Source organism: Vibrio sp. 10N.247.311.14 (assembly GCF_041467715.1).
In the GTDB taxonomy this organism is placed as follows: Bacteria; Pseudomonadota; Gammaproteobacteria; order Enterobacterales; family Vibrionaceae; genus Vibrio; species Vibrio crassostreae_C.
Genome location: NZ_JBFSVE010000034.1, coordinates 1 through 56632 on the forward strand (window position 1 = coordinate 1; position 56632 = coordinate 56632).

The following is a 56632-nucleotide window of genomic DNA, read 5'->3' on the forward strand; positions in this document are numbered from 1 at the left end:
TAGATGATCTGATCGTAGCTTTAAGCATTAGTTCCCTGATTTAGGAAACAAAGCCTATCTAGGGTTAAATATTAACCTGTTATTTTATTAGTATAGAAATTCTGCTTTTTCATATTGATATCATCATCAATATAATGTCTTTTTAGTTTAACTCGTCAAAGGGATCTCTATTTTTTGTATAATTATTGAACTTATTTTTCTTGATGACTGGAAAAGTTCAAGGTTAGAAGTCAGCGTTGGAGTTTAAATATTACGCAATATATATGGGGGTGATTAAATAAATTAGATTCGAAACCCATTTTTTTCTCTGCCTATAGATAATTTAAATAATATGGAAAGGCTTTAAAACGGGTCTTAGGTCACAATTATGATAAATATTAAAACTCAATATAACCTATATATTTTTCGTAAATTGACGGTGTCATGGTTTTGACTTTCAATCAAGAATCACCATCAGTAATAGCCCTTCAAGCATTGGGGTATATAGGAGTCGAAATGTTGACACTTGGAACTGATGTCACATTTTCTTTGCTTGAAATGATGAGTATGACGCACATATCTTAACTTCAACCATATGTATATCTTATTGATTGAAAAAAACTAATTTTGTAACATGCGACAACAAACTTTGGTGGACGTCACGTGAACACAAATAATATTACATTAAAAATGTTAATCACTTGTTGCTTCTTTTGCTTGTTGAATCCAGCTTTCGCTCAATCTTATTGGGAAGTAGAAGGTATTGGTAAAAACAAATCAGAAGCAACGATCGATGCGAAAGAAAATCTAGCTTTTCGGGTAAACAGTACAGTAAAGGCATCTACGTTTAATTCCCAAGTTTCCCTATCTACGATAGAAACAAAAAACGGAGAGGAGATTGGAACTCGCGGTAAAGTAGACAGTGTTTTCGGTGCTAAATCTGAAATCACGTCGGTACCTATCAGCATTTCAAATATGGAAGTAATAACATCACAATGTGATGCTTCTGGGTGTAACTACCTATTTAGAGTTAATGTTGATGTGTGGGTTGAACAGTTGTCAATTGATATCGATAAGAACCACCAGTTAGCTCAACAATATTTAACTTCCCAAGAAAGCGACTGGAAAGGTGCTGTGTTCACTAACAAAGCTCATACCTTATTGAAGAGTAATAAAGAATCACTATTAGTGTTGTCATCGTTAGATCATGATGTTGCGAAAAAATTCTATGGACCACAATTAATACTCGAGCGTAATACGATAGATCGTTTTAAAAATATCAGCATTTCTATCCGTTCTGCTTCTGATACTTATTCCTCGAAAACAAAATCAATACTAGCCAGAAATGTAGCAACGACTTCGCAAGGTGACATCATTGTTTATATCAAAGGTAATGTAAGACAAGGTAAAAAAAGTAACACTTACAAAGCCAAGCAAAACCTAATACTGCAAGTCTTTGAAGCTAAAAATCCCAATGTGGTGGTTAGTCAGAACATTTTATCAGAGATAGGAGAGTCTCCGATTAGTAAAGAGCTTGCACTTGATGACGCTCATAAAAAAATAACAGCAACACTTAATGAAAACTCAATTTATACACTCTTGAATTAAAGGCTTTGAAAATGCTTAAGAAAACAATCCTTGCAGGTTTAGTAGTATCAGTTATGGCTGGTTGTTCATCAATTCCGGGTATGGAATCAGCTACAGTAGACCGTGAAGCTACAAGCAAGGAACTTACTCAGAACTGTAAAGAACTAGGAACAGAGTTCACACCTGTATCATTCGCCGTTGATAAAGCATCAAAGGTGATGGTGTCACTACAGGAGCGCCAATGTTCAGTGTTCAATGACTACCGTACACTTGCATCTAAACATGGGGATGTTGCTGGTTTCCTTGCGGTAAACGCAGATAAATCTGATGAAGAACTTCGTGTTGCAATGAACGAATTCGATGAAGGTAAATCTGATAATAAAAAGATTACACCTCAAGTAGAAGCTTACAAAAAAGCATCTGACGAAATATTTCAGAAAAACTTAAAATTGGCGGCAGATATCGCAGTTCAAGCGGCTGAACTAACTTACATTGCATCTCAACATGCATCGGCACTTGCGCATGATTCTGTTGGTGGCGCAATGGATAGCTTTTTTGCAGCTGTTTCAAGTGAGAAAGAAGGTGAAGCAAGCGAAGAAGAAACGGTACCCGTTGTTGAAGCTTACCATGAGATGGAAGCTCGCTCGATACTTGCATTAGACGCCAACTCACTTATTTCAATGGATAAAAACACTATCGAACAACTTGAGAACCTAGATAAAGTTGTTGCTGACAAAGTGAAATCATAATGAAATTTTCTCGAATTGCCGGTTTAGTTACTGCTGCAATTGCGCTAATGGGTTGCCAGAGTAATCAAGGTAGTCAAACGTATTCAGTCGAAAGTAATGCGGGAAATTCATCGCTGATTATCGGCAAGTCAGCACACGAATTTAGCAGTGAAGATATTGAAGTACCTGCTTACTTCAATACCCAAGGTCTTCAATTCTGTACCTATGAAGCAGAAGAAAAAGACACTCGTTGTCCACTCGCAAAAAAAACAATTCGTTTGTATTTTGGTGATGTGAAAACGGATGTGAATGAAAATCTTCAGGGAAAATCTGCTGATGTTTTTAATTCCATGCATTCAAGCATCAGTAAATTCCAAACCAAAGCGTTAGAAAATACTTTAGAAAACCAGTTTGCGGGCGTTAACCGCTTCCGCATTTTGACCCGCGATACCGATGCTGTTAACACTGCGATGGAAGAAATTCTGGTAGATGAAGGTGCGGTAAACGTAGCTAAAAAAGCAGGCAGTCGCGGCAAGTTATCGACCGATTACATTATGAAAGTCGATGTACTCAAAACCGCTGACATGTTGTTTGGTTCAACCCAGTCTTTGTTTCAGACGTCAATGGAAATGACGACAGGTGTGATTGACCCATATACGCGTGAAAAAGTGAGCTACCCAAACATCGGCAAAATCCGTGTTTCTAACTTTGATGTCCGTGATAAAGACAGTTACACAACCGTGATTGCAAATGGCGATTATTATCGTGGTTTTAATTACACCAGTGGTAAAGATGTTGATGCGGTTCTTAATGAAATGTCATCACGCGGCTTCGATATTATGTTAACGCGTTTGCTCAAAGAGATGCCAGCTACTGCGCAGGTTAATGGAATTAAAGGCGACAGAATTTCGTTAGACCGTGGCCAAAATGCAGGCGTATTGCCTAATGAGACCATGGTTATATTCGAATACAGTGCGGGTTTTGTTGAACCTATTGGTGTTGCTACTGTTAACCCTAGCCAACAAAGTGCCCAAGGGAAAATTGTTCGTTGGAAAGACAGCAGCATAGCCGACGAAGTGAAAGACATTGCTGAAGACGGGATTTATCGCCCTGATCGCCAACGTCGCATTTTCGCTGTAAGTGTTGGGGTTCCTATGGAATTCATGAAGGAGCGTAGTACATGGGCGGCAAAAGGCTAAGTAAAAGCTTTGCCATGAGTACCTTATTTGTATGTATGTCCGTTCCTGCACTGGAATTAGATAAGAGTCAGCCTACGTTGGCTCTTATTGAACAAGGTTGTGCATATGGTCGAGGGGCAGTGGCCATTGAGTCAGCTAAAGCTGACGGTTTAAATAATCTTCGGTTGTTTTTGCAAGGTAAAGTCCCAGTTTCTTTTTCAGCTGAAGATAGTGCGTTAATTGAGGATCAATTTGACCAACAGGTTAGAGAGTTATTGATAGCAAATATTAATGCTAATGATATCAATGCCGATTTTAGCTCGCCTGAAATTCAAGGGGATGATACTTGTGTAACAGTGCGCTTAGCGCCAAAGCTTAGTACTAGCTTTAACAGCGCTGATGACGGTATCGAATGGGATGATACTCCGGTTATGTCTGTCGTGGTTGTCGGTGAAGGGCGTGAAAGTAAGAAATTGGCATTGAGTGCAAGGCAAGCGGCGGAACAAGACGCCTTCAAACGCGCTATTAGTCAGGTACTTGGCGCTATGGTCAATTCTGGTTATATGCAAAAGTCTTACGATACCCTGTCGGGAACAGAAAGTCGCAATGATTTCGACCTACAAGAAATCGCAATGCAATCACTTTCGATGGAACCCCAGGGCGTGATTTCCAGTTGGAATGAAATTTCTTATCAGGAAAAGCCTAACGGCTCTGTGACAGTCACGCTTGATGTGTTTGTTGAACGACAGAAGATGGAAGCGAAAATTGCAAGTTTGATAAAAAGCCTTGGCCAACCTTCAATCTATGTTGATGCAGATCTCCCAGCCGTAAAAAATACATTTTCAAATGCACTCGCAGAGATGGGCTTTGATCTTGCTTCTAACCCGGCGCAGTCTAGTGTCATTCTTGATGTTCAAGAAACCAAAAAAGTGACGTCCTCTGGTCTTCAGCTTGATCTATCTGCAACCGTGATCGATCGTGCTGGCAACCGTTATGGTAGTTGGCACAATGACCCGACTTTAATGACGCTACCGAACAAAGTAGGCATGCTCAATGAACTTGCAGCTGTTCACCTAGCTGTTGAAGGCAATCAAATTGCCCTAAAGCGCGAACTTCAATCGTCGGTGCAAATAATGGCAAGCCGCGGTGGGCCTATTCGAGAACTGATTTTTTCACAGAAAGCCGCAGGTAAACAGGGGCAACTTTACCGTTTGATTGGTGATATAAATGGGGTTTCTGATATTAAATCAAGTCTACAGGGTAGCAATATTGTTATTCAGTTAAGGTCGCTTAGCGATGCAAGCGATTTAGTCCAAGACATTGAACCTATGTTGCGTACCCATCAGCCAAACTACCGATCGAAAGTTGATGTACTTAATGAATACCAAATCAGAGTGCTTTAAGAGTTACTCCGTTGGGACTTGTTATGTTTAAAAAACATTGTTTATTAAACATAACAGGTTAACTGATTTTTTATAATTTCTACTGGGTTGTGATTAATTCAGAAATGTCACAAAGAGTAGAGAAATGCATCACAGGTAAGATTGACGCATCAAATATCAAATGATCATTTGCAGATTTACTAATTGAAAATGATACACAAAAAACGTTATGGATAGCTTTTAATATATGAAAAAACTAATTATTGCAACGTCACTAGTTACAGCTCTAGTTGGCTGCCAAAGCAACAACAATACACTAGAGCAAGCTCAAAATTTTGCGTCATGCACTTTTCCAGATGCGCCGACTGTAGAAGCCCCTGGGTGGATCTGTGATGTGGTTCCTACAGATGTAGCTATTGGTGCAACAGGTTATGCGAAGAAAAGCGCGGCAGGTATGAGCGTCATGCGTAAAATCGCGATGAGCGATGCTCGTGTAAACCTTGCTTCGGCTTTTGAAGCAGATGTGAGTAATTTATTTCAATCTGCTACCGACGGTGCTGTCTCAACATCTGCTGGGGAAGGCGTAACGCTAGTCACTGAGAATGTTCAAGAGGCTTTTGAAAACATTACTAAATCGGTAGTGAGTAAAAGACTTACAAATAGCCGAATATTGGTAAGCCAAGCAAGCCCTGCTGGTGGTCTTTATGTATTAGTTGGTATGGACCAAGCAGCTTATGATGCAAATATGAATAAAATTATCGACGAAGTAGGTGGTGAAGATTCTGCTCTTTGGAATCAATTCAACGACGAAAAGGCCGCCGCAGATCTTGCTGCCGTATTCGATTCTTTGAAAAAATAATCGTTGTTTGACGATTAGTTAAAGTGAAAAAGGCCACCTATAGAGTGGCCTTTGTTTCTATACACTCTCGGAGTTAGTCATGTATAAAACGATCACCAAGACCGGGCTGGCTATTGCAATTTCAGCAGCTGTTAGCTTTCCAACACTCGCAGTGTCAGATAGCCAAAAGCAACAACTCAATAATGCAGTTGTAAAAACAAGTCAATCCCAAGAAGAAAAACTTAAAGAATTTCATGCTTACGTTAATGCCTACTTGGACGAATACGAAGCGTGGCGTGATGAATACACCAATAATCTTGATGAACGTCGAAGCTACCTTATCAAGACATGGGGTGAGGGGGAAGTTTCGTCTCAAACCAAACAGGTGGATTATTCTCAAGACGATCAGGTAAAAACGGCTGTCGATTACGAAACCAATACGGCAACAGTCTCTGTGTTGGTGGATGAAGCTAGTACTCCGGAAGAGATCGAAGCACTGGTAAAAAACATCCCAGTTGAGGTTGCGGGTCAAAATGTTGAACTAGCCAAGCTCAAGGCGGAAGACCACGCCGTACTTTATTCTTTGGAGAAGGAGCAAGAAGAGAAAAACTTCGTTATCCAGCAGACACAGAGCCAGATGAATGAGCTGGACGTGCAAGCTGAGCGACTGATTTTGTCTGATACCGGCATTCCTGACTCTTTCATTTATCAGCGTGCTCATAACAAGAAAATGGCACTACTGGCAAAAGCTCAGGAGCGTATTGCTGCGCAAACCAAACTGTATGATGAAATGCGTGCAAAACATGGTATTGAAGTGAAGCGACCAGAGCCGGCCGTTGAGGTAGTGAAACCCGTTGAAAAAGTCGAAGGACCACAAGAGGTCGCTAAGCTAGAGCCAACGCCTACAGAAAAGCAGCCGTCGAAAGTAGTTGAACAGGTCGTAGAAAAAACGCCACAACCAGAAGTCGTAAAACCTAAACCTGTTGTTGAAGTCGCAGCAGCTCCGGTTAAACCGAAAAAAGTCATCAGCTATAAAGTTAAGCTTCCTGAAAACAGCCTTAAGGCACGTGCGAGCAAGTACAGCACCTTAGCTGAGAAAGAGAGTAAAAACTGGGAAATTGATGCGGCGTTGATCATGGCAATCATGCACTCGGAATCGGCTTTCCGTCCGGATGCCAAATCACATGTGCCTGCGTTTGGGTTGATGCAAGTGGTTCCAACCAGTGCGGGGCATGATGTTAACAAACAAGTTCGAAATATAGATGCGCCAATGAAAGCTTCAGATCTATATCAACCCGTCATCAACGTTGAAACTGGTACGGCTTACTTAGATATCTTGAATAGTAAATATTTACGTAAGATCGAGAATGAGCAAAGTCGTTTGTATTGCATGATTGCGGCTTATAACACTGGTGCAGGAAACGTTGCTCGTGCGTTTAATAAAGACCGTTCAACTAGCATTGGTAAAGCATCTAAATTGATCAATAAGATGACTCCTGAAGAAGTCTACAATCAATTGATTGCTAAGTTGCCATACGATGAAACAAAAAATTATTTGAAGAAAGTGAACAGCCGTATCGCACTATATAAATAAGACTTGTAGCAAGCACATGGAAATGCGTGTGCTTTGATCCCTTTTTAGAGTTTGTTGAGAGTAACAATGTTTAAGATTTTTGCTTTATTTTTCATCGTTATTGGTATTTACCTAGGTCTTAATTACAGCGATGAAATTAAAAATATAATGGATACAGATACTTTTGAACGAGTACAAGAACGAGCTGAAGACGGCAAAGATGTATTGATCGATAAAATTCAAGAGATTAAAGGTTAATGATGCCTGAAGATAAGAACAATGACGTTCAAAACGAAATTAAAGACGAATTAAAAGAGCTTCAAGATAACCAAGAATCGTTGTTAGAAGCTCAAAGTAAAGGAAACTTAGCGCGCACTATTGGTTTATTGTCAGTAGTCTCAATTGCCTTGGGCGGTTTTAACGATAGTTTTGATGCGATCGAAAAGATGGTTGATTTTGGTCTTTCACAAATGACGGATATTCCGTCACACAAAAAGCTTGAAAAAGTGTATATCCGCTCATCAGCTGAAATATTAGATCAGACATTCGGTGCCCCCGTTTATATTAAGCGTTCAAGTGGCGATGACGTTATCAAATACTACAAAGACGATAACTTTATACTCTCATCGATTGCCCGAGATAATGCCATTGTCGCTTATCTTGTATTTCCGGATGAAGGATTCGCTCCTGAAACATTAGAACATGCAGGTGGTTCGGAGTTTTTTAATCAACCTTTTAACGCCATTGAAAGTGTCAATGAAATTCGAGCGTCCTTCTCTAGAACCGGCAATTATTACATTGAAGAAAATAATGGCGGTGAATTTGGCTACTTATATTCTTCAATCAGCGGTGCTAGTGAGTTCATTGCACCTATGATAAAAAACAACCGGAAATTGCTTTCTGAAGTTGTTGACTCGCTGACTATGGATGAGCATATCGTAAAGAGCGTACAGTCTTTACGTTTGAATGCGAAACCTAATTTCTATGGTTACAGTACGTTAGGTGTGGGGGCTTTAGAAGAAGCTATTTTGTCTAACACCGAATATCGTTTAATTCATAAGAGTTAACCATTAACACATCAGTTCTAGCTTATGATCAAGCTAGAACTTTATTAGCAGTGGGATTATGGCAAATTTAAAGTTCGAAAGCTTTCTAGAACGGCTTAAGGGTGATGACAGAATCATTATTCAAGCTCATGACTTCCCTGACCATGATGCGATTTCTTCCGCATACGCTTTAGCATACTTATTAAAAAGCAAAGGGTTGCGCCCATACATTACGTTTCATGGTTATATAGATCGAGTGTCACTCAGGAACTTAATCGATTGGCTAGAGATCCCAATCCATCAACCAAGAGATTTAAAATCACAACCGGATGACAGGATTATTGTTGTTGATGGCTGTATTGGTGAGAAAAATGTCATCGATTTTCCGGGGCTTGAGGTCGGAGTGATCGACCACCATCAAGTGAAAGCACCTGATTTTGTATGGTATTCCGATATACGTTCAAACTATGGTTCAACAGCAACCATAATGGTTGAGTATTATCGTTATTTTTCTCTGCAGATGCCCCAAAATATTGCGACAGCACTATTGGTTGGTCTGAGTTTTGATACCGCAAACTTTACCCGAGGGGTAGGAACAGCAGATCTAAAAGCATTGTTGTATCTTCAAGCGAAGGCCAATAATGATATGGTTAACAAAATTTGTCGTAATCAAGTAGAGTTCCATGAATTAAAACTTTTCTATTCCATGCTCGATAGCTTACGTCGTGAAAAAAACGCAGTATTTGCTGTGCTTCCTGAAGGTTGCCCTAAAAATATGCTTGGCGTGTTAGGTGATTTCTTGCTGAGTGTTGATGAGCTCGATATTGTTGTTCTCACTGCTAGAAATAGAGAGAAGACCTTTATCTCTCTCCGTTCAGAGTGTTCAAAAAACAATGTCGCGAAGATAGTTAGAAGGGCCCTTAATGAAAAAGGGATTGGTTTTGGCGGCGGGCACCCTCATATGGCTGGCGGCATTATCAACAAACAGTTTGAATTCAGCAGTGAACTTGCTTGTGTTTATGACTTGATTCGACCGAACCTTTTACTTGATGCCTAAGCCCATCAGTGAAAATGATTGTTGCTCTACAAGAAGTAACAACTCAAAGGCGATAACGAAAGTTGTCGCCTTTCTCTTATTAGGAGCAAATAAAACACCTAAATAGCCAACCAACCATAGTCTTGAGGTGACTCGGTGCACAAGTTGATGAGCGCAAGCCCTATCTCGTCAAATTCGAATATAGGTTAATACTGAATTTATGAGACGCTTGTTCTGAGTGTCACTGGAATCACAAGGAAGTTGAATGCACCACTTTAATATCCGCGCGCTGGAATACCTTAATGCTTTGTCGAAATACGGTTCGTTACGTAAAGCCTCGAAGATGCTGAATGTTGATCCGGCTGCAGTGAGTCGTATGTTGTCTCAACTTGAAGATCAGGTTGAGATGAAGGTGTGGGAGCGCAATAACCGCCAGTCTTATTTAACGGAAGCGGGAAACGAGTTGTTGAATCACTATCGCACCATTATAAGAGGTGAGGCGACAGTATTAACTCAATTGACCAAGCTTAAAAATCTGACCGGTGGTAGCGTCAGTATTGCGATAGGTGAAGGGTTTATCACAAACTTAGTGTCTAAGCCGATGCAGACCTTTATGACCCGTTATCCAGACATCAACTTGTCGATAGAAATAGCCGGTGCTCTTGATGCGGTTAAGATGCTTGAAGATCAGCAGATCGATTTCGCCATCACTTACGCAGCAGCACCGCATCCAAAGCTACGAACGCATGTGGAACGCAGTCACCCATTGGAACTTATTGCTCCGAAAGGGCACTTTCTAACAATGAAAGAGACACCTGTGACGCTGCAAGAAATTAAAGATGTGTCGCTGGCTTTGATCGATACTTCGACTGGCATGGGACGATTAGTGAAACACGCCGAGCAAATGTCGCATTTTAATCTCCAACCTAAATTGCAAACCAACTCGGTGACTGCGCTGACTAACTTTGTTGTTGCGGGGCTTGGCGTTACTTTTATGCCTAAGCTGACGGTTCTCGAAGAGATAGAATCGGGCCGTATAGAAGTCGTGCCAACGGAGATTGAGGTGTTATCTAAAGCGACCGTTAAGGTACAATCTTTGAAAGGCAGAGAATTGAGTGTTCAAGCTGAAACCTTCCTTGATTTCTTAATGGAGAACACGTCTTTTTTGCGTAGCGATGCTCACGCTATCGTTTTGTAATCCCGCGTATTTCCTTTAGTTATACAGTGATGACTTTTTATCAACGTCAACTATATTGTTAAGTCAATGCCTGCCCAATAAAGTGTCCGAAAGTTACAAGAATGTTGCGTGACATAAAAGGCGGATGTAATGGAAGTTATCGTTATTGGCAGTGGTGTTATTGGGTTAACCAGCGCATGGTATTTGGCGAAAGAGGGCCACTCGGTGACGGTTTTCGACCGTCAAGATAGCAGCGGTAAGGAAACCAGTTTTGCGAATGCTGGCCAAATCTCTTACGGTTACTCATCACCATGGGCCGCACCCGGTATCCCTTTAAAAGCGATGAAATGGCTTACCCAAGAGCATGCCCCTTTAAAAGTTAAGCCTTCACTTTCTCCAGAATTGGTGTCTTGGGCGACTAAGATGCTCACCAACTGCAATGAAGCCAAATACGCACAGAACAAATCGCGCATGTTGCGAGTCGCTAACTACAGTCGAGATTGCCTGACTCATCTAAGAACCAGTGAACAACTGGCTTACGAAGGTAGGCAGAAAGGGACGCTACAAGTGTTTCGAAGCGAAAAGCAATTGGACGCTATTCAGCAGGATATGAAGCTATTAACAGAGAGTGGAATCGAACACTCGTTGTTTGATGTTGAACAGTGTCTGTCAGTGGAATCAGGTTTAGCAGACGTGAAAGATAAGCTGGTGGGCGGCCTGTATTTACCACACGATGAAACCGGTGATTGCCATCAATTCTGTTTAACCTTGACTGAGAAAGCCAAGCAACTCGGTGTTAGGTTCGTGTTTGATACCGAAGTGGTTAAGCTCAATCATCAGAATCAAACCATTGAGAGTGTTACAACGACTCAAGGCGAGTTCAAAGCGGATGCTTACGTGGTTGCTTCAGGAAGCTATTCTCGAGAACTGTTGAAACAAGTCGACTTGTCTATCCCGGTTTATCCAGTGAAAGGGTATTCGTTAACACTACCGATCGTGAATACAGATAAGTCACCAACCTCGACGGTTATGGATGAAACCTACAAGGTGGCGATGACGCGATTTGATGACCGTATTCGTATCGCGGGTACGGCAGAACTCGCTGGTTTTGACTACCTAATCCCAGAAAAACGTAAAGCCACGATTGATATGGTGATAAAAGATCTTTTCCCACAAGCGGGGGACTTTTCTAAGGCTGAATATTGGACTGGGTTAAGACCAATGACACCAGATGGTACGCCTATTATCGGCAAGACGCCTATCAAGAACCTATTTACCAATACGGGCCATGGAACATTAGGCTGGACGATGGCATGTGGCTCAGGGAAGATCTTGGCAAGCGTGGTCAGTGGCTCAGCTAGTGATATTAAAACTGATGACTTAAGTATCCACCGCTATTTGTAGCTAGATGATGCAGTGATAATTAAACAACCCCATTCTTAAGTTTTCGAATGGGGTTGTGGGTTCTGAGGGAGAAGATTATCTGGTGGTAGTTTCTAGCACATGAGTAAATCTATCCCAGGATTTTTGGTCAGCTTCTTGTTGATAGTTGTTTGAGCCGAATACAGTAAAGGCATGCGGTGCACCACTGTAGGTGATCATTTCATGCGGAACTTTGGTTGTTTCAAGTTGAGCGGCGAGGCTGCCAAAATCTTCCATTGAGATCATGGCGTCAGCTGTGCCATGGAACACGACAACAGGAGCTTTTGTCTGGGAGTAGTCTTGTCCTTTCGGTGTTGATAAACCGCCATGGAAGGTGACATAAGCTTTCGATGGGATACCCGCACGAGCGGCTTCTAAAACGGCTGCGCCACCAAAACAGTAACCCATCATCACGTTGTTATCTAAGTTACCACCAAGCCTTTTCGCCTCCATTGCTCCCGCGCTGAGTAGCGCACGCATTTTTTCTCGGTCTTTATACAACTCGCCTGTGTGTTGCTTTTTATCTTTCACTTCGGTCGGGCGAATGCCTTTACCAAATAGGTCGATGGCGAACACGTTGTAACCTAGCTCGTTGAGCATCTCAGAACGTTTCTTTTCGTAATCGGTTAAGCCATCCCAATCGTGTATTAGCAGTACCAAAGGTGCTTGATCACTGGCTTCACTCCAATAACCTTCGTAATCCATCCCATCGACTTGGTAAGTGACGTTTTCTCCTGATATCGCAGAGAAGGGCAGTAAAACTGAAAACAGGCCGAGCGTAGTGAGTTTTCGCATGCGTAATTCCTTTCGATGACAATTGACGTTCCAATCGAAAGTATAGATAACGCGATGATTCTCGCCAGATTTCTGCCTCTAACTTGAAATGTAAGGCAGGGATAACAGGTGGCAATTGCTGACAAACAGCCATCGATAGGGAGCGCGATGGCTGTTCATGATGCGCTGAGAAATTCTCAGTTCGCAGAAACGCGGGGTATTAGAGTAGAAAAGAACGGATTACTACCAAGTAGCGTTATCAGCGGTGTGGCTACTTCGAAGTTCTGGGTACTTACGTTGATAGCGCGGCAACATCGATTCATTACCTAAGATGCCGCCTTGATGGATATAGATGACGGTTTTGGTTGGGTTCTCTTCTTGCCATTGCTCTAGGCATTGCCACATCAATGGATCATAGAGCAGGTCGAATTCAATATCAGTCTGTTCTTGTAGATCCAACCAAGTTTGATAATCCTGTTGGTACAATTTTCCAAAGTGGTGTTTGGTTTCGAGTGATAAGATCTGTGGATGATCGGTTTCACCTAGTTCATTAAATTGCTGCGTTAAATAGTCGCTGCCACCGACACAAGCACAGGTTAACACTGGGATGTTGTGCAGCTTTAAATGCTTATGCAGATACAGAGCTGTGCTGCCTGTGCCCGCTGGTAGTGCGACCACAAAATCGTGTTGGTTTTCGAAGCGAGTCCAGCTCAGTATTTCCATGGCTAGTTGTTTCACGCCGTATTCAGCAAGCTGAGAGCGTCCACCTTCTGGTAATACAATGCAGTGGGAGTCAGGCTGTCTGACTTGCTCAATATACGTCTGTGGATGAAGTTCAGAGCCTGTATCTTTGACTGAAATCACCTTAGCGCCAAGGTCAATTGCACCACGGTAATTGCCGATTGGGCGTTCTAGTAACCACTGAGGAAGATGATCGACGTAGAACTCAAGAGTCCAACCTTTGATCTTTGCCAGTGCCGCGAGTGAGAACAGAGAGTTAGCCTGCGCAGAACCATAGCTGATCAAGGTTGTGGTCTCTGGGTGTTCGTCTTCCAGCAGCTTCATGAACTTGCGGGCTTTGTTGCCGCAAAAATGGGAGTGAAGCTGATCGTCACGCTTTAAGAAAAAGGTGTGCTCGTTAAATTGATGCTGAGTTACAGGGCTATTATTTAGTTTCATCGCACTTAAACAAAATGCTGACTAAAGAGCCAGCATTTTTAAATCAAATAGGACGGACGAGTATCTAGTAGCCAGAGGCGGCTGTAAACCAACTAAATCAAATTTTCGTTCGATATTGACGCAGATGAATCGGCTTGAAAGGTGATCTTGGCGGTGCATCCACCACAGCTGCGATTGAACAATTCAAAGTCCCAATCAAAACGCTGACACAAGTCATCGACAATCAACAATCCTAGCCCGTGACCATTCGGGTTGTATTGTTCCTGTAGGCCTTCGCCTTGGTCTTCAATAACAAGACTGCCTTGGGAGAGGGTGATAGTTACTGTACCGCTATTGGTTGCTGCAATTGCGTTTCTCAACAAGTTTCCGACCAACATGTTCATGATCGCGCTGGTGGCTTGAATGGTGGGTTCGGATTGAACTTGCAAGGTTATCTCGACTTCCTTCTCGTCAGCCTGTAACGAGTTTTTAGAAACAATCGTCTCTAGCTCTTGCTGGCTGAATAAACGCAATGGTGCATCGTCACTGTTTCTTTCATAGCGAACCAGACCAAGCAGGGCATCGACCATTTCTGACATTTGAACAATGGCTTCATCAATACGTTCAACCTGACGAGATTGAAATTCAGTTGTTTCGCTGCGAAGGAGTAGTTTATTTGCTCCGCGAGCAACAGTCAGCGGTGTTCTTAGTTCATGACTTGAGTAGCGAGCAAAGGCTTGTTCTCGCTTGATTAGTGAGTTGATTTCTCGACGATATTGATTGAGTTGATCGGTCAATTGACGAAATTCAACCGCCGCATCATCACTGACACCAAACTCTTCGTTTAGATTGAGCTTATTGGATTCGAGTTGTTCAGATAGGGAGTTGAAAGGCTCAATTAGACGCTTAGATAATCGATAGAGCAGCGCTCCAAAGCTAAAAATCAGAATAGATAGTAGGGTCAGTACAAAGGTGGTCGCGTACACCAATTCGTAAATATCAAATTCAACGCGGTCTATCTCAGAGAGTAGGATGATCGGGTGGGTTTCTCCCTCATCAGAATATTCACCGACATACACCATGCGTGAGTCTGGCTCTTCACCGACCTCACCAATGAAATTTTCTTTGCCTTCAATATACTTTAAATACTTTTTCGGTAGATAGGAAAGATCGTTGTAAGCGATAGTCAGGTCATCAATACGAAGCTCTCCACTTTCACCTGACTGGAATAACCCGACTGCATAGTTGCGGTCAATTAGGATGCGTCTTTCACCCACGCGGTCTTCCGACAAGTACAGGGCTGTGATAAATACCACATAGACAAATGCCGACACAATTACGGCCATTAACCCAAAGAAAACCGCTAAGCGGCCCGTTAGGGTTTTTGTGCTTGTAAGAACATTTGAAATCAATTCGATGGCTCCAATCGGAAGCCAACTTTAGGCACCGTAATTAACATCTGAGTGTCGAAAGGCTTGTCGAGTTGATTACGTAACTGATAAATGTGACTGCGCAACACATCATTGTTGGGCTCGTTTTCTTCCCATAACTTGTAGGAAATAGCTTCACGAGTGACTACTTCAGGTGCGCTTTGGCACAGCATCTCAAGTATGGTGTAAGTGGTTGGGTTGAGCGCTAGTAGTTTATCTTGGCGGTAAGCTTTACGGGTTTTTTGGTCGATGGTGAGTTCATCGAACTGAAGTTTTGAAGAGGCGACTTTTCCGCGGTAACGACGGACTAACGCGTTCATTCTTGCTTCTAGAATATCCAAATCAAATGGCTTGGTGAGGTAATCATCGGCACCGTGTTCAAAGCCTTTCAGCATATCTTCTCGGCTATCTAAGGCGGTCAGCATCAAAATAGGTGTCGCGTTACCTTGGTCTCGCAGTTTATTACAAACCGTTAGGCCGTCCATTCTCGGTAACATTAGATCCAATATGATGATATCAAATGAGTTTTCCAACGCGAGTTGTAGGCCAAGTTCACCGTTGTCTGCGTAATCGAGTTCCATGCCAATACACTCAAAATAATCAAACAAGACACCTGCAATTTCACGGTTATCTTCGACTAATAGAACTCGTTTCATTTTGATTCTCATACAGAAATAGACAGTAACATTATCCTGAGTGAGCGTGAAAAATATGTCAATAACATAACTTTCACTTATGGGAGGGTAGATTGGCTTCAGATTAAAAAATAGAAGAACGTATTATGTCTGAACTTCATATTAGCCGCCCTAAGATATCTACATCGCAGATCAATCCTGCGGTCTCTTTGTCTATCATTGTGCCTTTTTACGATGAACAAGAGGTATTGGAAGAGTTCCACTCTCGCCTTACCAAGGTGCTTGATAGCTTACCGATCACCAGTGAGATTGTTTATGTCGACGATGGCAGCAAAGACAACAGCTTGGACTTGGTGAGTTCATTCACTTCAATCAATAGCTCAATTTCTGTGATTGGTTTAAGCCGTAACTTTGGTAAAGAGTCAGCCATGAGTGCTGGTCTTGAGCATTGCCGAGGACAAGCGGTGATCTTGTTAGACGCAGACCTGCAAGATCCGCCGGAGCTGATCCCACAAATGGTTGCCAAGTGGCGCGAAGGCTATGACGTTGTGAATATGCAGCGCAGCCAGCGTGATGGTGAAACGTGGTTTAAGAAGTTTTCAGCGGCGAGCTTTTACAAAGTCATGAATGTGGCTGCGAAAATCGATGTTCCTGAAAATGTCGGTGATTTCAGACTGTTGAGCCGTGAAGTCGTCGACCATATCAATCAACTTCCTGAACGTAATCGCTACATGAAAGGTATTTTCTCATGGCCGGGTTTTAGGCAAGCAACGATTCAGTTTAAGCGCGACGCGCGCTTTTGTGGTGAGACCAAGTGGAACTACTTGAAGCTGGTTGGCTTGGCGATGGATGGCATCACTTCATTCTCTATCCGCCCACTGCGTATTGCGACGGCCGTTGGTGGCTTAGTGGCACTTACTGCTTTCGTGTATGGCGTCTTCATCGTGTTCAAAACCATGATGTTTGGTGAGCCCATCACGGGCTATCCGTCAATGATGGTCGTACAGCTTGCTCTTGGCGGTATCCAACTGTTGTGTATTGGTTTAATGGGAGAGTACATAGGTCGTATTTTCATTGAAACCAAGAATCGTCCTTTGTATCTGATCCAATCGGTGGTCGATACACCGGCATTAAAAACACATTTTAAATTAGAGGAGTCAGCATGAGCCTGAACCTGAACCTGAACCGAACGCACCTATGGTACTTGTTGGCTTTTGCATTGGTTTTAAGGCTTTTATCTTTGGCAACCTATCCATTAATGGATACCACAGAAGCGCGCTATGGCGAAATGGCACGTCTGATGGTGGAAACTGGGAATTGGTTAACGCCTCAGTTTGATTACGGTATTCCTTTCTGGGGTAAGCCACCGTTGTTTACATGGATGAGCGCTGCCGGTATTGAGTTGTTCGGCCTGAGTGAGTTTGCCGTTCGCGCACCACATTGGTTAGCGGGTGTAGCAACGATTTTGTTGACCGCTTACATGGCGAAACGAACAGGGCAAAGTGCGTTGGTTGCCGCGGTAGTGTTGGCGACATGTGGTATTTTCTCTATTGCGGCAGGTGCTGTGATGACAGACATCGCGTTAACCTTAGCGATGACTATTGCCATGCTGGGTTTCTACCTATGTTGGCTAGGAGGAGAAGCGGGGAAGGGTGAAGGGAGTGCGAAGACTAATCGGTCTTGGGGTTATGTTGGTTTCATTGGTTTAGCATTAGGCTTGCTGGCAAAAGGGCCGGTAGCGATTGTCATCATGGGTATCGCAGTTTTCCCTTGGTTGGTATTACAACACGGCTTCTTTGGTGCTTTCAAAGCGCTTTGGCAACGTTTCCCATTGTTGTCTGGTTTAGGTGTGATGTTAGCGATTGCTCTACCTTGGTACATCATGGCTGAAAAGGCAACGCCGGGCTTCATCGACTACTTTATTGTTGGCGAACACTTTAAGCGTTTTGTTGTGAGTGGTTGGGAAGGGGATCTTTATGGTTCAGCCCATGATGAAACAAGAGGAATGATTTGGGTTTTCTGGATTCAAGCAGCTGCGCCGTGGTCGATTGTGTTGCCTATTTTGACTTTTGCTCGTCGTAAGAAAATCGCAGAAGTTAACGCTGAACATAATGGGTTATTTTCATTCCTTGTGTGTTGGTTGGTCTCTCCTCTAATTCTTTTCACTATGGCGGGTAATATTCTTCCAGCTTACGTCCTACCGGGTATTCCGGCGCTTGGTTTGCTGGTGGCAATGCTTGTGGTAGAAAAAGATAAGAAGTGGTTCTCGAGTGTGGCTTTAGTGTTACCTGTGTTGCTAATGATTGCGATGGTCTACCTCAACCTAGGCAAAGCGAACGAGAAAAGTGACCGTATTATCTTCGAGCAGATCACGGATGAAGCGCCGAGCTTTTACATCGGTAAACGACCGTTCTCTGGGCAATTTTACAGTCATGGACAAGCGAAAAAGCTACTTGATGTTAAGCAGTTAGATGGTATCGACAAGTTCTATCTGATTGGTAAAAGAGCGGAAGTGGAAACCAAGATTAAAGACAATGCGTTGACCTGTATTTTAGAGCCGACGGTGAAGATCAAGCGCGCTCTATTTAGTTGTCATAGCCAAAACATCAAACCAAATCTATCGTTGAGCCATATTCGAAGTGATGGCGATGTTCAATTTTAACTCGTCATCGAGACTGTTTAGCCACAAGTTCGACGTGCTAAACCAAAAACTACAACCTCATCATAAGATGATTAAATTCGCTATGGTGGGGTCGGGTGGCTTTGTTGTCGATTGTGCCGTGTTTGCGTTGCTGCATTACGTTATTGGGCTGCCGTTAATGAGTGCTCGAATTGGCTCTTTCATCGTTGCAGCAACGACAACCTGGTTTGGAAATCGAGTGTTGACCTTTGAATTCAAAGGGCAGGGGAATTGGTCCGAAAAGCTGATTCAATGGCAAAAGTTCATGTTCTCTGCATCAATATCGGCGATACCTAATTTGCTGTGCTTTAAGTTGATGACTGAATTGCTGCCTGCATTTACTGGGGCAGTGTTTATCGCAATGGCGGTTGGCATCTTGGTGGGCATGGTCAGTAACTATTTGCTTAGTCAGTATTGGGTGTTTGCTCGTTAGGCTATCTTGTAACAGACACAAAAAAGCGCAGCTAAATAGCTGCGCTTTGTGTTTTTACGATAGCGAAGTCAATCGGTTCGCGATATTAGCGTTGTGCTGCGCGCTGGCGGTTCTTGCCGTTACTTGCAGGTTTGCCACCTTGACCATTGCCCGCTTTGTTACGGTTTGGTTTGCCATTTCCGCCGCCATTACCTTGTGATTGCTGACCACCAGGACCTTTCTTAATGAAGCCAGTCGCTGGTTTACGAGCATTGCCATTACCGCCACCTTGGTTAGCATTACCTTGGCTACCGTTGCCGTTACCATTCGGCTTCTTGCCACCCGGTTTCTTACCAGAGTGGTTACGTGGGCTTTCGCCACCAAGACCTGGCTGAGATTTACTGTGCTTAGTCGCAAAGCGTTGTGAACCGTGACGACCAGACTTACGACGTTGTGCCGGTGTTTGTGCATCAAAGTCTTCTGCTGGTACTAGGCAGTTTGCTTTGTCACCAATTAGGTGCTGTTTACCCATGCTGATCAGTGCTTCACGGATGATTTTCCAGTTTTCAGGATCGTGGTAACGAAGCAGTGCTTTATGCAGACGACGTTGACGATCACCTTTCGGTACAGGAACATCTTCACGCTTCTTATATTTCACGCGTTTCAGAGGGTTAGTCTCTGAGTAGTACATCGACGTTGCATTACACATTGGCGATGGGTAGAAGTTCTGTACTTGGTCACACTCGTAGTTGTGCTTTTTCAGCCACATTGCAAGGTTAAGCATGTCTTCATCTTCTGTGCCCGGGTGAGCAGAGATAAAGTAAGGAATTAAGTACTGTTTCTTACCGGCTTCAGCGCTGTACTTCTCGAACATCTCTTTGAAACGATCGTAAGTGCCCATGCCCGGCTTCATCATCAGATCCAGTGGGCCTTTTTCAGTATGCTCTGGAGCAATCTTCAAGTAACCACCAACGTGGTGAGTCACAAGCTCACGAACGTATTCTGGAGATTCAATCGCTAAGTCGTAACGTACACCAGAAGCGATCATGATCTTCTTAACACCCGGTACTTTTCTCGCAGAGCGGTACAGGTCGATAGTGTGTTGATGGTCTGTGTTTAGCTTTTCACAGATTTTCGGGAACACACATGATGGACGACGACAGTTAATTTCAGCTTTTGGATCTGAACAACCTAAACGGTACATGTTCGCCGTTGGGCCGCCCAAGTCAGAAATAGTACCTGTGAAGCCCGGTACTTTATCTTTAATGTCTTCGATCTCATCCAAGATAGATTCTTTCGAACGGTTCTGAATGATGCGACCTTCGTGCTCTGTGATTGAACAGAAAGAACAACCACCAAAACAACCACGCATGATGTTAACCGAGGTTTTGATCATGTCGTATGCTGGGATTTTCGCTTTGCCGTACATCGGGTGCGGAACACGCTTGTACGCAAGGCCAAACACGTAGTCCATCTCTTCTGTGGTCAATGGAATAGGCGCTTGGTTAATCCAAAGCTCGCGATCACCGTGACGTTGAATCAGAGCACGACCTGAGTACGGGTTTGTCTCAAGGTGCAGAATACGACTAGCGTGAGCGTAAAGAATACGGTCATTGTTTAGCTTTTCGTAACCTGGGATACGAACCGCTGTAGTTTTTGCATCGTGACGAGAAGGGCGAATAGTAATAGGTTGCGCTTTTACTTCTTCTTTTTCGTCTTTCTTGGTATCACACTGAGTTTCAACTTCGTACGGGTTAACCGGAACATACGCTTTGTTCGGCTTTTCGATACGAGAAGAGTCAATGATCTTGAAGCCTTCAGGGGCCGCAGGAAGATTGATAGCAGTACCGCGGATATTGGTCAGCGTAGACATGTCTTCACCATCGGCAATGCGGTGTGCTACTTCAACCAGTGCACGCTCAGCGTTACCAAAAAGAAGAATGTCAGCTTTTGCATCAAACAATACAGAGCGGCGAACTTTATCTGACCAGTAGTCGTAGTGAGCTACACGACGTAAGCTCGCTTCAATACCACCAAGCACGATTGGCGTGCCTTTGTAAGCTTCACGACAACGTTGAGAATAAACCAGAGTTGCACGATCAGGACGCTTGCCACCTTCATTGTTCGGAGTATAAGCATCATCGTGACGTAATTTGCGATCAGAGGTGTAGCGGTTGATCATGGAGTCCATGTTACCCGCTGTGATGCCGAAGAATAGGTTAGGTTTACCTAGCTTCATGAAGGCATCTTTATTGTCCCACTTTGGTTGAGCAATAATGCCCACGCGGAAACCTTGAGCTTCAAGCAGACGGCCGATGATAGCCATACCAAAGCTCGGGTGATCGACATAAGCGTCACCAGTTACAATAATAATGTCACAGCTATCCCATCCAAGAGCATCCATCTCCTTTCTACTGGTAGGCAAAAAGGGTGCAGTTCCGTAGCACTCGGCCCAGTATTTTTTGTGTTCGTGAATAGGAGTGATATCGCTGTACATATTTCAACCTCTGATTTTTGAGGCGGGAATTATAGCGGCATGAGCCTAGACTAGCCAGTAGAACATGCCCCTGTTAGTTCTGGTGTCTTTCGTCTTTTTACGGTAAATGGCGACAAAAGAACCATACAACAGCATAGTTGAAGCCTTGAATAACGTCGCTAATTTGTGATTTTGATTAGTGTTCGCAGCAGTTTTTGATATTATTCGCGAAAATAAGTCTGAAGAAGTAGATCCACAATGGTCGAAACGTTATTAGTACAATTTGCTCCGATGCTTTTAGGAGCCCAACTGATCTTAACCCTCATCTTGGTGAAAGGGGATATTTGTCCGGGGCAGCGTGGTCGTATCCACAAGATGTTACCTGCGATTGGCGTGCTGTGGCTTGCCGTTGCCTCAGTAAAAATTGAAGCCTTTCTGGTCGTGTTTGCGATCTTTTATTTCTATTCTCAAGTTCAAACTAAGAAGACACGCGATTCTGGCCCTATTTGGGTGATGTACTTAGCTTGTGGTTTGGCATTGTCTTACGTTGCTATCCAAGCGACGGAACAAGCAACTACCGTTGGTATCATCACTACTGTATTGCTAGTGGCACTGTTAGGCTCAGCGTTTGGCCATTTACTGCTGACGATTGCAAGAACACGCTTACAGGCATTTCACCGTGTTCTGCCTGTTGTTGGTGTTTTGACGGGCATGTTGGTGGTTTTGGCAACAGTCGTGAGTGTCTATTCTTTGTCTGAAGCTCAACTAGAACCAGTGATTTCAACGCTACTGTTCAGCTTTGCTTTGCTAATCTCAGCTATCGTGGTGTGGTGTTGGCATCTACTGTTCGTTAAAACCCCTGAAAAGCTGCAACTGACGGTTTCATTGCTGATGTTATTAGCGGCTGCTGTTGGTTTAACGCCAGTGTGGGCACTTTAATCGCGCACTTTCATTAATTACGTGCGCTCATTAATCACGCATTCTCTTTAAGAAGTGTGATCAGTTTTTTAGCATGGCCTTGGTAAGCGTTCTAAACTTAATTTTAGTCGGTGTGTTCGTAAGGAGTACGAGATGGATTTAAGCAACGTCAAAGGTTTCGATAGCATTATCTTGCTGGGAATCGTGAATGAGAAACTTCGCCTAGAGTGCGATAGCTTTGAAGAGCTGATCAGTATGTATGAAATGGATATAGAAAGTGTCGTGGGCAAGCTCGATATGCTTGGCTATCAATACGACCCATTGACTAACCAGTTTAAGTCTTATCCAAGATAGTCTATTTTCGCGAATCAACAGATATCGAAAATCATCGATACTGAAACTAAAAAGTCACAGATTATCTGTGACTTTTTTTGTTTCTGGCGTTTGCCTTTCCGATTTAATACAGGCTTAAGCTAGCTCAATAATGAACCTCTTAAACGACCTCAATACCATCTAAGTGACTCTTACTCTGCTGTCTTGCTGTGCTAAAGAAAGCCTGTAGGTAACGTTTGTCTTTTTCTGAGTTTCTTACTGCGGCAAACAGTCTTCTTGAAAGCCCTTTACCTAACGGTTTGCTGGCTATCAAACCTTGTCTTGAGAACTCACTGATCGCCCAATTTGGTAATGCCGCGACACCTAATCCTGCCGATACCATTTGCACCAACATTAAGGTGTTGTCTGCTTGTTTCCACTTCTTAGGTTCTACACCTGCTGGTTGCAAAAAGTGTTTCACGACGTCTAAACGTTGTTTTTGAACAGGATAGGAGAGCATGGTGAGATCGCTAAGATCTTGCGGATCAATGCTCGCTTTATCGGCCAAAGGCGAGTTGATCGCGGTGATAAGACGCATCTCAAAATCGAAAAGCGGCTCGTAATGAACCTCAGAGCGAGGCTGTATATCAGAGGTGATCACCAAATCTAGCTCGCCTGCCATTAGCGCGGGTAGCGGCTCAAACCCAAAGCCTGACGAGAAATCTAGCGTTACGCTTGGCCAAGCCACTTGATATTCCTTCAAAGCAGGCATTAACCATTGGAAGCATGAGTGACATTCAATCGCCATGTGCAAACGACCATTCACATCCTCTTTCAGGCTCGCGAGTTCGTTCTCCGCTTTAGCTATTCTTGGCTGTATCTCATCGGCAAGCCTAAGCAAAATCTCACCTTCAGAGGTGAACTTAACTGGTCTAGTTTTACGTAGGAAAAGCTGACCACCGATACGCGCCTCAAGGTCTTTCAGTTGGTGAGAAAGCGCCGACTGAGTCAAGTGAAGAGAAGTTGCCGTCGCTGTTAGCGAGCCGCTGTCTCTTAAGGTAGTCAATGTTCGAAGGTGTTTAAGCTCTATCATGAGTTTTCCTCATATTCCCTAAGCCAATTCAATATTTCTTAATAATCACCCTACGGGGTTTTCTTTCATTTGTAAACGTCTAGATGTCCAGATGGATTTAATTTTTCAGCTTTAGATTATTCAAGATGAATATTTTTAATAAACAAGATGAATATTTGGACGTTGTTCATCGTTCAGATTAGGGAGATAGTTTAGCCATCTAGACGCCTTGTAAAGAACTTAAACCATAAGCTAGGCAGTTTGATCGAACACTAAAAATTATTGAATAAGGAACAGGTTCATGACTACGACAACGCATATTTTAGGCTACCCACGTATCGGCGAAAAACGCGAACTCAAATTCACTTTAGAAAAATACTGGCGCGGTGAGATTAACCAATCAGATTTAAAGCAACTCGGTAGCGAACTAAGAAATCGTAACTGGAATGTACAAGCTAAGGCGAATCTAAGCTTTGCAACTGCGGGTGACTTCGCATGGTACGACCATGTTCTAACAACGACGTTACTTCTAGGTCATGTACCTGAGCGTCACGCTGGTGGATCAGAAGGTGAAAAAGCCTTCCCAGATTTAGATACCTTGTTCCGCGTTGGTCGCGGTCAATCTCAAACTCAAATACAATCTCAAAGGCAGCCAACTTGTTGTGGCGCTAAGCACGGCTCTGAAAGCGCTAAAGATGGTGCAGCAGCATCAGATATGACGAAGTGGTTCAACACTAACTATCACTACATTGTTCCTGAGTTCAGTAAAGACGACACCTTTGAAGTGAGTTGGCCACAACTGTTTGACGAAGTGAGTGAAGCCGTTCAAGCGGGGCATAAGGTGAAGCCAGTTCTTCTAGGCCCATTATCTTATTTATATCTCGGCAAGGAAGTAGAAGAGGGCTTTGACCGTTTAACTTTGCTTCCACGCTTGCTTACCGCTTACCAAGCGATTCTGGCAAAACTGGCCAAGTTGGGCGTTGAGTGGGTACAAATCGATGAACCTATCCTTTCTCTGGAACTTGAGACTAAGTGGGCAGATTCATTCAAATTGGCTTATCAGGTGATTCAAGGTGATGTGAAGCTACTCCTTACCACGTACTTTGATTCTGTGACTGACACGTTAGATAAAATCATGGAACTGCCCGTCAACGGCTTACACATCGATTTGGCTGCCGCACCCCAGCAACTCGATCAAGTGGTGAACAAGCTACCTGAAGATTGGGTGCTTTCTGCAGGAGCAATCAACGGACGCAATGTTTGGCGAGCAGACTTAGCCGCGCAGCTTGAGTTGCTGCAACCAGTGAAAGAAAAGCTAGGCGATAAACTATGGGTCGCAAGTTCATGTTCATTGCTGCATAGCCCAGTCGACCTTGAGTTAGAAGAGACGCTTAGCGAAGAAGTGAAGAGTTGGTTTGCCTTTGCAAAACAGAAAGTCACTGAGGTGAGCTTATTGGGTGCGGCGTTAGACGGCGACCAAAATGCCATTTTAGCGTGTGAGACGTATAGCCACCCGATTGTTGCACGCAAGAGTGCAACTCATGTGAATAAGCCGCAAGTTCAAGCTCGTATTAACACGATAACTAAAGCGCTAGCAGAGCGCACTGCTCCATACGCAGAACGTGCCGCGCACCAGTCTGAGGTGTTAGGCTTACCGCTGTTACCAACCACAACCATTGGTTCATTCCCACAGACAGGCGAGATCCGTGTTCAACGTAGCGCTTACCGCACTGGCAAACTGAGTGAAGCGGAATATAACACTGCATTGAAAGGCCATATTGCGGATGCCGTTAAACGTCAAGAAGCACTGGATTTGGATGTGCTTGTTCATGGCGAAGCTGAACGTAACGACATGGTGGAGTACTTTGCAGAAAACCTAGCAGGCTTTCAAACCACTAAGTTTGGTTGGGTACAAAGCTATGGCTCACGCTGCGTGAAGCCGGCGATTGTGGTCGCGGATATTGAACGAGAAAAACCAATGACGGTGGAATGGTCGACCTATGCCCAATCTCTGACCTCGAAGCAGATGAAAGGGATGCTGACAGGCCCAGTCACTATCTTATGTTGGACATTCCCACGTGAAGACATCTCACGTAAAGAGATCACCAACCAACTGGCGTTTGCTCTACGTGATGAAGTGTCTGATTTGCAAGACGCCGGCATCAACATTATTCAAATCGATGAGCCAGCGATTCGTGAAGGTTTACCACTGAAAAAGCGTGACCACGCAGAATACCTAGAGTGGGCGGTCGATGCCTTTAAGATCTCAGCGGCGAGTGCGAAACCAGAAACTCAAATCCATACCCATATGTGTTACAGCGAGTTCAACGAGATCATTGATTCAGTAGCCGCGCTAGATGCCGATGTGATTACTATTGAGACTTCTCGCTCGAACATGGAACTGCTGAAAGCATTTGAAGAGTTCAACTACCCGAATGCGATTGGACCTGGCGTTTATGACATTCACTCACCAAACATCCCGTCAGAAGAGTGGATTGTTGATTTACTTAAGAAAGCGGCAGAGAAAATTCCAGCGGAACGTTTGTGGGCAAACCCTGATTGTGGGCTGAAGACACGGAACTGGGCAGAGACGGAAGCGGCGCTGACTAACTTAGTTTCGGCAACTAAAGCACTGCGTAAAGAGTGGGAATCAACCGAGGCATAATTCAGCTTAGGATTTTGATTGTTTCATAAAACAAAGGCCTCGCATTTGCGAGGCCTTCTGGTTTTATACTTGTTCGAATCTCGAGCTAGAATCTAGCTGCTGCTCTGACACGTCTCTTTGCTGATCAACTTCTCAACCATCAGTTGTCCGCGAGTGTTGCGAATCTTGATGTTGTAAGCCAAGCCCATATCAAGGTTTGCTCTCACTTCAGAGTTGGTGCAGTAGCTATTCACACTCATGTCTACAACTTGGTTTAAAGGCTTAGCACCTTTTGCATCTTGGTTGTAGATCATCATGATTTCGATAACCGTGTTTTTTGCTAGCACGCGCATGACCGACAGTGGGCCATACTCAATCGGCAGGCCTGCAGATAAAACGCCAGCTCGGTGCTGCGCCATCATCTCTAGCTGTCTTTGTTCGTCTTGCTCACTTGAAGCACAGCCTGCAAGCAGAGCTAAAGCCAGTGAGCCAATAATCCATTTTTTCACGTTAAAATACTTTCTTGAATGGTTTTACAATCACATTTTGGTAAACGCCAGCATCAATGTACGGGTCAGCGTCTGCCCATGCTTGTGCATCTTCCAAAGAGTTAAATTCAGCAATCACAGTTGAACCTGTAAAGCCTGCTTCGCCAGGGTTATCTGAATCAATCGCTGGCATTGGACCTGCTGTTAACAGTCGGCCTTCATCGTGAAGTGTTTGTAGGCGTTCTAGATGTTGTGGGCGAACACTTAGGCGTTTTTCTAATGAATTTTCGACGTCTTGAGAAAAAATCACGTACCACATATTGAGATATCCTTATTTTACTTCACTAAATTTGGGGCGTTTAAATTCGCTATCTTGCTAATTTACGCGAACTAATTGGTATTGGAAGGGCTAATGATAAGAAATTGTGAATTGGTGCGAGAGAGTTGTATGGTCGTTAGGGCGTGTTGACCTTTCGTGGTTAAATTTTGTTCGGATGGGGACGCCTAGTCAAAAGCGTTTTAATCGCGGCGAGGGGGAAGTAGCCTAGTCATTCTAAGCAAATCTCCCTCAACAAAGAGTAAAACGCTTTTAGCTGAACCCTTCGGGCAGCGTTTGCTGGTCATTTCTACTACGTTATCGGCTTCTTATGGAGGCTAGCTACACATCAAAGTCTCTGCCTTGTATAAATACCCAGCAATTCGCTGCAAAAGTCAGCTCGAAAGGTCAATACGCCCTAGTAATTTCATTTATAAAAACTAAAGACCATCGGTGCCACACGCTTAATAAAAGGTGTTATTTGTTGATTGGGCGAGGCTTACCACTTTCATCAACCGCAACGTAGTTGAACGTTGCTCCACAAACCTTATATCGGTCGCCGATACCGTGATCAAGTACAGGCTTAACCCAGACTTCTAGGTCGATATTCATCGAGCTGCGACCAATCTTAGTGCAGTCACCATAAACACACACAACATCACCCACTGAAACCGGCTGTTTGAACTCGATACTCGATACTGAAACCGTGACTATCTTGCCGTTAGATATCTCTTTTGCCAGTATGCCGCCAGCAAGGTCAAGCTGTGACATTATCCAACCACCGAAAATCTGGCCTGCTGCATTTGTATCAGAAGGCATCGCTAATGTGCGAAGAAGTAAAGAACCAATCGGGTTCAAAGTTGATTGAATAGTCATTGTCGTACTCTTAATGGTATTGATTGTTTTATATAAAAATAGATGTGTTTACGAGACTCGTGGTGGTCTAATTTTTAACGTCTTCACCGAACACAAATAATCAGCGGCCAATGATCACGAGTATCATTGGCCAATCGCATATTGATAATAATTGTATCAAATAGGGTATGAGGACTCATCCCTAAGGGCTATTTCTCGTCGGTATTTTTATCCGTTAACTCTTTCTGCTGGTCTTTTGGTAGATGCTTATAGATATAAACACCAGTGAGCAAGGTGAAGAGCAAGGTCGCGATGAGTAGACCAAACACTTTGAAGTTGACCCAAACATCCAACGGTAGGCTGAAAGCAACGTAAACGTTGAGAACGGCACATAGGGTAAAGAACAGCGTCCATGCCCAGTTGATCTTGCCCCATACCGAATCAGGCAGTGTGATCTCTTTGCCTAACATACCTTTAATCGCTGATTTGCCCATGATGTGACTGACCGTCAGGCCAATCGCAAACAGTGCGTAAACGATGGTGACTTTCCATTTAATGAAGTTGTCGTCGTGCAAGAAGATGGTCATGCCACCAAATACGGCAACCATTAGAAAGGTGATGACCTGCATTTTTTCGACTTTCTTGTAGATGAAATAAGTCAAAATAATTTGAACTGCAGAGGCAACGATCAAAGCGCCGGTCGCGGTATAGATGTCGTACATCTTATAAAGCGCAAAGAAAATAATGAGAGGAATGAAATCAAGAATTTGTTTCATGAGACACTGACTATCCAGTTAGTTGAGTTGCTGACAGTCTAACGAAAACTGTCTCGATGCTAAATAGCTCGAGACAATTGGGTGCCAATTAATTCAATCTAACCACTCATCGTGTTTAAAGAGTTGAAGCAGGTTATCGCATTGACGAGGTTTGATAGCGAGGTATCAGCTTTTTGATATCTTCAAGGTAACCTTCGCTCTTTAAGCTGTCTAAGGTGTTTTCGAGCTCTTGCTCACTCATGGCAAAACATGTCGATTTACCGGTCGTTAAGTCGAGATACTCGTGATATTCACGCTCTGTGAAGTGGCCAATTCTGTCCATTAATAGGGTTTTAATTCCATGGTGAATCAAGCCGTAATACGTATGTCTTTGTAAGGTCATAGCCTATCCTCCGTGACAAGCTGCAGTGAAACTGGTGCAACCTGCTGTATATTGGTTGGGTTATCTATGACAAAGCAACTCGAATGCCATTTTCTCCAACGGAACAGAATAAATTCCCGGCTAAATAGAATTGAACTTCTTTTCAAATAGTTAAAGGAAGGTACGTTCTATTCTCTGACAATCAATACGAAACAGACATCAAATAGTTTCATTTTGAGAACGGAAAAATTCTCATTATGACGCTCTCCTGCCGCTTATAAAGAGGCCTACCAACAATGATTGCCGCTAATCGACGAGCCAATCAACAAGCGTAGATAAGGATGTATTTTGTCGATTCTTGGGTTGCAGCAAGAAGTAACCATTTCCAGAGAAAACACTGCCTTCACTCACTTTTACCAATCTACCTAAATCAATATCTTGCTTGGCCAGTGTGATGTCGCCTATGGCAATGCCAAACCCTTGAATGGCGGCGTTCATAGCTTGATCGAGTGTCGCGAATTGTTGGTTGTTCTTGCTTGAAAGGTCGTGGCTGCCTATGTGCTCTAACCAAAGTCGCCAATCACTTTGCTCATTGTTGGCGTGTAGCCAAGTGTATTGGGCAAGCTTGTGTGGCTTGATGATGGTCGATGCGTCGTCGACAAGATGGCTCTGTGTAATGCTTTGTGCTTGGCAAACGGGCGCTAGCTGCTCGTTAAACAATAATTGGCTGATAATCGATTGTTGGTTTGGCTTCTTACCATAGATAATTACGGCGTCAAACGGATCAAAGCTTGGTTCGAAGACGTGCTTGATGGTCGACGTCAGTTCGACATCAATTTCAGGATAGGCTTGCTGAAAAGACATCAACTTAGGTAGTAGCCAAGAGGTAATACAGCTCGGTGCGTTGAGTTTGATCTTAGACGGAGAGCTAGCCACTTGATTTAGAGCCGATTGCAGCTGATGAATCGTTCCTTGTATCAGGGGAACCAGTTCTTCTCCTTTCGGCGTTAAAGACAATCCGCGAGCATGGCGATAGAAGAGATCACAGCCAAGGCTTTCTTCAAACGACAATACCTGACGACTCACTGCACCTTGCGTAACATTGAGCTCATGTGCCGCGCGTGTAAAGTTGAGGTGCCTTGCCGTAGACAAAAACGCGAGCAAGGTTTTGGTTGAAGGAAGTGTGCGATTCATATCTTTACCTATGACTTTTTATCATGGCTATTATGTGATTATTTCGATTCATTTATCAATAGTGTTCTGTTTGAATGTAAATACTTAATCATCATTTGTGATTCAATATGTGTATAAGTCACATTTTTTGAATATGAAGGCAATGATGAAGACATTGTGATTTTGTGAAAGGGATAGCTTCTTGACATCTTTTATTGATAGCTTAGTGCCTCAGGCTGTAAAAAAATTAATACCTTATCAATCGGCAAGAAGAATTGGTGGTGATGGACGTGTCTGGCTAAACGCCAATGAATTGGAAAGCTCGCTGTTTCAAGGAGAAGCAAGTCACAACCGATACCCAGACTTCTTACCACAAGATATTGCTAAGGCTTATCAAGATTACTGTAGTACCGATGCCGCGACTGTGGCTGTTCGTGGTGCAGATGAAGCGATTGATTTGCTGATCAGAACATTCTGTAAACCGGCGTGCGACAACATACTTATCTGCTCTCCAACGTATGCGATGTATGAGTTTTGCGCTGATGCATTGGCGATTAATACCTTGGACTCTCCATTGCAGGAAGACTTTAGCCTGAACGTCGCTGATATTGTGAATAAGGCAAAACTGGCGAATATCGTGTTTCTTTGCTCACCAAACAATCCAACGGGCAATGTGATTCCTAAATCGGATTTGATTCAGGTACTGGAAGGCACGACTGGAAAATCTCTAGTGGTCGTCGATGAAGCGTATATCGAATTTGAACCACAAACGTCAGCCGTTAGCCTTATTGAGCGTTATCCGCACTTGGTTGTGATTCGCACTTTGTCTAAGGCATTTGGACTGGCTGCAGTTCGTTGTGGTTTTATCTTAGCGAGTCAAAATGTGATGCAGTATGTCGCGAAGCTGATTCCACCTTATCCGATGCCAGATTGCTCATCTCAAATTGTATTAGACGCGTTGTCTGATGAACGAGTCTCAGTGATGCAAGATGCGACGCAGAATCTGGTTGAGCTGCGTAACTGGTTTGCTTGTGAGTTAACGCAGTTTGATTTCATCGAGTCTGTTTACCCTTCATCGACAAACTTCATTTTGCTGCGTCAAAAAGCTGGGCATCAAGTGTTCAGTGTCTTGGCGAAGGACGGCATTGTGACAAGGAACCAAAACCATGAACCGGCTTTGCGTAACTGTGTTCGAATCAGTATTGGTAGCCAAGAGAGCATGCTAGAAGTGATAACGTCACTAACACGTTACCAAACCGAATTAGAACAGAGTCAACAAGGCAAACACATTCAACAAGCTCAACATAAAGAAACTCAATCTCAACTCGATAAAGATCATATCTAGGATGGCAATGATGAAAAAGATAATACTAGGACTCGCTTGTGCGGTCGCTTTACTTGGTACAACGGTACAGGCGAAAGAAATCCGTTTGGCGTCGGACTTTACGTATCCGCCATTCAACTATAAAAACAGCGACGGTGTGCCTGTCGGGTTTGATATTGAGATAGCTGATGCCTTGTGTGAGCAAGCTAAACTCGATTGTACTTGGGTTTCACAAAGCTGGGATTCGCTAATTCCAAGTTTGTTGGCAAGAAAGTCAGATGTGATTATGGCGTCAATGCGTATCACCGAAGAGCGTAAGCGTAAGATCTTATTTACTGATAAGTACTACCAAACTCCAGCCGTGTTTGTTGCTGCTAAAAGCGCGGAGTTCAGCGTTGATGAGGCGGGCTTGGCGGGCAAAACTATAGGTGTTCAACAAGGTACGATTCACGATCGCTACGTAACCGACAAGTTTGGCAGTGTGGCCAACATTAAGCGTTACACAGGGCAAGATGAAGTGTATCTGGATCTGCAAAATGGTCGTCTAGATCTAACCTTTGGCAACTCGGATCAACTGTCATTAGCTTTCTTAGATAAAAAAGAAGGTGAGGGCTTTGAATTTAAAGGTAAAGCAGTAACCGACAAAGCCTACATTGGCGAGGGTACGGCGTTAGCACTAAGAAAGCAGGATTCAAAACTGGCGAAACAATTCAATGCCGCGATTGAAGAGATCAGAGCGAACGGTACTTACGACAAGATCGCCGCTAAGTACTTCACGTTTGATATCTATGGCGCTGATTTGTAATTCGTCTAACGCCTAAAAAACTAGAACACCAAAAACAAAAATCCGAGGGCTGTAAGGCTCTCGGATTTTTGTTGCAAATAATTCATCCTATTAAGCTTCTATCTATTGCCTTTATCTATTCTTGTTACCTAAATCCAGCCGAAAACCTTGCATTCATCACCTCACAAAGCACTGTTCACGACTCGCGTTTTCGAGCGAGGAAACCTTCTTTGTCGTGCTCTATAACTGAATTTAATGTCTTAAAATAACATAAATATATCGGTGCTTTTTTGCTAAGAGATTGTTCTAGAAGCAGTTGAAAGTAATCGAAATTCCCAAAAAATCCAAAGTAGAACTGATTAATGGTCTAATTAGTCCCAAATATGATTGGTATCACAATCAATTAGGTTCTCAGGCCAATAGATAAACCTTAGTTCACAAAATATACATATAGTATTGTAATACAAAATTCATAGGGTAAGAATATTGTAATGAAACGTTACTGCTATGAGCGATGTGCAATTGAACGTTAGATTTCAAACTTAGCTATAGCGTTGCATATAAAAACTGTACCTCTTACAAAATGGATTCTGGAGAAGAACATGAAAAAACACCTACTGACGATTGCAGCGGCTTCAATTCTTATGGCATTTGGCGCTCAAGCAAAAACTTTGACGTTAGGGCATGCAATGTCATTAGAAAGCGCAGCTCACCAAGGCATGGTGATCATGGCTGATAAAGTTAAAGAAAAATCGAATGGTGAACTTACGATTAAGATCTTTCCAAACGGTCAATTAGGCTCTGAACGTGACCAAGCGGAGCAAGTTGTTACTGGCGCGATTGATATGGCCAAAATCAATGGTGGGTTAGCCGAATCTTTTGAACCAACGTTTAAGGTTAATGCACTGCCTTTCTTATTCCGTGACGTTCCACATATGAGAACCTTCATGCGAAGTGAAGCTGCACAAGAGATGTTGCTTTCAAGTGAAGGTAAAGGCTTCATCGGTCTTACATTCTATGACTCAGGCACACGTAGCTTCTACGCTAAAAAAGCCATTAACTCACCGGCTGATCTCGCTGGTATGAAAGTTCGAGTTCCGGGTTCTCCAACCATGATGGAAATGGTTAACCTATTAGGTGGTAAAGCAACGCCTGTACCTTTCAATGAGGTATACACGGCGCTGCAACAAGGTGTAATTGACGGTGCTGAAAATAATATTTCTAGCTTAGTTGAAATGAAACACAGCGAAGTTGCCAAATTTTACTCTATGGACCAGCACATGATGACGCCTGACGTGATCATCATTTCTGAATACAAATGGGGTACTTTAACGGCTAACGAGCAAAAAATCTTAAAAGAAGCTGCTGCTGAGTCTCTTGAAGAGCAGATCAAAATCTGGGATGCAACAGATGACATGAACAAAGAGAAAGGAATGAAAGAAGGTGTCACGTTTGTTGAAGTTGATAAAGCCCCTTTCCGTGCAGCTGTTAAACCTATGATTGATGAGGCGAAAAAAGACCCTAAATTAGCTTCATTCATTGAAAAAATTGAAGTTCTGTAATCAGTCTTAGTGAAAATATAATTTTGCCTTGGCTTTGCTAAGGCAAAATTTTTTGAGGTATCACACCATGTTAGCAACTTTCAGAAACCTACTTGATAGGTTGATTCTTTTTGTCTCTTCTTTCGCATTAATGTTACTTGTCGTTACTGTCACTTGGCAGGTTTTTAGTCGCTATGTTTTGAATGACCCAAGTAATTGGACTGATGAACTTGCTCGTTATGCGATGGTATGGCTTGGATTATTAGGAGCAAGCTACTTATTCGGTATCAAAGGGCATTTAGCTATAACGTTATTGGATGGTTATCTTAAGGGTAAAGCGCACATAGCATTACATCTACTCATCAATGTGATTTCTGGCGCATTTGTATTTCTTGCAATGCTTCAAGGTGGCATCGCCTTAATGGGAAGAACCACACAACAACTCTCTCCAGCACTGCAATTACCGATGTCGACGGTGTATTCAATATTGCCGATTTCAGCCGTTATTATCCTCATTTATTTGGTCATGAATACGTTTGATCTTTTTTGTGAACCCAACAAAAAATAAGTTTTAAAAGGACTCTATATTATGGATTTGTCCATTGGTGTTTGGCTGCTAGGCCTATTCTTATTCATGATCGCGATAAGCATGCCGATTGCGATTGCAATTGCCATGTCATCTTTAACCATCATGTATTTCATCTTACCGTTTGAAGTCGCCAGTATTACTGCGGGTCAAAAAATCATTACCGGTATTGATAGTTTCAGTTTATTAGCCATCCCTTTCTTTATCCTCGCGGGGAATATAATGAATGTAGGTGGCATCGCGAGTCGACTCATCAACCTTGCAAAGCTCTTGGTTGGTTGGATCCCGGGCTCACTTTTTCACGTGAACATCTTCGCCAATATGATGTTTGGCGCCGTTTCAGGATCAGCCGTTGCAGCAGCAGCTGCGGTTGGTAAAACCTTAGGCCCAGAATTAGAAAAAGATGGTTATGATAAAAACTTAGCAACAGCAGTAAACGTTGCATCTTGCCCGGCAGGCTTATTAATACCGCCGAGTAATTCACTGATCGTATTTTCAGTGGTATCGGGTGGAACATCCGTTGCGGCGTTGTTTATCGCAGGGTATGTCCCAGGTATTCTAATGGGCTTAAGTTGTATGGTCGTCGCCTATTTCATCGCTAAAAAGAAGGGCTACAAAACAAGTGCGAATGACGGCTTCACAACTAAAGATGTGCTGAATATTGTTTGGCAAGCAACACCAAGCTTAGGGCTTATTGTAGTTGTTATTGGTGGTATTATTGGTGGTGTTTTCACTGCAACAGAAGGGGCATGTATAGCGGTTCTTTACTCTTTTATACTGTCACTCTGTTACCGAACCCTCAAATGGGCGCACTTCCCGATAATTTGTAGAGAAACCGTTCAGGTCACTGGCATTATGCTGTTTTTGATTGGTGCTTCTACCATCATGTCATGGGCTATGGCGTTTACCGGTCTACCAACCATGATCAGCGATTGGATGCTCTCTATTTCAGACAATCCAATTATCATCTTTATTCTGATGAACCTGATTCTACTGATTGTGGGTATGTTTATGGACCTTACGCCAGCCGTATTGATCTTTACCCCTATCTTTATGCCGATTGCTGAGCACTTAGGCATGCATCCAATTCACTTTGCGATGATGATTATCTTCAACTTATGTATTGGTATTGCAACGCCACCCGTTGGCACGGCGCTATTTGTGGGTTGTAGTGTCAGTGGCTCTAAGATTGAGAATGTTATAAGAAGTATCATGCCGTTTTGTGCCGTACTGATCGTCACACTGTTGGCTATTACTTTTATTCCAGAAATTAGTTTGGCTCTGCCTCGTGCGTTTGGATTAATCAATTAGCCTAACAAGGGTAAGGTTTACCGATTCAACATTGATCATCACCTAATAAAAAACCGCCTGTATGAAGGCGGTTTTTTTATCAATCAAAACTGAAGCTTAATATTATGCTTGCTGTTTTTGTAGCTCAGCTTCTTTCGCTTCGTCTTCGATTAGAGAGTCAACGATAACTGCACATGCTGCATCACCAGTGATGTTCAGAGCAGTACGGATCATGTCGAAGATACGGTCTAGAGCGAACAACAGAGGTAGACCTTCGATAGGGATACCAGCCGCTAGAAGAACTGCAACCACTAGGAAAGAAGGACCAGGAACACCTGCTTGGCCAACTGCGCCTAGCGTAGACGTTACGATGATAGCAACGTAAGCACCCATAGACAGGTCGATGTTGAACAGCTGTGCGAAGAAGATAGCAACTAGGCCGTAGTAAATTGCGTTACCAGACATGTTGATCGTCGCACCAAGAGGCAGAACGAATGAAGCCGTAGAGTTACGAACGCCAAGTTCCTTCTCTACCGTTTCCATTGTTACTGGCAGTGTCGCCATTGAAGAGGCTGTTGATAGTGCAACCGCTTGAGGCTTCTTCATTGCCACTAGGAACTTCTTAGCAGAAGTCTTAGTGAAGATTTGAATCATTAGCGGGTAAGCAACAAAGCCGAAGATCAGAATCGCAGCGATGTAGACAACGAACAGTTTGAACACAACCATAAGTGCGCCAAAGCCGAATGTACCCACAGCTTCTGCCATTAGGCCGAATACGCCAAGTGGTGCAATGATCATAACCTTGTTGATCATCCAAACCATAGCGTCAACAATCGCGTTTACGCCATTGATGATAGGGTCACGTTTCTCTTTCGCTTGTTTAGAAATCGCAATACCGAAGAATAAGCAGAAAACTAGAATTTGCAGAATGTTTGCTTCATTCAGTGATTGGAAAACGTTGGTCGGGATCATGCCTGTGATGGTTGCCCAGAACGTTGGAAGTTCACCTTTCGCAGCGTATTCAGAAGAGAACATGCCTTCAACGCCAGAAACATCGATACCACGACCTGGTTCGAATATTTCACCCATTACTAGCGCTAGTGCTACAGCAAGTGCAGACGTTAGTGCAAAGTAACCTAGAGTGGTCACGCCCACTTTACCTGCTGATGAGCTGTTGCCTAGACCAGCAGCACCTGAAATTAGGGCAACCGCGACTAGAGGGATAACCAGCATCTTGATCAAATTGATGAAGATAGCACCCAGTGGAGCGAACATAGTTGCGCTGTCACCCATCATCGCACCGACTAGGGTACCGATGATCATTGCAATAACGACTTGAACGCCGATGTTGCTTAGTAAACTCTTTTCTTTTAACACTTCCATAACCTCTGTGCTACTAAATATAAAAATCCCAGAACTACTCACCAATGTACGATGTACCATTGGAATAATATTTCGCGAGAAGTTTTACACGTATCCTTTACATTTATCAATATGAGCAGAGATGAAAGAACACCAAAAAGCAGTAATCAAATGTCAATTGATGATTTTTCACACTAAAGCAAACGATTGCTTTTTGATTTGTCATTATTTTTTATAAATGATAGTGATGTTTTGGTGGGGTATTATAGATGTGCTACAGGTTTGTATGAGGTGTTGTTTTTATCAGAAATTTAACAATTGAGAGGGTTTGGACGTGTTCTCGGAGAAAAACTCCCACAGCGCAAATTATCGCACTAGTGGGAGCCTATTTATTATTTTTGCGTTGCCGCTTTCATTGGCGTAACAAACTCAGCAAGTGCTTTAAGCATTGCTTCTGGTTGTTCAACGTTGTTTTCAATTATTTTCACAACCGCAGAGCCAGAGATAGCACCAGCAGCGCCAGCTTCGATGGCTTCTTTTACTTGCTCAGGAGCAGAGATACCGAAACCAAGCAGTGCTGGTGGCGCATCAAACTTGTTCAAACGGTCAAGTAGGGCTGTCACAGGCATGTTTGCTTTGGTTTCTGCACCCGTTACGCCAGCACGAGAAAGTAGGTAAGTGTAACCACCACCTAGCTCAGAAACCGATTGAAGCGTCTCATCACTTGCTGTTGGTGGAGCAATAAATATTGGGTGAATACCAAACTTCTTAGCTGCAGCAACAAACTCGCCACTCTCGTTGGTTGGTACATCAGCAATCAATACTGAATCGATACCTGCATTCGCACAACGCTCGTAGAAGTTCTCGATACCACGTGCGTACACCAAGTTTGCGTACATCAGTAGGCCGATTGGCAGATCTGGGTATTTAGCACGAATTTGACCAATAAGATCAAAACACACATCTGGCGTTACTTTTGAATCTAACGCACGAATGTTTGCACCTTGGATTGTCGGGCCATCAGCAAGCGGATCTGAGAATGGAATACCAAGTTCAAGTGCATCAGCACCCGCTTCAACGAGTGTTTCCATGATCTTAAGAGATTGCTGAGGGTTAGGATCGCCAACCGTTACGAATGGTACAAATGCGCCCTGATTCTTTTCAGCTAAGCGAGTGAAGAGTGATTGATAGCGATCCATTATAATGCTCCTTTCTCTTTAAGAATGTCGTGTACAGAGAAGATGTCTTTATCACCACGACCAGATAGATTAACCACTAATAGCTGTTCTTTCTCTGGGTCATCGTGAGCCATTTTAACAGCATGAGCCAAAGCATGAGATGACTCTAGCGCTGCGATAATACCTTCTTTACGTGCAATCAATTGGAACGCTTCTAGCGCTTCGTCGTCGGTCACGTTGTCGTATTCAGCACGGCCAATAGCATTTAGGTGCGCGTGTTGAGGACCAACTGATGGGAAGTCTAGACCCGCAGATACAGAGTAAGACTCTTCTACTTGGCCGTTCTCATCTTGCATCAGTGGCGCTTTCATGCCGAAGAAGATACCGGTTTTACCGTGCTTAAGCGGCGCGCCGTGTTGGTCGGTATCAATACCTTTACCAGCCGGCTCTACACCGATTAGGCGAACAGTTTCTTCTTCAATGAAATCCGCAAACATACCGATAGCGTTCGAACCACCGCCGACACAAGCGATAACCGCATCGGGAAGGCGACCTTCACGAGCTAAGATTTGGTGCTTCGTTTCTTCACCAATCATGCGTTGGAAATCACGAACAATCGTTGGGAATGGGTGAGGACCCGCTGCAGTACCCAATAGGTAATGCGCGTCTTCATAAGTTGCAGACCAGTCACGTAGTGCTTCGTTACACGCATCTTTTAGCGTTGAAGAGCCAGAATGAACAGGGATAACCTCTGCGCCCATTAGCTTCATACGGAACACGTTCGGGCTTTGACGTTCAACGTCTTTTGCACCCATGTAAACACGACACTTAAGACCTAGTAGAGCACACGCTAGAGCCGTTGCCACACCGTGTTGGCCTGCGCCAGTTTCAGCGATGATTTCCTGCTTACCCATACGTTTTGCTAGCAATGCTTGACCAAGAACTTGGTTTGTCTTGTGAGCACCGCCGTGAAGTAGATCTTCACGCTTTAGGTACAGTTTTGTTTTTGTACCTTTTGTTAGGTTGCGTGCTAGCGTTAGTGCCGTTGGACGACCAGCGTACTCTTGAAGAAGCGTCATGAATTCGCTGCGGAACTCAGGATCGGCTTGTGCATCGATAAATGCTTGTTCAAGTTGGTCTAGTGCTGGCACTAGGATCTGCGGTACGTATTGACCACCGTATTCACCAAAGTAGGCATCGAGTTTAGCCATTGTGTTATTCCTTCAATTCTACTGATGTGTATTCACACCAAGTCATTTAATCTTGTTTGAGCTTCGCAAAAGGCAAAGCTCACAAATATGTTTTTAGTTTCTGCTTTCTGCTTTCTGCTTTCTGCTTTCTGCTTTCTAGCGCCGAGTTTGGACTAGTAATTGCGAATCGCAGCAAAAGCACGCTGCAGCTTGTCTGCGTCTTTTTTACCTGGAGCTGATTCAACGCCAGAGTTTAGGTCTAACCCTAAGCAGCCCAACTTAGCCGCTTGGTTAGCATTTTCTGGGTTTAGACCACCCGCCAACATGATCGCGCTTTGGTTGTTGATTAGGCTCCAATCGAACACTTGGCCTGTGCCACCTGTTTGAGAACCCACTTTAGTATCTAGCAGGTGACGAGTCACGTTGCTTTCCAGTAATTCTGGTAGCGAGCTCTCTGCACCGTTTTCAGAACCAGAAGCAACACCGTAAGCTTTCCAAATCTCAACGCTTTCAGGCAGTGACTGTTTTAGTTCATCGACATATGCTTGAGATTCATCACCGTGCAGTTGCACTGCAAATAAACCTAGCTCAGAAACCGTGTTCGCAACGTCTGCCACGCTGTGGTTTTGGAACACACCCACGTAGTTCAAAGGTGCGCCGCTCATAGTCAAACGAGCAGCTTCGATATCCACATGACGCTTAGATGCTTCGACGAAAATCAGACCACCGAATACCGCACCAGCTTGATACGCTTTCGCTGCATCGTCAGAGTGAGTTAAACCACACACCTTGTTTTCACCCAGCGTTACTTTACGCACAGCAAGCTCAAGGTTTTTCTCAGCCATTAGAGAGCTACCGATTAGGAATCCATCTGCAAACGTTGAAAGGTCACGAACTTGTTGATGTGTGTAGATGCCAGACTCTGAAATTACGACTGCGTTTGGAGCCAGTTCGCGAATCAGCGGCGCCAACTCTTTAGTACGGTTCAAATCAGTCGAAAGGTCACGAAGATTACGGTTGTTAATGCCGATCACCTTAGCGTTTAGAGCGACTGCACGGTGAAGCTCTTCTTCGTTGCTGACTTCGGTCAATACACCCATGTTGAGTGAGTGAGCGACTTCCGCCAGCGCTTTGTACTCTTTGTCATCTAATACCGATAGCATTAACAAGATAGCATCAGCTGAGTAATGACGAGCTAGATACACTTGGTAGGTATCAACCATGAAGTCTTTACACAGGATAGGCTGCTTAGCAATGCTGCGAACTTTAGGTAAAAACTCAAAGTCACCTTGGAAGTACTTCTCGTCTGTCAGCACAGAAATCGCGTTTGCGTGGTTGTTGTAAACAGAAGCAATGTAGTCGAGGTCAAACTCGTCACGGATTAAACCTTTTGACGGAGAGGCCTTTTTACATTCAGTGATGAAAACCGTTTGTTCTCCGCTCAGAGCGTCATAAAAGCTGCGGTCTGTTGCAGTTAGTGACGCTTTAAACTCGTCTAATGGTTGAGTCTGCTTACGTGCTTCAACCCATTGGTATTTATCACGAACGATTTTTGCTAATACTTCCGCCATTTCAGCTTCTTTGACTGAAACGTGGGTCGACAGTTTATCGGTAGTCTGTGTCATGTTCTTTGTCTCAATTCGTCGTTCGTTAGGCGTGTGCAGCAAGCTTATGTACAAGCTCGTACGCTTTGCCAGAGTTCATCGCGTCAATCGCTTGCTGAGCGTTGGCTTTTAGGTCTTCGTGACCAAATAGACGCATCAGCAGAGCTACGTTGACTGCCACTGCGCCAACTTGAGCATCAGTGCCTTTACCCGTCAGGATATCAGTTGTGATGGCTTTGTTCTCTTCTGGCTCGCCGCCCTTAATCGCTTCAAGAGGGTGAGTGTTCAAACCAAAGTCAGCCGGAGTCACTGTGTACTCGTGAATCTTGCCATCTTTAATCTCAGCAACGATAGTCTCGCCGTGAATCGCTACTTCATCTAGGCCGCTACCGTGCACAACAGCTGCACGCTTCATGCCCATTTGCAGCATGGTTTCTGCGATAGGGCGTACCAGTTCTTTGCTGTAAACACCCATTAGCTCGATGTTAGGGCGAGCAGGGTTAATCAGTGGGCCAAGAATATTGAAGATAGTGCGCGTTTTCATTGTTTGACGAACCGGCATCGCGTGACGTACACCAACGTGATATTGCGGAGCAAATAGGAATGCTACGCCAAGTTCATCAACAGCCGTACGTGTGTCTTCAGCTGTCATCGCTAGGTTGATACCGAACGAATCCAGTAAGTCAGAAGAGCCTGATTTGCTCGATACGCTGCGGTTACCGTGCTTCGCGACTTTTAAGCCACACGCTGCGGCAACAAATGCAGAAGTCGTCGAGATATTGATGGTGTTGTGACCGTCGCCACCTGTACCTACGATGTCTGCGAAATCGTAATCAGGGCGCGGGAACGGGTTTGCATTCGCAAGTAGTGCTTTTGCTGCGCCTGCAATTTCATCGGGCGTTTCGCCTTTGATTTTCAGTGCAGTTAGCGCAGAAGCCATCAAGATTGGGTCTAGTTCACCATTGATGATCACATCAAATAACTGTTGGCTTTCTTCTTGAGTAAGAGACTGCTGTTCGTAAAGTTTATTAATCTGTTCCATGATCGTTTCCTATTTTCCAGTCTTTTCAAGGCGAAGAGGTTTCTCAAGAGCCCATTCGATAGCGTTTGCTAGAAGCGTTGCACCGTAGGTCGTCATAATTGATTCAGGGTGGAATTGGAATCCACACACCTTGTCTTGTTCTTGAACCACAGACATCACCAAATCATCGACTTCAGCTGTCACCGTTAGGCTATCAGATACATGCGTTGCCACTAAAGAGTGATAGCGAGCGATAGCCAGTGGCGAAGGTAAGCCTTGGTAAGTCGCATGGTTTTGGTGTTCCATCATCGACACCTTACCATGAATGATTTCGCCAGCGCCTGCAACGGTGCCGCCATAGGCTTCAACAATCGCTTGGTGGCCTAAGCAAATACCAATCATTGGCACTTTACCTTTTAGAAGCTGAATCAGCTCTGGCATACAGCCCGCATCTGCTGGAGCGCCAGGGCCTGGTGAAAGCAGTGCAACAGGGTTGTCTAGTTCGTTGATCGCCGCTTCAACTACTTTTGCAGGAATGTTGTTACGGTAAATTTTTACGCTGTGACCTAATGAACGAAATTGGTCTACAAGGTTGTAAGTGAACGAGTCGAAGTTATCGATGAATACAATATCAGCCATGATTACGACTCCTTCTTATTTGTTAGGTTCTTAGTATGAGCTGCTTGAATCGCTGAGATAACCGCTTGTGCTTTGCCGCGAGTTTCATCGGCTTCTGCTTGTGGGTCTGAATCGAATACCACACCAGCGCCAGCTTGTACTTGTGCTACGCTATCTTCAACGTAAGCAGAGCGAATTACGATACAAGTATCTAGAGTCCCTTCACCGGTTAGATAACCGACTGCACCACCGTAGCTACCACGACGCGTTTTTTCTACGTCTCGAATAAGCTGCATTGCGCGGATTTTTGGTGCGCCCGTTAGCGTGCCCATGTTCATACAAGCTTGGTAAGCGTGCAGAGCATCTAAGTCTTCACGGAGCTGACCAACAACACGAGAAACCAAGTGCATTACATGGCTGTAGCGGTCTACTTTCAGTAAGTCTGCTACGTGGCGAGTGCCAGCTTCGGCAATACGTGCCACATCGTTACGCGCTAGGTCAACTAGCATCATGTGCTCGGCGTTTTCTTTCTTGTCGGTACGCAGTTCAAGCTCGATACGGCTGTCTAGGTCGAAATCGATTTGACCGTCAGGGCGCTTACCACGACGACGAGTACCAGCAATCGGGTAGATCTCGATTTGGTTGGTTTCTGTCTCGTATTTCAGCGCGCTTTCTGGAGATGCACCGAACAGAGTAAACAGCTCGTCTTGCATGTAGAACATGTAAGGGCTTGGGTTGCTTTGTTTGAGTTCTTTATAAGCCGCCAGTGGGGCAGGGCAAGGTAGAGTGAAGCGGCGTGAAGGTACCACTTGGAATACATCGCCTTTAACTACGTACTCTTTTAAATCACGAACCGTTTGGCAGAAGTCTTCATCTGAAACGCTAGGTACAGCTTCAACGTTGTCTAACGGCGTTACTTCAGTGATGGCTTTCAGGGACTGACACTGAGTTTGAATGTCGGCTAGACGGTCAGTTAATTGCGCTTTGATGTTGTCATCTTGAGCAAATAAGCTCGCGTGAAGTAGGCCTTCGTTCTCTTGATGATCGAAACGCAATAGCGTTTCAGCTACGTAGAATACAAAGTCAGGACAATTGTTGGTTGCTTCAGCATCACCTAGTGGCTCAAAGTTTGCCACGATGTCGTAAGCGAATAAGCCCGCCATGAATAATGCGTGTTTGTTATCCGCGTCTTGCTCAAAGCTGTGCTGAACCAAACGCAGTGCATCGAATGAAGAGGCTTCTCTTAAACGTGAGTCTTCGTCTAATTCGTTGCTTGGTTCGATAAAAGTCAGCGTCAAAACGTTATCAGTAAGGTCAGATTTAATTTCTGCTTTCACGTTTTGAGTGAGATGTTCGATAAGCGCTTGACCGTTTTCAGTCAATGCTTGAAAGGTTACTTCATGTCCGCGACATACGATGCGAACAGCAGAGTCGATAAGGAGTAGGCTTGTCAGGTTCTGTTTAGATTCAATCTCGGCAGATTCCAACAAAAGACTATCAGTTTTGTTTTCACACAAAGTATGAAAAACGCTGGTTGGATCTTGCGAGTAAGGAACTGAGGAATTGATGACCTCAATGGTTCCCAGTTTTTTGATTTCAATGGCCTTGTTCACAAGACCTCCTTTATGATTCTTTAAATTTCCTGCCGTACATAGTCGCATAAAGATACCTTTCACCCAATCTAGAATATGGTCAATTCGATGATTTGTTAGTCAGTTGAATGTGAGATGTTCGACAAATTAAAAAGCCCGCTATTAAAGCGGGCTTAGTGATAACTTTTTTATAAACAAACTGTTTAATTAGAAGTACACGTTAGCCCACCAAGAACTTGTCCAAGTGCGCCACCAATTAAGCTCTGAACTTGCTTCTACTGAAGAAAGTTCTAAAACTTTATCTTTATGGTTTTGGTTAAATTCTTGTAACATGGTGAACCTATCAAATGTGATACTTCGTATTTGTGTACTAGTTAACTAGTTTTCCGCTTGCGGGTCAAGTGTGTTGACACAAATATAACGATAAAAATTGAAAACAATGAAAAAGAATATATGAGAATTGATCTACATAGTCATACAACAGCCTCAGATGGCCGACTTACTCCACCTGAGCTAATTGACCGAGCGCTTGGCTTTAACATCGAAGCGCTAGCGATTACAGATCATGACACGACTGATGGGCTTGCTGAAGCACGCAGCTACATTGCGGATAACAACCTTCCTATTCAGTTGATAAACGGCATTGAGATTTCGACTGTTTGGCAAAACAAAGATATCCATATTGTTGGGTTAAACGTTGATCCTGAGTCACCAGAACTCAAAGCGCTCATTGAACAACAGAAGCAACACCGTATTGGGCGTGCTGAGATGATCGCTCACCGTCTTGAGAAAGCGACTCGTGAAGGGGTGTTAGAAGAAGTTAAATTGATTGCGGGTGATGCACCAATCACTCGCGCTCACTTTGCTAAGTGGCTAGTCGACAATGGCTATGCGAAAACTATGCAGCAGGTGTTTAAAAAGTTTCTTACTCGTAATAACCCAGGTTATGTGCCGCCAACTTGGTGTTCAATGAGTGATGCTGTCACGGCTATTCATGCTGCTGGTGGACAAGCCGTACTCGCTCACCCTGGGCGATATGGACTTACAGCCAAGTGGGTTAAGCGCCTGCTAGCGGCATTTGTTGAAGCGAAAGGGGATGCGATGGAAGTAGCTCAACCTCAGCAAGCGCAACAAGAAAGACGCACACTCGCGGATTATGCTATACAATACAAACTATTAGCCTCCCAAGGCAGTGATTTCCATTACCCATCTCCGTGGATGGAACTTGGACGCAATCTCTGGCTACCTTCTGGGGTCGAAGAAGTATGGAAAGATTGGGAGTTTCAAACGGTTTCACCATCTGAATAGTCTTTAGGTGAGCCAGCTCCTTCTGATGATAGAGTCGAGAGATTCGATAACGAGGATCAACAATGAGCCAGTTTTTTTATGTACACCCAGATAACCCACAAGCACGCTTAATTACTCAAGCGGTTGCGATTATTCGCAATGGCGGCGTTGTGGTTTATCCAACAGATTCCGGTTATGCGCTGGGCTGTCAGCTTGAAAACAAACAAGCACTTGAACGTATCTGTAAAATTCGTCGCATCGATGACAAGCACAATTTCACCTTGTTATGTCGTGATCTTTCTGAGTTATCACTGTATGCACGCGTTGATAACGTGGCTTTCCGTCTGCTGAAAGCACACACGCCAGGTGCTTACACGTTTATCTTTAAAGCAACTAAAGAAGTGCCAAAGCGTTTGATGAACGCCAAGCGTAAAACGATTGGTATTCGTGTCCCAGACAACAAGATTGCACTCGACCTGTTGGAAGCGATGGGCGAACCACTGATGTCGACGTCTCTGATTCTTCCGGGTAACGAGACTACAGAGTCGGATCCAGAAGAAATTCGTGACAGCCTAGAGCATGCGGTTGATGTGATTTTGAATGGCGGTTACTTAGGTGAGCAACCGACGACCGTTATTGACTTCAGTGACGATGATGCCGTGGTTCTACGTCGTGGTGCTGGCGATCCTGCGCCGTTTGAATAATCGCTTTACTGATTAACAGTCTGTAACGATACAGCAAACCTGCCACAGTAAATAACAAGTGCTTTTTGGCAGGTTATTTGCGATAATACGCGACCGCGATTTGGTCGCGAAAAATTCATTCGACGTCTGTGAAGACGACAATTAGGTAGAAAAGAGTAAATGAGCGAAAAATTACAGAAGGTTTTAGCGCGAGCTGGTCACGGTTCTCGTCGTGAACTAGAAGGTTTAATCAAATCTGGTCGTGTAAGTGTTAACGGTCAAGTTGCGAAACTGGGCGAGCGTCTTGAAGACGAGAACTCAGTGATCCGTATCGATGGCCATACTGTTTCAGGCAAGGCTTCTGAAGAAGTGGTTTGTCGTGTACTTGCTTACTACAAACCTGAAGGTGAGCTTTGTACTCGTCACGACCCTGAAGGCCGCCGTACTGTTTTCGATCGTCTACCTAAGATCCGTGGTTCTCGTTGGATTTCAGTTGGTCGTCTTGATGCAAACACATCAGGCCTTTTGCTTTTCACTACTGATGGTGAGCTTGCAAACCGTCTAATGCACCCAAGCCGTCAGGTTGAGCGTGAGTACCTAGTACGTGTATTCGGTGAAGTGACTGAGCAAAAAGTTAAAAACGTTACTCGTGGTGTACAACTAGAAGACGGCATGGCTCGTTTTGAAGATGTTGTTTACGCTGGTGGTGAAGGTATGAACCATACTTTCTACGTAGCGATTAACGAAGGTCGTAACCGTGAAGTTCGTCGTCTTTGGGAATCTCAAGAAACGACAGTAAGCCGCCTGAAACGTGTACGTTACGGTGATATCTACCTTGATAAGAAACTGCCTCGTGGCGGTTGGAAAGAGCTAGATCTTCAAGAAGTTAACTACCTGCGTGAGCTTGTTGAGCTTAAGCCTGAGAAAGAGACACTGTTGGATCTTGATCCTTCAAACACTTCTCGTAAGCGTGAGCGTTCTCGTAGCCAAAAAATTCGTCGTGCTGTTAAACGTCACGAAGAGCGTGCAAACGCACCAAAAGGCCGTAGCAACCAAACTAAGCGTAAGAAGCCTGCAACTCGCGGTACTACAACACCTGATTCAGGTCGTAGCGCTCCAGCTGCAAACAAAGGCAAACCTCAGGCTAACAAAAGTAAGCCTAAACTGAACAACGGTCGTCCGGCTAAACCAGCTAAGCCAAGAACACGTCAGTAATTACGTAATTTATTGCGCGTAAAGCTTCATTAGCTAAAAGCACTGAATACTAAAAAACCTGCTCATTGAGCAGGTTTTTTTACGTCTAGAAGAAATAAAAGATTCGGGATGCGAGTAATCGAGTATCGAAAACATACTGCCATAATCGGCAGTAAGCATGCTCTTCGCATCTCTTATCTCGTTCTATTTACTTATGATTCGAGAAGTTATCGCCTTTCGCTAATCGGTCGTAAAGCACTACATTCACTGATGCTGCTAGGTTCATGCAGCCGTTGGTCGGAACGTAAATCGTCTCACGACAGAAATCTGTGATCTCTTTCTTTAGCGTGCCATCTTCTGGGCCAAAAATGTAAAACGCGCGTGGTGGGTGCTTGTAATCAGGTAGAGGCTTAGCACCTTCAATCAGATCAACAGCAACCGGCACGCAGCCTACTGGAATAATATCTTTCAGCTCTTCAACACCAATCAAAGGCAGGGCTAAGTGCTTTTCTTTGGTGTCGGTATGGAATTTTCGCGCATGGTCGTAGCGTGTGCCAGTGTAAAACACAGAGTTGGCGCCGTAGCAGCCAGCTGCTCGCATCACTGAGCCTACGTTTTCTGGCGTCTTTGGGTTAACTAGGCCAATGCAGGCATAGCCTTTTGATTGTGTGTCTGTTTTTGCTTTGGTCATAATCAGTGAATCTAACGTTGATGATGAAAGTGATGAATCACGATGGAAAATAGCGTGATAAAAATAGCCGAGCAATGGGCTCGGCTAACTTTTAACTCGCTTACATGAATACTTGTTTACTCATGCAGATGAGCGTCAACAGCGGTATTAGTCGCGTTTCCACAGCATGTGACAGAACTTATGTTCTGGATCACGGCTGATTAACATGCGAGCAAATACGTCGTCTAGAACGTCATCAGCTTCATTCACAAGACCAATGCGCACTTCAGCGTAGATCTCTTTGTCGACTTCAAAGCCAACATGTTCAACCCAATCATCGCCAGTTTCAACAAGCTCTGCTGCGCCACGATCTTCAAACTGAGCAGTGAAAAGAATCACGTCTGCAGGCTCTAGGTTGTCAGGTGCCATCTCTAGGAAGATGTCGTATGCAGTGTCAATTGCGTCGTCATAAGACATTAGGTCGTTAGCTTCGGTCATAATAAGTATCTTAGCTTGCGCGGTTCATGTATTTACGTTCAGCAGTGTTTACTACTACTTTGTCGCCAGTCGCGATGTATTCAGGTACTTGAATAGTAAGACCTGTAGAAAGACGAGCAGGCTTAGTACGAGCAGACGCTGATGCACCTTTGATTGAAGGATCAGTCTCTTCGATAACTAGTTCAACAGATGTTGGTAGCTCAAGCGTTGCAGCGTTGCCGTCGATAAGGATCGCGTACATGCCTTGAGTTTCTTCGTTGATGAACAGTAGTTCGTCTTCGATAGTCTCACCGTTGAAGATGAATTGTGTGTAATCTTCGTTGTCCATGAAGATGTACTCGTTGCCATCAACGTAAGAGAACATTACTGCACGCTTAGTTACGTCAATAGTTTCAACAATTTCGTCAGCCTTGTGGCGAACTTCAGTTTTAACGCCAGTTGCTACATCGTTACCACGGAAGCGGTAAATCTTTTGGCCGCCACGGCCGCCTGGTGTTGTTACTTCGATATCTTTAACGATCACTGTTTTGCTTTCTACTGTGATAGCAAAACCTTTTTTAATTTCACTTGCTCTAGGCATTTTGTGTTTGTCCTTAGTGGGTCTATCCGCTGATTATATCTCGGAGATGCTATAAATAGGAATAGCTTGAATCATAAAGTCACCTAGGCGATCATAGAGTTATAGTTAAATCATTATTTTATTTACCGAAACGACCTATGCAGCTACCCGTTATTGACCCAACACAGCCTTTTCAACCTGAATTTCAACCTGTGGTTAACGATCTGATTACCTTTCTAAAAGGTGGGTTAGGATCTAATCTGCACAGTATTTATATTTATGGCAGTGTGGCTCGTAAGCAAGCCGTCTTCGGTCGCTCCAATCTAGATGTGGTTGTGGTGACCCATCGACCGTTTCCTGACCAACGAACCACTTTGTTGAACACCATCAAATGGCGTTTCCAAAAGAGCTTCCCGCAGGTAACTCAAGTGGCGATAAAAACTACCTTAGTGAGTGAGATAGTCGATTTCGACAATATCTTCACTTGGGGTTTTATGCTCAAGCATTTAGCCGTGTGTGTGCATGGTGAAGACTTATCAGACTGCTATGGTGATTTTGAAACAAGTTGGGAAATCGCTAAGCACTGGAATATGGATGCGGAAAACTGGTTGGCGGTGTATCGCAACAAGATCGCACGAGCGACAACGCCAGAACAACAAGTCGCTGCGCAGGTGATTATTGCCAAGAAGCTTCTACGGGCGAGTTACTCACTGGTGATGTACCGCGATAAATATTGGTACGATGATCCTGTTGAATGTGGCCAACAGTTCTTGAAGTATCACCCAGGTCGAGAAGTCGAAATCCAAAGGTTGGGCATTTTACTTTCTGGTCGACCAATCCCTAAACGTTCGGTGATCGGTATTCTTGATGGCTTTGGTGAGTGGTTGATTAAGCAGTATCAGAAAACCGAGTTCAGAATCGGATAGAGATTTATAACCGATCCATTGATACTAAAAAGCAGAGTGTGCTGAAGAACATATCTCTGCTTTTTTCGTTTTAAGAGCATATTGAATATAGTGCTAGAACAAACCCAACTGCTGCCCACTAACTCTTTCAAAGTCTAAACCGATGAAGGGCAGTATTGCCTCTGCGACCGGTTTAATCTGCTTGTCGATATAGTGCTGATAATCGATACCACTCTTTAAATACTCCTTGGGCTCAGGGCCACTCAGAGTAATCAAATACTCAATGCGTCCTTTATTTTGGTATTGAAGAGGGCGCCCTAACTGAGCATTGATCTCATCGGCCATACGAGCTGCGCGAACCTGCGGCGGAATGTTCTTTTGGTATTCATGTAATTTGCGGCGTAAGCGCTTTTGATACACCAATAAATCATCATGTTTGCCAGCAGAGGTTTCATCAACAAACTGTCTGACGTAGTCGGTTGGATCTTGATCGTGAAACACCATCTCATACAAGGTTTGTTGGAATTGCTGTGCGAGAGGTGTCCAATCGGTGCGTGCACTCTCAAGCCCTTTAAATATGATCTTTTCTTTATCGCCTTGAGTGATTAATCCGGCATAACGTTTCTTCGAGCCGGTTTCTGAACCTCTAATGGTCGGCATTAGAAACTTGCGATAGTGAGTCTCGTATTCCAATTCGAGTATTGAGGTTAGGTTGTGGGTCTCTTTTAAATGATTCGTCCACCAATCGTTGATGTAAGCGACCAGTGTGTTCCCGATCTCGTCTGCTTTTTGCTGATCATAACTGCCGTTCAGAGACACGAAGGTTGAATCGGTATCACCGTAAATCACTTGATAGCCTTTGTCTTCGATCAGAACCTTGGTTTGCTTCATGATCTCATGTCCACGCATGGTAATTGAAGACGCTAACCGGGTATCGAAGAAACGACAACCAGACGAACCCAACACACCATAAAACGAGTTCATGATGATCTTAATCGCTTGAGAGAACGCTTTCTCGTTGTTCTTTTTGGCCACATCACGTGCAGCCCATAGGTTTTCGATCATCTCTGGCAGAAAGTGTTTAGAGCGGTGGAATTGCCCACCGCGAAAACCATCAACCGCTTGGTTTTCGTCTGGACCTAGTTCCAGTTTCAATCCTTCAATAAGCCCCATAGGGTCAATCAAAAACGAACGAATGATGGACGGGTATAGGCTTTTAAAATCGAGTACCAGAACCGAGTCGTACAGATTGGGAATTGAATCCATCACATAACCGCCGGGGCTCGCAATCCAATTCTCTGGCTCTAAGTTCGGTGCGACATAACCCGCTCTGTGGATTTGAGGCAGATATAAGTTAGTAAAGGCCGCAACAGAGCCACCAACGCGATCCAGCTCAACACCGGTTAATCGAGAGCGCTCAATCGCGAAGTCGAGTAGGTGAGTGTGCTCGAAGATGCTGTTTACCAGTACGCAGTCTTGAAGGTTGTACTTAGCGAGTGAGGGTTTATCGAACTTAAACATTCGGTTTATCTCATCCATACGGTCATGAACGTTATGGATGTCTTTGCCTTCCCCAAGCAGCTCTTGCGATACCGACTCAAGAGACCAAGAACGGAAGTGGTAGGTCGCTGTCTTGAGCATATCAATACCATCCAAGACAACGCGCCCCGGAATCGTGATAAAACCTTGCTGATTTTGAGCAGAACTGCGGAAAAAGCTCGGTTGGTTGTCTCTGCCGATGTTGAGCTTCACTTCGTTCCATTCTGAACGTTTGTGCAGCAGCCTAAAATCGAAGTCGATAACATTCCAGCCAATGATGATGTCAGGATCAAATTCAGAGAACCAAGCTATCATGGCTTCAAGTAGCGCTTTCTCGTTGGCAACCCATTGGATATTGGTTTCAGCTTGTTGTGCTTCGCCGACCATGATTACTCGGCTGTCCATCGGGCTGTCTAGGCCAATTGAATAAAGCACGCCTTTTTCCGAACACTCAATATCAAGCGAGACCACAGATAGACTGGGTAAGTAATCACCTGCTCGGCATTTTGCGTTTGAGACTCGACGATGCTGATTTTTTTGCACAGCAGATCCGGTGAACTCAATACTTCCCTTGATAAAACGTTCCATCAAGAATCGATCGGCGAGTCGAATATCGCTTTCAAAGGTTTGGATTTCTTCGTTGTGAAAGGCTTGCGCTAAACCAAAGCTGCTTCTCGACAGTGAGGTGTAACACGCGGCGAGAGGTGTTTGCTCGAATGTGGCTAATTCTAGAGGCTTAAATTGGCAATCGATCGACTCTTTCGCTGCGATTGCCTGACATGCCTCAACGTCAGATTGAGCGACAAAAAATACCGGTTTTTCATTTTGAATCGTCAGCAGAGTAGGGCCTTGAGGGGTGCTTAACCACAAGTCGATTTGTGTGCGCCCTGAAAAATCTCTTGCTTGTCTTGTGAGTACAAAGCCTTGCTGAATATCCAATGTAGTAACCTATTGAAATGGGGAATCGAATACTACCATCTAGCGACCTTCTGCGCACAAAAGGCAGTAAAAATACTAACTAAATTCTAGTTAGTAGAGGCAAATAACGGGACTCTATAAGCAAATAAGTGAAATTGTCGCGAATGGTTATTCAATGGTATTGAAAATATCTTTATCTTATGTAATTTTATTGGGTGTTGTTTTAACTGGTTGATTTTTAGAAAAAGCTTGTTGTTTTAGTTAGCTTATTTGTTAATAAGTACTTGCTAAAGTTCGTGTTTCAGCACATATTCAACAGAGCTTTTTTTTAGTAATTAAGTTAAGATGTACTCAATGCTGCGATCCACTGTTCCTTTGTTCAATTGTTTCAAACAGATGAAATGACACAGTGGTTGCAGAGCCAATTAATAGTGTGGAGATACAAGTTTGATAAATGTTTTCCTTGTAGATGATCACGAGCTGGTTCGCACAGGGATACGACGTATTATTGAAGACGTCCGTGGAATGAACGTAGCAGGGGAAGCTGAAAGCGGTGAAGATGCTGCAAAATGGTGTCGTACTAACAATACTGACGTTATTTTGATGGATATGAATATGCCTGGTATTGGTGGCTTAGAAGCAACCAAGAAGATCTTGCGTTTCAACCCTGATGTTAAAATCATCGTTTTAACTGTTCATACGGAAAATCCGTTTCCAACTAAAGTGATGCAAGCTGGAGCTGCTGGTTACCTTACTAAAGGGGCTGGTCCGGATGAAATGGTAAATGCAATTCGAGTGGTTAATAGTGGCCAACGATACATTTCACCAGAAATTGCGCAGCAGATGGCTTTGAGCCAATTCTCGCCTGCGTCTGAAAATCCATTCGCAGACTTATCTGAACGTGAACTTCAAATCATGATGATGATTACCAAAGGTCAGAAAGTGACGGATATTTCAGAACAACTCAATCTAAGTCCTAAAACAGTCAACAGTTACCGCTACCGCTTGTTCAGTAAGCTGGATATCAGTGGCGATGTAGAGCTGACGCATTTAGCGATTAGACATGGAATGTTAGACACTGAGACCCTTTAACACTGAGATCGTATAGTGACCAACTTGTTTGACTCAGTCTCATTCCTCAAGACAGTAACAGAGCAGCCCGGCGTTTATCGAATGTATAACGCCGAGGCTGCCGTTATTTACGTCGGTAAAGCTAAGAACCTCAAAAAACGCCTTTCCAGTTATTTCCGTAAAAAAGTCGACAGTGAAAAAACACGCGCTCTAGTTAGTAATATTGACAAGATCGATGTCACTGTAACGCACACGGAAACAGAAGCGCTCATTCTTGAGCACAACTACATCAAGCAGTACTTGCCTAAATACAACGTACTTTTGCGTGATGATAAGTCGTACCCTTATATTTTTATTAGCGGTCACAAGCATCCTCGTTTGTCGATACACCGTGGTGCTAAGAAGAAAAAGGGCGAATACTTTGGTCCTTACCCTGATTCCGGCGCTGTGCGTGAGACGCTACACCTAATCCAAAAGATTTTCCCTGCCCGCCAGTGTGAAGATACGGTTTATGCCAACAGAACACGTCCATGTTTGATGTATCAGATTGGCCGTTGTGCTGCGCCATGTGTTAGCTCAATCATCTCTGATGAAGAGTACAGCGAGCTTATCGACTATGTTCGTCTGTTCCTGCAAGGAAAGGATAAATTAGTCCTTGAGACGCTCATCGAAAAGATGGACAAGGCAAGCCGTGAGCTTCGTTTTGAACAAGCTGCCGCTTTCCGTGATCAAATCCAAGCGATTCGACGTGTGCAAGAACAACAATACGTATCTGACGATTCAATGGAAGATATGGACGTGTTGGGATTTGCTCAAGAGAATGGCGTAGCGTGTATTCATATCTTGATGATTCGCCAAGGCAAGGTTTTAGGCAGTAGAAGCCATTTCCCTAAAATTCCCAACAATACGGTGCGAGAAGAGGTCTTTTCGAGCTTTTTAAGCCAATACTATCTTGCGCATAATGAAGCGAGAACCATCCCAACCCGTTTGATTCTCAATGCCGATTTGATGGAAGATGTCACACCGATTCAAGAAGCCTTGTGTGAAGTAGCGGGTCGTAAGATTCACTTCAATACCAACCCTTCAGGTACTCGAGGTCGTTACCTTAAATTGTCTAATACCAATGCATTGACGGCTATTACCACCAAGATTAATCACAAGATGACGATTAATCAGCGCTTCAAAGAGCTCCAAGAAGTGCTGTCGATGGATGCTATCAAGCGCATGGAATGTTTTGATATCAGTCATACCATGGGTGAAAGCACGATTGCGTCGTGTGTGGTGTTCAATCAAGAAGGCCCGGTTAAACCAGAGTACCGTCGTTACAACATCACCGGCATTACAGGTGGCGATGATTATGCAGCGATGGCTCAGGCGCTTGAGAGACGTTATTCGAAGCAACTCGATGTCGACAAGATCCCAGACATCATCTTTATCGATGGTGGTAAAGGTCAGCTAAACCGCGCTCATGAGATCATTTCTCAATATTGGGGTGATTGGCCGTTTAGACCAAGAATGATGGGTATTGCGAAAGGCGTGACGCGTAAACCGGGTTTAGAAACTTTGGTAACCCTTGAAGGTGAAGAGTTTAATTTACCTAGCGATGCACCAGCGCTGCATCTTATCCAGCACATTCGTGATGAGAGCCATAATCATGCGATTGCAGGGCACAGGGCGAAACGTGGTAAAACGCGCAGAACCAGTGCTTTGGAAGGAATTGAAGGGGTAGGACCTAAACGTCGTCAAGTTTTGCTGAAATATATGGGTGGCTTACAAGAACTTAAGCGTGCAACTGTCGAAGAAATAGCCAAAGTGCCGGGCATTAGTCATTCTTTGGCAGAAAACATTTATCAAGCATTGAAACAATAGTAAAAATCCCGCACCATTAAAGCGCAATTAATAAGAGCCCAATAATATGCGTTTGAATATACCTAACATTTTGTCCTTACTGAGACTATTTTTGATCCCAGTATTCGTTGTCGTTTTCTATCTACCTTATCAATGGGCTCCTTTCGCTGCTGCGATGGTGTTTTGGGTAGCCGGTTTCACTGATTGGCTAGATGGCATGCTAGCTCGTAAGTTAGGGCAAACGTCTCGCTTCGGTGCCTTCATTGACCCTGTGGCTGACAAAGTGTTGGTCGCTACGGCTCTTATCCTGATTACAGAGCATTACCACTCTATTTGGATAACTATTCCAGCCGTGACCATGATTGCTCGTGAGATCATCATTTCAGCGCTTCGTGAATGGATGGCTGAAATCGGTAAACGCGCAAGTGTTGCGGTATCTTGGGTTGGTAAAGTAAAAACGGTTTCTCAGATGTTCGCCCTTTGGGTACTTATCTGGCGCTATGACGATTGGATGGTGTGGGTAGGTTACATTGCACTGTATGTCGCCACCGTTCTTACTTACTGGTCAATGGCACAATACTTGATGGCTGCCAAAGACGATTTGTTAGACGAAAAACATCATTGATGAAGAAGCGAGCTGAGGCTCGCTTTTTTGATCTTTAACCTAAGGTTAAGTTATCAATAGTGGATATCTAATGTGATATAGATCTCCTTTGAATAACCCGCTCACAGTGTGTTTTGAACATAAAGTCAGCTATTTGGCCTGTTTCGTATGAAATCTATTCAAACGAATTAAAAATACAAAAATAATATTGACTCAATCGTCTGAATCCGTAGAATGCATCCCGTACCCAAGAGGATGGCAATGAGCGATTCGATTGGAGTTACTAAGGCGCCTTGGCAGAGTGGCTATGCAGCGGATTGCAAATCCGTGGACCTCGGTT

53 protein-coding genes and 1 other annotated feature are annotated in these 56632 nt (G+C 44.0%); of the genes, 29 read left to right on the top strand and 24 right to left on the bottom strand.

The window, feature by feature from the left end:
* Positions 1-642: 642 nt before the first annotated feature.
* From AB6F11_RS13490 to AB6F11_RS13540, 11 genes are all read left to right on the top strand, one after another.
* A complete protein-coding gene (locus AB6F11_RS13490) occupies positions 643-1587 on the top strand; it encodes a hypothetical protein (RefSeq protein ID WP_102398643.1) in 945 nt (314 codons plus the stop codon).
* An 11-nt stretch (positions 1588-1598) separates the two neighbouring features.
* Positions 1599-2315 (top strand): hypothetical protein, encoded by a 717-nt coding sequence (locus AB6F11_RS13495; RefSeq protein WP_102398642.1) that lies wholly within the window; start codon positions 1599-1601, stop codon positions 2313-2315.
* Positions 2315-3493, top strand: coding sequence for a hypothetical protein (locus AB6F11_RS13500; protein WP_081229857.1), 1179 nt, complete (start codon positions 2315-2317; stop codon positions 3491-3493). Before AB6F11_RS13495 ends, AB6F11_RS13500 begins: the two co-directional genes overlap by 1 nt.
* A complete protein-coding gene (locus AB6F11_RS13505) occupies positions 3475-4875 on the top strand; it encodes a hypothetical protein (protein WP_081229858.1) in 1401 nt (466 codons plus the stop codon). The genes AB6F11_RS13500 and AB6F11_RS13505 overlap by 19 nt, the downstream gene beginning before the upstream one ends.
* Before the next feature lie 226 nt (positions 4876-5101).
* A complete protein-coding gene (locus AB6F11_RS13510) occupies positions 5102-5713 on the top strand; it encodes an LPP20 family lipoprotein (RefSeq protein WP_081229859.1) in 612 nt (203 codons plus the stop codon).
* Between the two features lie 79 nt (positions 5714-5792).
* Positions 5793-7286 carry a transglycosylase SLT domain-containing protein gene (locus AB6F11_RS13515; RefSeq protein ID WP_102393593.1) on the top strand — a complete coding sequence of 498 codons (1494 nt, stop codon included), beginning with the start codon at positions 5793-5795 and terminating at the stop codon, positions 7284-7286.
* A 66-nt stretch (positions 7287-7352) separates the two neighbouring features.
* The gene (locus tag AB6F11_RS13520) at positions 7353-7523 is read left to right on the top strand and encodes a hypothetical protein (RefSeq protein WP_170962371.1); all 171 of its coding nucleotides are present in this window, start codon (positions 7353-7355) and stop codon (positions 7521-7523) included.
* Positions 7523-8332, top strand: a complete 810-nt coding sequence (locus AB6F11_RS13525) for an ETEC_3214 domain-containing protein (RefSeq protein WP_081229861.1) — start codon at positions 7523-7525, stop codon at positions 8330-8332. The genes AB6F11_RS13520 and AB6F11_RS13525 overlap by 1 nt, the downstream gene beginning before the upstream one ends.
* 58 nt (positions 8333-8390) lie before the next feature.
* The gene (locus AB6F11_RS13530) at positions 8391-9368 is read left to right on the top strand and encodes a bifunctional oligoribonuclease/PAP phosphatase NrnA (protein ID WP_102398641.1); all 978 of its coding nucleotides are present in this window, start codon (positions 8391-8393) and stop codon (positions 9366-9368) included.
* Between the two features lie 244 nt (positions 9369-9612).
* Entirely contained in the window at positions 9613-10545 is a 933-nt protein-coding gene (locus AB6F11_RS13535) for a LysR family transcriptional regulator (protein ID WP_102393594.1), read from the top strand.
* 129 nt (positions 10546-10674) lie between these two features.
* Positions 10675-11928: a D-amino acid dehydrogenase gene (locus AB6F11_RS13540; protein WP_102398640.1), complete on the top strand. Its 1254-nt coding sequence runs from the start codon at positions 10675-10677 to the stop codon at positions 11926-11928.
* A gap of 75 nt (positions 11929-12003) precedes the next feature.
* On the opposite strand, the gene AB6F11_RS13545 is transcribed toward AB6F11_RS13540, so the two are convergent.
* The 4 genes from AB6F11_RS13545 to AB6F11_RS13560 form a co-directional block, all read right to left on the bottom strand.
* Positions 12004-12741: a dienelactone hydrolase family protein gene (locus AB6F11_RS13545; RefSeq protein ID WP_102398639.1), complete on the bottom strand. Its 738-nt coding sequence runs from the start codon at positions 12739-12741 to the stop codon at positions 12004-12006.
* Positions 12742-12963: 222 nt separating this feature from the next.
* Positions 12964-13899, bottom strand: coding sequence for a pyridoxal-phosphate dependent enzyme (locus AB6F11_RS13550; RefSeq protein WP_102398638.1), 936 nt, complete (start codon positions 13897-13899; stop codon positions 12964-12966).
* A gap of 92 nt (positions 13900-13991) precedes the next feature.
* Entirely contained in the window at positions 13992-15290 is a 1299-nt protein-coding gene (locus tag AB6F11_RS13555) for a HAMP domain-containing sensor histidine kinase (protein ID WP_102398637.1), read from the bottom strand.
* On the bottom strand, positions 15287-15964 hold the full coding sequence (locus tag AB6F11_RS13560) for a response regulator transcription factor (protein WP_017062034.1): 678 nt from the start codon (positions 15962-15964) through the stop codon (positions 15287-15289). The genes AB6F11_RS13555 and AB6F11_RS13560 overlap by 4 nt, the downstream gene beginning before the upstream one ends.
* 125 nt (positions 15965-16089) lie before the next feature.
* Between AB6F11_RS13560 and AB6F11_RS13565 the strand changes: the two genes are divergently transcribed.
* The 3 genes from AB6F11_RS13565 to AB6F11_RS13575 are packed head-to-tail and all read left to right on the top strand — an operon-like array spanning position 16090 to position 19056.
* Positions 16090-17109 carry a glycosyltransferase family 2 protein gene (locus AB6F11_RS13565; RefSeq protein WP_048659621.1) on the top strand — a complete coding sequence of 340 codons (1020 nt, stop codon included), beginning with the start codon at positions 16090-16092 and terminating at the stop codon, positions 17107-17109.
* An 8-nt stretch (positions 17110-17117) separates the two neighbouring features.
* Positions 17118-18605 carry a glycosyltransferase family 39 protein gene (locus AB6F11_RS13570; protein ID WP_102393599.1) on the top strand — a complete coding sequence of 496 codons (1488 nt, stop codon included), beginning with the start codon at positions 17118-17120 and terminating at the stop codon, positions 18603-18605.
* The gene (locus AB6F11_RS13575; protein WP_017062031.1) at positions 18592-19056 is read left to right on the top strand and encodes a GtrA family protein; all 465 of its coding nucleotides are present in this window, start codon (positions 18592-18594) and stop codon (positions 19054-19056) included. The genes AB6F11_RS13570 and AB6F11_RS13575 overlap by 14 nt, the downstream gene beginning before the upstream one ends.
* An 85-nt stretch (positions 19057-19141) precedes the next feature.
* Here the strand turns inward: AB6F11_RS13575 and AB6F11_RS13580 are convergent, their stop codons facing one another.
* Entirely contained in the window at positions 19142-21439 is a 2298-nt protein-coding gene (locus tag AB6F11_RS13580; RefSeq protein WP_017067347.1) for a YgiQ family radical SAM protein, read from the bottom strand.
* 330 nt (positions 21440-21769) lie between these two features.
* Here AB6F11_RS13580 and AB6F11_RS13585 point away from each other — a divergent pair, with 330 nt between their 5' ends.
* On the top strand, positions 21770-22450 hold the full coding sequence (locus tag AB6F11_RS13585) for a hypothetical protein (protein WP_017062029.1): 681 nt from the start codon (positions 21770-21772) through the stop codon (positions 22448-22450).
* 132 nt (positions 22451-22582) lie between these two features.
* Positions 22583-22783, top strand: a complete 201-nt coding sequence (locus tag AB6F11_RS13590; RefSeq protein ID WP_004736508.1) for a DUF4250 domain-containing protein — start codon at positions 22583-22585, stop codon at positions 22781-22783.
* A gap of 139 nt (positions 22784-22922) precedes the next feature.
* Here the strand turns inward: AB6F11_RS13590 and AB6F11_RS13595 are convergent, their stop codons facing one another.
* On the bottom strand, positions 22923-23834 hold the full coding sequence (locus AB6F11_RS13595) for a LysR substrate-binding domain-containing protein (RefSeq protein ID WP_102393596.1): 912 nt from the start codon (positions 23832-23834) through the stop codon (positions 22923-22925).
* Between the two features lie 280 nt (positions 23835-24114).
* On the opposite strand from AB6F11_RS13595, the gene metE reads away from it, so the two are divergent.
* Positions 24115-26478 carry a 5-methyltetrahydropteroyltriglutamate--homocysteine S-methyltransferase gene (gene metE / locus AB6F11_RS13600; protein ID WP_102393597.1) on the top strand — a complete coding sequence of 788 codons (2364 nt, stop codon included), beginning with the start codon at positions 24115-24117 and terminating at the stop codon, positions 26476-26478.
* Positions 26479-26570: 92 nt separating this feature from the next.
* On the opposite strand, the gene AB6F11_RS13605 is transcribed toward metE, so the two are convergent.
* The 6 genes from AB6F11_RS13605 to AB6F11_RS13630 all read right to left on the bottom strand — a co-directional run bounded on the left by AB6F11_RS13605 (position 26571) and on the right by AB6F11_RS13630 (position 30447).
* Positions 26571-26966 (bottom strand): GspS/AspS pilotin family protein, encoded by a 396-nt coding sequence (locus AB6F11_RS13605; RefSeq protein WP_017062026.1) that lies wholly within the window; start codon positions 26964-26966, stop codon positions 26571-26573.
* 1 nt (position 26967) lies between these two features.
* Complete coding sequence (locus AB6F11_RS13610) at positions 26968-27264, bottom strand: YciI family protein (protein WP_004741234.1); 297 nt, start codon at positions 27262-27264, stop codon at positions 26968-26970.
* 474 nt (positions 27265-27738) lie between these two features.
* Positions 27739-28137, bottom strand: coding sequence for an acyl-CoA thioester hydrolase YciA (gene yciA / locus AB6F11_RS13615; RefSeq protein WP_017061510.1), 399 nt, complete (start codon positions 28135-28137; stop codon positions 27739-27741).
* Positions 28138-28325: 188 nt separating this feature from the next.
* Positions 28326-28892, bottom strand: coding sequence for a septation protein A (locus AB6F11_RS13620; RefSeq protein ID WP_017061509.1), 567 nt, complete (start codon positions 28890-28892; stop codon positions 28326-28328).
* 133 nt (positions 28893-29025) lie between these two features.
* Positions 29026-29274, bottom strand: a complete 249-nt coding sequence (locus AB6F11_RS13625) for a hypothetical protein (protein WP_017069991.1) — start codon at positions 29272-29274, stop codon at positions 29026-29028.
* 285 nt (positions 29275-29559) lie between these two features.
* A complete protein-coding gene (locus tag AB6F11_RS13630) occupies positions 29560-30447 on the bottom strand; it encodes a LysR substrate-binding domain-containing protein (RefSeq protein ID WP_102393386.1) in 888 nt (295 codons plus the stop codon).
* Between the two features lie 181 nt (positions 30448-30628).
* Between AB6F11_RS13630 and hisC the strand changes: the two genes are divergently transcribed.
* The 5 genes from hisC to AB6F11_RS13655 all read left to right on the top strand — a co-directional run bounded on the left by hisC (position 30629) and on the right by AB6F11_RS13655 (position 35972).
* Positions 30629-31771 (top strand): histidinol-phosphate transaminase, encoded by a 1143-nt coding sequence (hisC, locus tag AB6F11_RS13635; RefSeq protein ID WP_017067399.1) that lies wholly within the window; start codon positions 30629-30631, stop codon positions 31769-31771.
* A 10-nt stretch (positions 31772-31781) separates the two neighbouring features.
* Positions 31782-32555 carry an ABC transporter substrate-binding protein gene (locus tag AB6F11_RS13640; RefSeq protein WP_102393430.1) on the top strand — a complete coding sequence of 258 codons (774 nt, stop codon included), beginning with the start codon at positions 31782-31784 and terminating at the stop codon, positions 32553-32555.
* 581 nt (positions 32556-33136) lie between these two features.
* Entirely contained in the window at positions 33137-34096 is a 960-nt protein-coding gene (locus AB6F11_RS13645; RefSeq protein WP_102393387.1) for a TRAP transporter substrate-binding protein, read from the top strand.
* A gap of 67 nt (positions 34097-34163) precedes the next feature.
* The gene (locus tag AB6F11_RS13650) at positions 34164-34643 is read left to right on the top strand and encodes a TRAP transporter small permease (protein WP_048613908.1); all 480 of its coding nucleotides are present in this window, start codon (positions 34164-34166) and stop codon (positions 34641-34643) included.
* A gap of 21 nt (positions 34644-34664) precedes the next feature.
* Positions 34665-35972, top strand: a complete 1308-nt coding sequence (locus tag AB6F11_RS13655; RefSeq protein WP_102393388.1) for a TRAP transporter large permease — start codon at positions 34665-34667, stop codon at positions 35970-35972.
* Between the two features lie 102 nt (positions 35973-36074).
* Here the strand turns inward: AB6F11_RS13655 and AB6F11_RS13660 are convergent, their stop codons facing one another.
* The 8 genes from AB6F11_RS13660 to AB6F11_RS13695 all read right to left on the bottom strand — a co-directional run bounded on the left by AB6F11_RS13660 (position 36075) and on the right by AB6F11_RS13695 (position 44849).
* A complete protein-coding gene (locus AB6F11_RS13660) occupies positions 36075-37394 on the bottom strand; it encodes a dicarboxylate/amino acid:cation symporter (protein WP_321163247.1) in 1320 nt (439 codons plus the stop codon).
* 311 nt (positions 37395-37705) lie between these two features.
* Positions 37706-38512 (bottom strand): tryptophan synthase subunit alpha, encoded by an 807-nt coding sequence (trpA, locus tag AB6F11_RS13665; RefSeq protein WP_017070760.1) that lies wholly within the window; start codon positions 38510-38512, stop codon positions 37706-37708.
* Positions 38512-39702: a tryptophan synthase subunit beta gene (trpB, locus tag AB6F11_RS13670; RefSeq protein ID WP_102393389.1), complete on the bottom strand. Its 1191-nt coding sequence runs from the start codon at positions 39700-39702 to the stop codon at positions 38512-38514. The genes trpA and trpB overlap by 1 nt, the downstream gene beginning before the upstream one ends.
* 152 nt (positions 39703-39854) lie before the next feature.
* A complete protein-coding gene (gene trpCF, locus AB6F11_RS13675) occupies positions 39855-41306 on the bottom strand; it encodes a bifunctional indole-3-glycerol-phosphate synthase TrpC/phosphoribosylanthranilate isomerase TrpF (RefSeq protein ID WP_102393390.1) in 1452 nt (483 codons plus the stop codon).
* A gap of 25 nt (positions 41307-41331) precedes the next feature.
* Positions 41332-42327: an anthranilate phosphoribosyltransferase gene (gene trpD / locus AB6F11_RS13680; RefSeq protein ID WP_102393391.1), complete on the bottom strand. Its 996-nt coding sequence runs from the start codon at positions 42325-42327 to the stop codon at positions 41332-41334.
* A 9-nt stretch (positions 42328-42336) separates the two neighbouring features.
* Complete coding sequence (locus tag AB6F11_RS13685) at positions 42337-42945, bottom strand: aminodeoxychorismate/anthranilate synthase component II (protein WP_017063544.1); 609 nt, start codon at positions 42943-42945, stop codon at positions 42337-42339.
* Between the two features lie 2 nt (positions 42946-42947).
* The gene (locus tag AB6F11_RS13690; protein WP_102393392.1) at positions 42948-44537 is read right to left on the bottom strand and encodes an anthranilate synthase component 1; all 1590 of its coding nucleotides are present in this window, start codon (positions 44535-44537) and stop codon (positions 42948-42950) included.
* A 125-nt stretch (positions 44538-44662) separates the two neighbouring features.
* Positions 44663-44777 (bottom strand) — a sequence feature (Trp leader region).
* The gene (locus AB6F11_RS13695; RefSeq protein WP_009848753.1) at positions 44724-44849 is read right to left on the bottom strand and encodes a trp operon leader peptide; all 126 of its coding nucleotides are present in this window, start codon (positions 44847-44849) and stop codon (positions 44724-44726) included. Its footprint overlaps the feature before it by 54 nt.
* A gap of 120 nt (positions 44850-44969) precedes the next feature.
* Between AB6F11_RS13695 and rnm the strand changes: the two genes are divergently transcribed.
* The 3 genes from rnm to rluB all read left to right on the top strand — a co-directional run bounded on the left by rnm (position 44970) and on the right by rluB (position 47701).
* A complete protein-coding gene (gene rnm, locus AB6F11_RS13700) occupies positions 44970-45824 on the top strand; it encodes an RNase RNM (protein WP_017061496.1) in 855 nt (284 codons plus the stop codon).
* A 62-nt stretch (positions 45825-45886) separates the two neighbouring features.
* Entirely contained in the window at positions 45887-46507 is a 621-nt protein-coding gene (locus tag AB6F11_RS13705) for an L-threonylcarbamoyladenylate synthase (protein WP_009848751.1), read from the top strand.
* Between the two features lie 159 nt (positions 46508-46666).
* Complete coding sequence (gene rluB / locus AB6F11_RS13710) at positions 46667-47701, top strand: 23S rRNA pseudouridine(2605) synthase RluB (protein ID WP_017055112.1); 1035 nt, start codon at positions 46667-46669, stop codon at positions 47699-47701.
* Between the two features lie 187 nt (positions 47702-47888).
* Here the strand turns inward: rluB and AB6F11_RS13715 are convergent, their stop codons facing one another.
* The 3 genes from AB6F11_RS13715 to yeiP all read right to left on the bottom strand — a co-directional run bounded on the left by AB6F11_RS13715 (position 47889) and on the right by yeiP (position 49428).
* Complete coding sequence (locus AB6F11_RS13715) at positions 47889-48371, bottom strand: RNA methyltransferase (RefSeq protein WP_017061495.1); 483 nt, start codon at positions 48369-48371, stop codon at positions 47889-47891.
* Positions 48372-48518: 147 nt separating this feature from the next.
* Positions 48519-48848 (bottom strand): HI1450 family dsDNA-mimic protein, encoded by a 330-nt coding sequence (locus AB6F11_RS13720; RefSeq protein ID WP_004741258.1) that lies wholly within the window; start codon positions 48846-48848, stop codon positions 48519-48521.
* Positions 48849-48858: 10 nt separating this feature from the next.
* Positions 48859-49428: an elongation factor P-like protein YeiP gene (gene yeiP / locus AB6F11_RS13725; protein ID WP_017055115.1), complete on the bottom strand. Its 570-nt coding sequence runs from the start codon at positions 49426-49428 to the stop codon at positions 48859-48861.
* A gap of 137 nt (positions 49429-49565) precedes the next feature.
* Between yeiP and AB6F11_RS13730 the strand changes: the two genes are divergently transcribed.
* Positions 49566-50333, top strand: a complete 768-nt coding sequence (locus AB6F11_RS13730) for a nucleotidyltransferase (RefSeq protein ID WP_102393393.1) — start codon at positions 49566-49568, stop codon at positions 50331-50333.
* A gap of 93 nt (positions 50334-50426) precedes the next feature.
* Here AB6F11_RS13730 and AB6F11_RS13735 read toward each other — a convergent pair whose 3' ends face one another.
* Entirely contained in the window at positions 50427-52790 is a 2364-nt protein-coding gene (locus tag AB6F11_RS13735) for a DNA polymerase II (RefSeq protein WP_102393394.1), read from the bottom strand.
* A 426-nt stretch (positions 52791-53216) separates the two neighbouring features.
* On the opposite strand from AB6F11_RS13735, the gene uvrY reads away from it, so the two are divergent.
* The 3 genes from uvrY to pgsA are packed head-to-tail and all read left to right on the top strand — an operon-like array spanning position 53217 to position 56313.
* A complete protein-coding gene (uvrY, locus tag AB6F11_RS13740) occupies positions 53217-53861 on the top strand; it encodes a UvrY/SirA/GacA family response regulator transcription factor (protein ID WP_004729778.1) in 645 nt (214 codons plus the stop codon).
* A gap of 15 nt (positions 53862-53876) precedes the next feature.
* The gene (uvrC, locus tag AB6F11_RS13745) at positions 53877-55709 is read left to right on the top strand and encodes an excinuclease ABC subunit UvrC (RefSeq protein ID WP_104216169.1); all 1833 of its coding nucleotides are present in this window, start codon (positions 53877-53879) and stop codon (positions 55707-55709) included.
* 46 nt (positions 55710-55755) lie between these two features.
* Positions 55756-56313 (top strand): CDP-diacylglycerol--glycerol-3-phosphate 3-phosphatidyltransferase, encoded by a 558-nt coding sequence (pgsA, locus tag AB6F11_RS13750; protein ID WP_017061490.1) that lies wholly within the window; start codon positions 55756-55758, stop codon positions 56311-56313.
* The last annotated feature ends 319 nt before the right edge of the window (positions 56314-56632 follow it).

What these genes read in the sequence shown, in the direction of transcription:
- AB6F11_RS13515 (WP_102393593.1), top strand. Translation starts at nt 5,793, where the DNA reads ATGTATAAAACGATCACCAAGACCGGGCTGGCTATTGCAATTTCAGCA.
- AB6F11_RS13645 (WP_102393387.1), top strand. Translation starts at nt 33,137, where the DNA reads ATGAAAAAACACCTACTGACGATTGCAGCGGCTTCAATTCTTATGGCA.
- metE (WP_102393597.1), top strand. Translation starts at nt 24,115, where the DNA reads ATGACTACGACAACGCATATTTTAGGCTACCCACGTATCGGCGAAAAA.
- AB6F11_RS13705 (WP_009848751.1), top strand. Translation starts at nt 45,887, where the DNA reads ATGAGCCAGTTTTTTTATGTACACCCAGATAACCCACAAGCACGCTTA.
- rluB (WP_017055112.1), top strand. Translation starts at nt 46,667, where the DNA reads ATGAGCGAAAAATTACAGAAGGTTTTAGCGCGAGCTGGTCACGGTTCT.
- AB6F11_RS13530 (WP_102398641.1), top strand. Translation starts at nt 8,391, where the DNA reads ATGGCAAATTTAAAGTTCGAAAGCTTTCTAGAACGGCTTAAGGGTGAT.
- AB6F11_RS13715 (WP_017061495.1), bottom strand. Translation starts at nt 48,371, where the DNA reads ATGACCAAAGCAAAAACAGACACACAATCAAAAGGCTATGCCTGCATT.
- AB6F11_RS13625 (WP_017069991.1), bottom strand. Translation starts at nt 29,274, where the DNA reads ATGACCTTACAAAGACATACGTATTACGGCTTGATTCACCATGGAATT.
- trpD (WP_102393391.1), bottom strand. Translation starts at nt 42,327, where the DNA reads ATGGAACAGATTAATAAACTTTACGAACAGCAGTCTCTTACTCAAGAA.
- AB6F11_RS13545 (WP_102398639.1), bottom strand. Translation starts at nt 12,741, where the DNA reads ATGCGAAAACTCACTACGCTCGGCCTGTTTTCAGTTTTACTGCCCTTC.
- yeiP (WP_017055115.1), bottom strand. Translation starts at nt 49,428, where the DNA reads ATGCCTAGAGCAAGTGAAATTAAAAAAGGTTTTGCTATCACAGTAGAA.
- AB6F11_RS13655 (WP_102393388.1), top strand. Translation starts at nt 34,665, where the DNA reads ATGGATTTGTCCATTGGTGTTTGGCTGCTAGGCCTATTCTTATTCATG.
- pgsA (WP_017061490.1), top strand. Translation starts at nt 55,756, where the DNA reads ATGCGTTTGAATATACCTAACATTTTGTCCTTACTGAGACTATTTTTG.
- AB6F11_RS13500 (WP_081229857.1), top strand. Translation starts at nt 2,315, where the DNA reads ATGAAATTTTCTCGAATTGCCGGTTTAGTTACTGCTGCAATTGCGCTA.
- AB6F11_RS13595 (WP_102393596.1), bottom strand. Translation starts at nt 23,834, where the DNA reads ATGATAGAGCTTAAACACCTTCGAACATTGACTACCTTAAGAGACAGC.
- AB6F11_RS13525 (WP_081229861.1), top strand. Translation starts at nt 7,523, where the DNA reads ATGATGCCTGAAGATAAGAACAATGACGTTCAAAACGAAATTAAAGAC.
- AB6F11_RS13630 (WP_102393386.1), bottom strand. Translation starts at nt 30,447, where the DNA reads ATGAATCGCACACTTCCTTCAACCAAAACCTTGCTCGCGTTTTTGTCT.
- AB6F11_RS13695 (WP_009848753.1), bottom strand. Translation starts at nt 44,849, where the DNA reads ATGTTACAAGAATTTAACCAAAACCATAAAGATAAAGTTTTAGAACTT.
- AB6F11_RS13535 (WP_102393594.1), top strand. Translation starts at nt 9,613, where the DNA reads ATGCACCACTTTAATATCCGCGCGCTGGAATACCTTAATGCTTTGTCG.
- AB6F11_RS13685 (WP_017063544.1), bottom strand. Translation starts at nt 42,945, where the DNA reads ATGGCTGATATTGTATTCATCGATAACTTCGACTCGTTCACTTACAAC.
- AB6F11_RS13540 (WP_102398640.1), top strand. Translation starts at nt 10,675, where the DNA reads ATGGAAGTTATCGTTATTGGCAGTGGTGTTATTGGGTTAACCAGCGCA.
- AB6F11_RS13495 (WP_102398642.1), top strand. Translation starts at nt 1,599, where the DNA reads ATGCTTAAGAAAACAATCCTTGCAGGTTTAGTAGTATCAGTTATGGCT.
- AB6F11_RS13730 (WP_102393393.1), top strand. Translation starts at nt 49,566, where the DNA reads ATGCAGCTACCCGTTATTGACCCAACACAGCCTTTTCAACCTGAATTT.
- yciA (WP_017061510.1), bottom strand. Translation starts at nt 28,137, where the DNA reads ATGACTATTCAATCAACTTTGAACCCGATTGGTTCTTTACTTCTTCGC.
- AB6F11_RS13590 (WP_004736508.1), top strand. Translation starts at nt 22,583, where the DNA reads ATGGATTTAAGCAACGTCAAAGGTTTCGATAGCATTATCTTGCTGGGA.
- AB6F11_RS13505 (WP_081229858.1), top strand. Translation starts at nt 3,475, where the DNA reads ATGGGCGGCAAAAGGCTAAGTAAAAGCTTTGCCATGAGTACCTTATTT.
- AB6F11_RS13720 (WP_004741258.1), bottom strand. Translation starts at nt 48,848, where the DNA reads ATGACCGAAGCTAACGACCTAATGTCTTATGACGACGCAATTGACACT.
- AB6F11_RS13610 (WP_004741234.1), bottom strand. Translation starts at nt 27,264, where the DNA reads ATGTGGTACGTGATTTTTTCTCAAGACGTCGAAAATTCATTAGAAAAA.
- AB6F11_RS13565 (WP_048659621.1), top strand. Translation starts at nt 16,090, where the DNA reads ATGTCTGAACTTCATATTAGCCGCCCTAAGATATCTACATCGCAGATC.
- trpB (WP_102393389.1), bottom strand. Translation starts at nt 39,702, where the DNA reads ATGGCTAAACTCGATGCCTACTTTGGTGAATACGGTGGTCAATACGTA.
- rnm (WP_017061496.1), top strand. Translation starts at nt 44,970, where the DNA reads ATGAGAATTGATCTACATAGTCATACAACAGCCTCAGATGGCCGACTT.
- trpCF (WP_102393390.1), bottom strand. Translation starts at nt 41,306, where the DNA reads ATGACACAGACTACCGATAAACTGTCGACCCACGTTTCAGTCAAAGAA.
- trpA (WP_017070760.1), bottom strand. Translation starts at nt 38,512, where the DNA reads ATGGATCGCTATCAATCACTCTTCACTCGCTTAGCTGAAAAGAATCAG.
- AB6F11_RS13640 (WP_102393430.1), top strand. Translation starts at nt 31,782, where the DNA reads ATGAAAAAGATAATACTAGGACTCGCTTGTGCGGTCGCTTTACTTGGT.
- AB6F11_RS13510 (WP_081229859.1), top strand. Translation starts at nt 5,102, where the DNA reads ATGAAAAAACTAATTATTGCAACGTCACTAGTTACAGCTCTAGTTGGC.
- AB6F11_RS13585 (WP_017062029.1), top strand. Translation starts at nt 21,770, where the DNA reads ATGGTCGAAACGTTATTAGTACAATTTGCTCCGATGCTTTTAGGAGCC.
- AB6F11_RS13575 (WP_017062031.1), top strand. Translation starts at nt 18,592, where the DNA reads ATGTTCAATTTTAACTCGTCATCGAGACTGTTTAGCCACAAGTTCGAC.
- AB6F11_RS13650 (WP_048613908.1), top strand. Translation starts at nt 34,164, where the DNA reads ATGTTAGCAACTTTCAGAAACCTACTTGATAGGTTGATTCTTTTTGTC.
- AB6F11_RS13620 (WP_017061509.1), bottom strand. Translation starts at nt 28,892, where the DNA reads ATGAAACAAATTCTTGATTTCATTCCTCTCATTATTTTCTTTGCGCTT.
- AB6F11_RS13560 (WP_017062034.1), bottom strand. Translation starts at nt 15,964, where the DNA reads ATGAAACGAGTTCTATTAGTCGAAGATAACCGTGAAATTGCAGGTGTC.
- AB6F11_RS13520 (WP_170962371.1), top strand. Translation starts at nt 7,353, where the DNA reads ATGTTTAAGATTTTTGCTTTATTTTTCATCGTTATTGGTATTTACCTA.
- AB6F11_RS13660 (WP_321163247.1), bottom strand. Translation starts at nt 37,394, where the DNA reads ATGGTACATCGTACATTGGTGAGTAGTTCTGGGATTTTTATATTTAGT.
- AB6F11_RS13580 (WP_017067347.1), bottom strand. Translation starts at nt 21,439, where the DNA reads ATGGATGCTCTTGGATGGGATAGCTGTGACATTATTATTGTAACTGGT.
- AB6F11_RS13550 (WP_102398638.1), bottom strand. Translation starts at nt 13,899, where the DNA reads ATGAAACTAAATAATAGCCCTGTAACTCAGCATCAATTTAACGAGCAC.